This is a genomic window from Streptomyces sp. NPDC021080 (genome assembly GCF_044333225.1).
GTDB lineage: Bacteria > Actinomycetota > Actinomycetes > Streptomycetales > Streptomycetaceae > Streptomyces.
In genome coordinates, this window is record NZ_JBIRQM010000024.1 from 57672 (window position 1) to 99300 (window position 41629).

Below are 41629 nucleotides of genomic sequence, written 5' to 3' on the forward strand. Positions count from 1 at the left end.
CTCGGCGTGCCGCCCGGCCGGCGGGCGGAGTCCGCCGCGTCCGCCGGACCGGTGGCAGACTCCCCGCAGGCGTTCTCGCTGCGGCTCTTCGCCGCCGGGCTCGCCTCGGCCGAGCTGATGACCTGCTTCCTGGGCCTGGAACTGGGCCTGTACGAAGCCCTGCGCCGCACCGGCCCCGCCACAGCCGCACGGGTGGCCGAGGAGAGCGGCCTCGATGCCCGGGCGGTCCGGGAGTGGATGGAACAGCAGACCTGTGCCGGTGTGCTGACCGTCGACGAGCCCGGGGCGCCTCCGGAGGCACGGCGGTTCACGCTGCCGTCGGCCCACGCGGAGGCGCTGCTCGACGCCGACAGCCCGAACTGGATCGCCCCGTTGGTCGTGATGCCCATCGGCGGCATGGCAGCCGTGCTGCCTCAGCTGGTGGACGCCTACCGCGGCCGCCGAGGCCTTCCGTACGCGGCCTACGGCGATGCCCTGCGCGGTGGTCAGGCAGGCCTGAACCGCGGTGTCTTCGAACACCACCTGCCCGGCTGGATCAGCCGCCACCTGCCCGACATCGACGCCCGGCTGCGGGTGCCCGGGAGCAGCATCGCCGATGTGGCGTGCGGCTCCGGCCTCTCCACCCTGGCGCTGGCCCGGATGTTCCCCGACGCCGAGGTGCACGGGCTCGACCTCGACGAGGCGTCGATCCGGGATGCCGAGGCGAACCTGGCCGCCGCCGATCCCGCAGAGAGTCTGCGCGACCGGGTCCGGTTCCGCGCCGGTGACGCCGGCGACGCCGGGCCGGCCGGTCACACCCTGGTCTGTGTGTTCGACGCCCTGCACGACATGTCCGCACCGGTGGAGGTCCTTCGGGCCTGCCGCCGGCTGACGGCTCCAGGGGGCGCGGTGCTGCTGATGGAGCCGTCCGTCGGCGAGCGGTTCACACCGGCCGCACCGGACAGCGAGCGCTTCCACTACGCCGTCAGCGTGCTGCACTGCCTGCCTGTCGGGATGAGCCGGACGCCGAGCGCGGCCACGGGCACAGTGATGCGCCCGGACACCGTGCGCGCGTACGCCGCCGAGGCGGGCCTGGACACCAGGGTGATCGACGTGGGGCACCCGTTCCACCGGCTGTACCGGCTCACGGCCCGCCCGCAGTGAGGCGGTGCACGCGCACGGCGACGGCTCCCGGCCTCCGTGGGAGGCCGGGAGCCGTCGCCCGCCGAAAGGGCGTCAGCCCTCTTCCGGCCGGTCCCCGGAGAGCCGGCGCGAGCCGCGCGGGACGCCGACCTTGCCGGAGCGCAGGTAGTCGGCGACCAGCGCGTTGACCTCGGTGGGCTTCTCCAGCAGGGACGCGTGCCCGCAGTTGCGGATCTCGGTGTACTCGGCGGTGGGGATCAGGTCCGCCAGCTCCCGCGACAGGTGCCGGGGCGCCACTATGTCGTGCTCCATGCCCACCACGAGCAACGGCACCCGGACCGCCGCCACTTCCTCGTCGCCGGGCCGGAAGGCGGTGCTCGCCTCGGCATGTCCGATGGCCCCGTGCCCGCCCGACTCCGCCAGCCCGGCCAGCCCGTCCAGGTAGGGAGCGATGAACTGGTCGCGGTTGAGCGCGCGCGGCCCGAACAGGTACATCGCCCGGAAGACCCCCTCCAGCAGGGCCGGGACCTTGTGCCCGTTCTTGAGCCGGTCCACCGCCTCGGCCTGGATGGCCTGTTGCAGCTTGCCGGGCTTCCACGGAACCCCGATGAGGGCGGCGCGCTCGATGAGGTCGGGGCGCTTCATCGCCAGCTCCAGCAAGATCATCGCGCCCACCGAGTAGCCGATGTAAGTACAGGGCCCCAGCTCCAGCGCCTCGTTGAGCGCGGCCAGGTCCTGCCCGAGCAGCTCCACGGTGTACGGCGGAGGGGTCTCCTCCGACGGGTGCACACCGCGCAGGTCGAAAGTGACGACACGGTAGCCGGCCTTCGTCAGCTGCGGCACCTGCATGGTCTCGAACAGGGACGCCTGGTGCTGGCCGGGCACGAGCACGACCACGGGACCGTCCTCGGGCCCGTGGATGTCGTAGCTCAAGGTGACGTCCGTGGGCAGGGTGACTTTCATGGTGTTCCCTTCTGTGGGCGCTCAGCCGGTGACCAGGCGCTCGAAGTCCTGACGGCTCGGTCCGACATGGTCGCGGCGTAGATCGGGGTGCTCGCGCAGGAACGCGAGCACACGGCGGGCCACCTTGCGGTCCCGCATCAGCTCCGCCGGGGTGAGCAGCATGTGGTAGACCCGCTCGGCGGCGATCCGCACGTGCTCGTCCTCCTCACGCAGGACCGCGAGAGCGGTGAGTACGCGGGCGGACAGCGAGTCGTCGTGCGCCCCGCCCGCCAGTTCGGCGAGCCGGGCGGCGTCGGTGGCGACCTGCTGCTCGAACCACTGCCCCAGGCACCGTTCGGTGGCCGCGTGGGTCTCCGTCGCCCAGTCCTCCGAGTCCCGGTCGAACCGGCCGAGCTGGTCGGCGACGGTCCTGGCGTGCGCCAAGCCGAGCGAGACGCCTCGCCCGAACGTGGGGTTGGTCTGTACACAGGCGTCGCCCACCAGCACGAAGCCGGTGACCAGCGGGGTTTTGGCCACTACCAGTGACCGGTAGCGGTTCTCCAGCCCGGCCATCGGCATCGGGTCGCCGACCGGTGTGGCCCCGTCGAGCCAATCACGCACCGGGGCCACACTGTCCAGGAAGCGGAGGTAGACGCTGCGCTCCAACAGCCGGGTCCGCGCGGGGTCGTGGGAGGACACGGTGGTCGACAGATGGAAGCGGCCGTTGTCGCCGGGGAAGGCCAGCACGGTGGCGAAGTCGAGCTCGTACACCACCGGGGCCCGCAGGGACGGGAACCTGCTGTCGCCGCCCAGCGCGAACTCCTGGGCAATGTAGGAGAACCCACAGGACTGCGCCGTCTCCCGGGGCCGGGGGCCGCCGATCCCGGTGAGCCAGGAGGCCGCCGAGGACCTGCGGCCGGTGGCGTCCAGCACCACGTCGGCGGCCACTTCGCCGCCCTCCGCGAGGCGGACCCCGTACACATGGAGAACACCGTGCGGCGTCCCAGTGCCCAGCAGACCGGTGGCCCGGTCGTGCAGCAGCGTGACCGCACGGTCGGCGGCGACCCGGCGGCGCAGCGCGGCCTCGAAGACCAGCCGGCGGCTGAGCAGGCCGAGGTCGTCGCCGCCCGTCTCCAGGGTCACGGGGACCGCGCCACGGTCGGTCAGGTCCGCCAGCACCTCCGGGCACTCCTCGCGCAGCACCCCGATGCCCAGCCCGAGCAGGGCGTGCCCCTGGCGGGCGTGCGGCACGCCGCTCCGCTCCCAGTCGGCCACTTCGGCGTGGGCCCCGCCCTCGGGAGGCGGACCGTCCCGTTCGACGAGCGTCACCCGGTGCCCGCGGCGGGCGGCGAAGGCCGCGAGGCCCAGGCCGGCCACTCCCGCGCCCAGCACGACGATGTCCGCCACGGTCAGCCGCGCTTCACGAGCATCGCGAAGCGTCGCGTGGCGACGGCCGTGCACACTGCCGTGACCCCGAGCGTCCAGGCAGCGGTTCCGAGCACCGGTGCGGTCAGCGCCCCCCGGTGGGAGAGCCCGGCCAGGGCGTCGGCCGCCAGGGAGACGGGGTTGACGCTCACCGCGGGTCGGATCCAGTGCGGGAACGCCTCCAGCGGTACGTAGCCGCTGGACATCAACGTCAGTACGAGCGTGGGCATCTGGACGTAGCGCACGATGATGCCGGGATGCTGGGCGACCAGCGCGACGGCGACCGCCAGCGCGCTGCACATCATCCCGAACAACGCCACGATCCCGAAGAAACCGAGGACCGCCAGCGGCCCCCGGGAGAACCGGAAGCCGACCGTGTGGGCGACGAGCGTCACCAGGACGGCCACTCCCATGATCCGTACGAAGTCCCCGCCGATCCGCCCGAAGACGTACGCCCTCATATCCAGCGGCATCGCCCGCAGCCGGTCGAACACCCCGCTGCGGATGTCGCTCCACAGGGCGATCGCGGTGGTGAGGATCGAGGAGAAGGCCGTGGTGAGCACGATCAACGGGGCGAGCCGCCGGACGTAGTCGACGTCCTGGGTGTCGCGCACCAGCGCGCTGAAGGCCGCCAGCAGCATGAAGAGCTGGAGCAGCGGAAAGGCGACGGTGACGATGAGCATCATCCGGTTGCGGACGAACTGCCGGATCACCCGTCCGGCGATGATCGCGGAGGCCCTGGTCAGGGTGGTCGGGTCGGATGAGGGGGACGGCAGCACCGTCGGTGCGACGGGTCCCGTCGCCTGTGCGGTCATCGGACGGCCACCTTCCTGAAGGCGACGGTCGTGGACCACGAGAAGACGGCCAAGAGGCCCACCAGCCAGGCGAGGCCGGGCAGGATCTCGCCCCAGGTGAGTTCACCGGTCGAGAGGGCGCGCAGCGCGTCGATCACCCCGGACACCGGGGATGCCGCGACGACCGGCCGGAGCCAGCCGGGGAAGAGGTCCGCCTCGACGAAGCCGGTGGAGAGCACCAGCAGCGGCAGGTACGGCAGGTGGAGCACCGCGCTGAGCGCCTCCAGGTTGCGCAGGCGCAGCGCGATGGTGGCCGTGGCCAGCGACAGGGCCACGGTGAACGCCACGGCGAACACGACAAATCCCAGCGCGGCGAACACCCCGTGGTCGAAGCGGAAGCCCGCCAGGTGCCCGGCGAGGACGATGGCGACACTGGACAGGAGACCTTGCAGCGCCACCACGGCCAGGTGTGCCAGGCCCATCGCACGCATGTCGACCGGGCTGGTCAGCAGGCGGGAGAAGACGCCGCTGGATCGGTCGGCGGCCAGTTCGGTGGCGCTCCCGATGGCCACGAACATCAGTGCCTGGACCAGGACGGTGGGGGTCACGAAGCGGCCGAACCCGATGCCCTGCTCGTCGAGCATTCCGGCGAAGGTGCAGTAGAAGATCGCGAAGAAGAGCAGCGGCTGTACCACCGTGGCGATCAGGCCGCCCCGGGAGAACGAGCGCACCCGCAACCGGTCGAAGAGCACGCGGAAGTCATGCTGCCAGCCGGCCGGCCGGCCCGGGAGCGCCGGGGCGCCGGGCACCGCGGCGACGTCGGACGCCGTGCTCATCGGGTGGCCTCCTTCTCCATCGGCTCGGTGAGCGCGAAGAAGACTTCGTCGAGCGTCGGTCTGGTCACCTCGAGGTCGGCGATCCGCAGTCCCTTGCCGTCCAGTCGGCCGAGCACCGCGGCGACGTCCTCGGGACGCGACATGGGCACGGCGACCTTGTCCCCCTCGGTGGTCACGCCCGGCAGGTCGCCGAGAAAGTGGCGCGCCGCTTCGGCGTCGGCGCCACTGGTCAGGGTGAGCCGGCACATGATGCCGCCGACGTCGCGCTTGAGCTCGTCCGACGAGCCGTCCGCGAGGACCCGGCCCTTGTCTATGACGACGACACGGTCGGCGAGCTGGTCGGCCTCCTCCAGGTACTGCGTGGTGAGCAGGACGGCGACCCCCCGTCCGGCCTCGGCCCTGACCATGTCCCACAGGAGTTTGCGGCTGCGCGGGTCGAGGCCGGTGGTCGGTTCGTCCAGCACCAGCACCGGCCGGGGGACCACCAGGCTGACAGCGAGGTCGAGGCGGCGGCGCATACCGCCGGAGAGGTATCCCACGGGCGTGTACGCCGCCTCGCCCAGCTCGAACCGCTCCAGCATCTCTTGTGCCCGCTGCCGGGCCTCGCCCCGGCCCAGGCCCAGCAGCCGGCCGAAGAACACGAGGTTCTCCCGGGGGCTGATCTGCTCGTCGAGGGCGGCGAACTGCCCGGTGACGGCGATGTTGGCGCGCACCAGGGACGGCTCGCTCCCAGGATCGTGCCCCATGACGCGGATGGTGCCGCCGTCCGGCTGCAGCAGCGTGGTCAGACAGTTGATGAGCGTGGTCTTGCCCGCTCCGTTGGGGCCGAGCAGGCCCACCACGCTTCCGGCCGGTATCCGCAGCGACACACGGTCGAGTGCGGTCTGCTCACCGAATCGCTTGGTGAGGTCCGACAGGGAGATCGCCTCGGTCATCGTGGCTCCTTCGTGACGTCGTCGTGCTCGGGTCGGTGGTGGCGATCACGACGGCGTCCGGGCATCGACCTGGCCCAGGACGTAGGCAAGCACCTGTTCGGTGGTCTGGATGGCTCGTCCGGTCTGCTCGTCGATCGGCGGCAGGTCGAAGTCGTCCTCGATCGCGAACGCCAGCTCCAGCAGGGCGAGGGAGTGAAACCCCAGATCCTCGACCAGACGCAGGTCTTTGCCCGCCTCGAACCGCTCCCGCTCGGGGGCGAGTTGCTCGATGATCGCGAGCACGGTCTCGCGCACCTCTTCGCTGGAGTAGGACATGTGGTCTCCTGTTCTGTGGCCGGTCAGGCAGTGGTGTCGGCCGCGGCGGACACCGCGTCGAAGATGTGCTCCCGGCTGAGGCTCTGCCACAGCTGACGGCGGCGGCTCTTGCCGCTGCTGGTGCGCGGGATCGCGCCGCGCGGCACCTGGGTCACGTGCCTGCGGGTGCCGGGGCAGGCCGCGGCGAGCACGTCCTCGGCCACCTCGGCAGCCGTGGTGTCGAGTCCCTCCAGCACGGCCACGGCGTGCGGGCGCCCGTCCGCCTCGCCCAGCACGACGCAAACCCTGCTCAGGTCGAGTCCGGCCCGCCCGAGCATCAGCTCGACGTCCTCGGCGAAGAGCGAGCGGGCGTTGACCTTGACGCTGTCACCGAGCCGGCCCAGCACGTAGAACTCGCCCGCCAGCTCGAAGGCGACGTCGCGGGTGAGGAGCCGGCCGTCCTCGAAGGCGGTGCCCCCGGCAGAGCCGGCCGCGAGGTAGCCGTCGGCCAACGAGGAGCCGCGAAGCGCCATTTCGCCGACGTGGCCCTCGGGCAGCGGCCGTCCGTCCTCGCCGACGACCTGCACCGTCAAGCCGTCCAGTGCACGGCCGCAGCTGATCACCTGGACCGTTTCGCGGGACGTGGCCTCGGCCGCGAGGCTCACCTTCGCTCCGACCCGCAGGTCGTCCCGGTGCACGCGGACGGCGCGCGGGCTCTCCCCGAGGGACGCTCCGGTGACGGCGAGGGTGCTCTCGGCCAGACCGTAGGCGGGGGTGAGGGCGTTCGGGGACAGTCCGTGCGGGCGCATCAGATCGGTGAAGCGGGTCACCAGCGCGGGATCGATGCGTTCGGCCCCGACGATGACCGCCCGGGTGCGGGACAGATCGGCGCCTTCGAGGTCGGCACGGCCGATCCGGTCCACGATGCGCTGCAGGCCGAACGCCGGGGTCGCGGTGATCGTGGCGGGCCGGTCGACCCGGTTGGCGTCGAAGCGGGTGACGTACGACAGCGGGTGGCGCAGGAAGGTCTCGGGCCTGCACACCGCCAGCCGGTTGTTGCCGGAGACAGGCACCACCAGACAGCCGATGAGCCCCATGTCGTGGTGCATCGGCAACCAGGAGCACCAGGAGTCGTCACGGCCCGCCCGCTCCCAGGCGCGGATCGCGGCAGTGTTGGCGTCGAGTGCGGCGTGGCTGATCCGCACTCCGCGCGGCCTGCCCGAGCTGCCCGAGGTGAACTGGACGAGGGCCAGTTCGTCGGCGGCCCGTCGGCCGGGCCCGCCCGCGCCGAGCTCCTCCAGCAGCAGTACGCGCGGGCGTGACCCGGCCTCGGCGAGCACGTCCAGGGCGTAGTCGTGGTGGGCGGCGTCCACCACCACGGTGTCGGCGTCCACGGCGGTGACGACGGCACAGACGTGCGCGCGGGCGGCCTCGCCCGACACCCGGGTGGGGGGCGCCAGTACGCTCACCACGCATCCGGCGGCCTGTACCCCGTAGAAGGCGGCGACGAGGTCGGGTCCGGTGGAGCACAGCAGCGGCACGACCGCCCCGCGGGGCACGCCCTCCGCGATCAGCCCGCCCGAGATCCGGCTCGCCGCGTCGGCGAGTTCGGGGTAGGGCCGGTAGGCGTGGGACGTCTCGTCGAACATCTCCACGCCGGTGTCGTCGCGGGGTGCGTCGAGCCAGCTCAGCGTGTGGGGTCGGCTCATCCATCACTCCTCGTCGGGCGGCCCGGGGGCCGGGATCTCATCGGCGACGCTGGTGACGATAGGAGCGATCGCGACGGTGTCCGCCGTCTCTTTCACGGCTCTGTTCGTCCCGGGCGGCGCGGCCCGACGGGCCGGAACACTGGCTGTCATGGATGAGTTCACGCCATGGAGCGACGAGGACGCCGCCCGCTACCGGGCCGCCGGGATCTGGCGGGGGGTGCCGCTGGGCGACGCGCTGACCGAAACGGCGACGGCCTTCCCCGACCGGACCGCCGCCGTGGACCGCCGACGCCGCATCACGCACGGCGAGGTGCGCGCCGAGGCCGACGAGATCGCACGCGGTCTCCTGGCCCGGGGGGTGAACCCCGGTGACCGGGTCATGGTCCAGCTGCCGAACGTCGTCGAGTTCCTCACCGTCACGGTGGGGATGTTCCGGGCGGGCGTCATTCCGGTGTTCGCGCTGCCGGGACACCGGCAGAGCGAGGTACGGCACCTGATCGAGGCGTCCGGCGCGGTCGGCTACGTCACCACCGACCGGTTCCAGGGCTTCGACTACCGCGTCCTCGCCCGCTACGCCGCCTCCCTCCCCGGCGTCCGCACGGTGATCGTTGCGGGCGACGGCGAGGACCTCACGCCCCTGAACCGGGTCCGCGCCCAAGGCGCCGACGGCGGGCCGCTGCCTGGGGTCGACCCCTCAGGCGTCGCGTTCCTGCTGCTGAGCGGCGGCAGCACCGGGAAGCCCAAGCTGATACCGCGTACGCACGACGACTACCTGTTCAACATCTCCGCCTGCGCACGGGCTTTGGAGTTCGACGCACAAAGCGTGTACCTGGCGGCGAACCCGGCGGCGCACAACGCCGCCCTGGGGTGTCCGGGCGTGCTCGGCGCGCTGCTGGTGGGCGGCAAGGCGGTACTGGCGGCGAGCCCCTCTCCCGATGAGGTCTTTCCGCTGATCGAGCGGGAAGGGGTGACCCACACCACCGTGGTGCCCGCCCTCGCGGCACTGTGGTCCAAGGTCGCCGCGAAGCGGCCGGTGGACATGAAGGGGGTTCTCCTCCAGGTGGGCAGCTCCAAGTTCGACGAGCAGGCCGCCCGGCGCACGCAGTCCGCGCTCGGCTGCCGGATCACCAACTGGTTCGGCATCGGCGAAGGCCTGCTCACCTACACGCGCCTGGACGACGCGGAAGAGGTGGTGCACGCCACCGAGGGCCGGCCGCTTTCCGCGCTCGACGAACTTCGCCTGGTCGACGAAGATCTGCGCGAGGTACCGGCGGGCGCGGTGGGCGAGCTGGTGACCCGCGGCCCGTACACCATCAACGGCTACTGGAACGCGCCCGAGGCGAACCGCACCTCGTTCACCTCCGACGGCTTCTTTCGCACCGGCGACCTGGCCAGGCTCACCCCCGAGGGCAACCTGGTCGTCGTCGGCCGCGCCAAGGACGTGATCAACCGGGGCGGCGAGAAGGTGTCGGCCGACGAGGTCGAGGGGCACCTGCGCGGCCACGGAGCCATCGACGACGCCGCGGTGGTGGCCCGGCCCGACGCGGAACTCGGCGAGGCCGTCCTCGCGTTCGTGGTCCCCGGTGACGGGCCGGGACAGGCGCCTTCGCTGGTGGAGATCAAACGGTACCTGGCGGGCAAGGGACTGGCCGCGTTCAAGTTTCCCGACGAGGTGCGCGAGCTGCCGATGCTGCCGCGGACCCCGGTGGGCAAGATCGACAAGGTGGCGCTGCGTGCGATGGCGGCCTCCGGTTGACCCGTACGACGGCGGTCCCCGGTGTGATCCGGACGCTCTTGCCGGCGCACGCGGCGGCCTTGGAGAGCAGGTACGAACTGACCGGCCCCGAGCTCTTCGAGGCGGAACGGCGGCAGGTGGCCGACGCGTTGCCCGCGCGCCGTGCCGAGTACGCCACGGTCCGGCGTGCGGCGCGCGCCTGCCTGGCCGAGCTGGGTGTCCCGCCCGCCGCGCTGGTGCGCGGCGTCGACGGAGCGCCCCGATGGCCGGCCGGGACGGTCGGCTCCCTGACGCACTGCCAGGGCTACCGGGCAGCAGCGGCGGCACGGACCCAGGACGCCGACGGGCTGGGCATCGACGCCGAGCCGTGTGCGCCGCTGCCCGCCCGGGTGCTGGCCCGGGTGACCTCGGCGGCCGAGCGGGCTCACCTCGACGAGTTGGGGGCGGCCGGGGCGAACGTGCCGTGGTGCCGGCTGCTCTTCAGCGCCAAGGAGGCGTACTACAAGGTCTGGTATCCCGCGATGGGCTGCTGGCTGGGCTTCGACGACGCCGAGGTCCTCATCGAACCCGGCTGTGGTTCCGGCACATTCGTGGTGCGGCCGGTCTCGGGCGGCGTCCGCCGGGCCCGCCGGGCGGACGCCGCCTTCGACCCGGTCGCCACCGGCTTCCCGGTCCTGCGCGGGCGCTGGGCGGCCGACGCGGGCGTCGTGGTGACCGCGCTCATCGCGCCGGCGGGCTCGCTGCCTCGCCCGGCTCAGGCGGGACGCACGGCCACCGGAACGCTTCGGCGGGCCCAGTAGGGGAACCGGAAGCCGCCCTCGCTGGGCTCCCACACGCCCTCGCCCGCCGACTCGATGTCCGCGAAGCGGGCGACCAGCCGCTCGAAGACCACTGTCCCCTCCACCCGCGCCAGCGCCGCGCCGAGGCAGTGGTGCACGCCGCCGCCGAAACTGAGGTGCGGGTTGGGCGACCTGGTCAGGTCGGCTCGGGCCGGATCGTGGAACACTCGCTCGTCGTGGTTGGCGGAGGCGAGCAGGAGCACCACCACCCGTCCCTTGCGGATCGTCAGTCCGGCGATCTCGATCGGTTCGAGGGCCAACCGGGTGGTGGCGTGGATGGGCGCGTCGTAGCGCATGAACTCCTCCAGCGCGCTGCCGACGACACCCGGATCGGCCCGCAACTGCCGCTGGGTGTGCGGCTGCCGAACGAAGAGGTCGCCGCCGGTGGCAATGGCGTTGGTGGTCGTTTCGAAGCCCGCGTAGTAGACGAACAGCGCGTTGTCGATGATCTCCTCATCAGTCAGCGGCTCCTCTCCCTCCTTGACCGCGGCGAGCATCCGCGACAGCAGGTCCTCGCCCGGACGGCGCCTGCGCTCGCGAACCAGCCCGGCCATGTACTCCCGCAGCTCGACCACGGCCCCGTGCGCCTCGTGCTGTTTGTCCGACGGGATGAAAACCGCGAACGCCTGGGCGAGCGAGGTGGACAGGCGGGCGATGTCGGCCCGGTCCGGGCCGGGGATGTCCAGCAGCTCGCTCATCACCGTCATGGGTACGGGCACGGCCAGGTCGGCGACGAGGTCAAAGCGGCGCTCGTCGGCGAACCGGTCCAGCAGCCCGTCGACGAGCCGGGCGACGGGCTCGCGCAGACCGCGCACCATCGCCGGACTGAGCGACTTGACCAGCAGTCGGCGCAACCGTGTGTGGTCAGGCCGGTCACGGTCGACGACGATGCGCCGCAGATAGTCGTTGGCCGGCCCCTCGCCCACCGACACCGCCTGGTACTCCTCGGGGAACTCCCGGCCGAGCCGGGGGTCACGGAGCAGCGCGGAGACCTCCTCGTGCCGCGAGAAGACCCACTGTCCCGGGCCGCCCCGGCAGACCGGGCCGTAGTCGCGCAGGCGGCGGTAGACCGGGTAGGGGTCGCGCACGGCGCGCGCGTCGTCCATCAAGAAGCGCGGCATGTTCAGCACGGTGTTCAACGCTGCGTCACCTCCCGGCACCCTCAGGTGCGCGGCTCGGGTCCGGTGGTTCCCTTAGGGCCTGTCGTCACATTCCCGTCGTCGCCCGGAGGGCGGCCTCGCGGCGTCTGGTGCGTGCTCTCGGCGTGCCGGGTGGAAGCCCTCGTACTGGACGTACTTGGGCTTTCGCCCGGTGCGGCGAGAGTGCGTGCCAGGCGTTGCGAGGCAGACGGGAATGTGACGACAGGCCCTAGCCCACCCAGTCTGCGGGCCTGGTGCGGAGTGCCGGGCGGCGATGAAGGACTGGCGACAGGTTCCCGCGTCCCCGCTCCCGAGCTGACAAGCTCACCGGACACCACGCGCAAGCCTCAGGAGGTGTCGGCCGCATGCGAGAGCTGCCCGTCAAGTTCGACTCCCGCGATCCCGCCGTGGTCGCAGACCCCTACCGGGTGTACGCCGGTCTCCGCGCGGCCGGCCGGCTGGCCCGCGGCGCGGCAGGCCAGTGGGTGGTCTCGCACCACGAGGATGTCAGCCGGTTGCTCAAGGACCGTCGGCTCGGGCACGAGTACCCGCCGGAGTACCACGAGTTCTCCACCGGTGCGGGGCCCGCCAACGAGTTCCTGAAGCGGATCGTGCTGGACCAGGACCCGCCCGCGCACACCTTCCTGCGGGAAATCATGCAGCGTTCGTTCAGCCCCGGGCTGATGCGCAGGCTGGAGGACTACGTCGCCACGCAGGTGGACCGGTTGATGGCCGAGGCCCAGGAGCGGGCGGGCGCCGGCGGGGTGCTCGACGTGGTCGCCGATCTGGCCTTCCCGTTGCCGGTCACCGTGGTCTGCGAGCTGATCGGCATCCCGGACGTGGACCGGGCCGCGGTGCGGCCGCACGCGGTGGAGCTGGCCAAGGCGTTCGCCCTGTACGTGCCTCCCGAGGAGCGGGCGGCGGCGCACGAGGCGGTGACCTGGCTGCGCGACTACGTCTCGGCCCTCGTCCACGAGCGGGCCAGACAGCCGGCCGACGACCTGATCAGCAATCTGCTGGCCACCCGTGCCGCGCGTCCCGGCTTCGACTGGGAGACCCTGGTGGACAACGTGGTCTTCCTGTTCTTCGCGGGCTTCGAGACCACCACCAACCTGATCTCCACGGCCTTCTCCGCGCTGCTGCAGCACCCTGCCCAGCTGGCCCTGTTGCGCGATCGGCCGGAACTGGCGGTCCCGGCCGTCGAGGAGTTCCTGCGCTACGACGCGCCGATCCAGGCCACCGCGCGCTACGTGAAGGAAGCGGTGGAGATCGACGGCCGCACCGTGCGCGCGGGCCGCATCCTGGTGCTGCTGCTGGGTTCCGCCAACCACGACCCGGCTCGGTTCGCCGACCCCGAACAGCTCGACATCACCCGCACCCCCAACCCGCACGTGAGCTTCGGCGGCGGTGTGCACCACTGCCTGGGCGCCGCACTGGCCCAGGTGGAGGGGCGCGCGGTGCTGCGGTGGCTGGCGCACTCCCCGGCCACGCCGACCGCGGCGGGCGTCGTCGAACGGCGGCCCAGCGTCACCTTCCGTGCCTACCGCAGCATCCCTGTCAGGCTGGAACCCGCCGCGCGGCCGCGGATGGCGTCCTCGCCCTGATCCTGCGGCCGTACCGCGCCCGCGCGGACGGGAAACGACCCGGCCGGGCCCTGGGCTCCCCTCAGCCAGGTCCCCAGGGTCCGGCCAGACCCAGCGCCGTCGCGGTCAGCGCCGCGCCCTGCTTCAGCAGGCCGGTACGGCGGCAAGCGGCGGCAAGACCGAGCAGCGCCGCCTTGAACGCTTCGGCCGCTCTCGGACCGGTGGCACCGCCGTCGCACTCCCCGCCCCTCTCCTCGTCGTCGAGGTCCTGGCAGCCGTCCGTCGACAGGACGAACCGCAGGTTGCGCGCGAGCTGTGCGGCCGGCCCGAAGAACTCCTCGTGCCCGGAGCCGCACAGCAGCGCCAGCATCGCGGGTCCCTCCCGCTCGCAGATCTCCGTCGCCTCCTTACGGCTGTTGATCTCGGGGAGGTAGGGGACGACGTCGTGTCCGGCGCCGGTCCCGTCGTCCGGTCGGCCGAGCAGAAGGCAGCTCCGGGTGCTGACCGCCAGGTGGTAGGCGAGCAGCCGACGGAGCGCGGAGCGCCGCTCACTGCTGGGCAGGAGCAGCTCGAACTCCGCCGTGCCCACCGTGACACCGGCCACGAGCCCGTGCAGGCAGTAGCGGTCGACGTGGGGCTGTTCGAGGAGGTTCACGTCGACCAGTCCCTCCAGCAGCAGTTCGGCCTCGGGCGGGCTGGTGCCGAGCAGGGCGGCCGCCTCGTACGCGTCCATGCACGCGTCGGGCACCAGTGCCAGCACGCACAGGGCGTGGTGCTGCGCCTTCGTCAACGCGTCGAAGGAGAGCTGGATCACCGACCGGACGCTCCGGTCGCCCGCCTGGAGTTCGACGGGGCGCCTGCGCATGTCGCCGAGGCGCTCCACCAGGTGGGACAGGGTCCATGTGGGGCGGCTGCGCAGTTTGGCGGCGGCCAGGCGCAGTGCCAGCGGGAGTCCGCCGCAGTGCGCGATGAGCCGTTCGGCCGCCTCGGGTTCCAGTTCGTCTCCGAGCAGCCGCACGATGAGTCTGCGGGAGTCGGCCGCGCTCATCCGGGAAACCGGACAGGGCTCGGTGCCGTCGAGACCGTAGAGACGACGGCGGCTGGTGATCAGGGCGAGGGAACCGTCACCCGGCGGCAGCAGCGGAACGATCTGCGCCTCGCTCGCGGCGTTGTCGAGCAGCAGCAGCACCCTGGAATCGGCCAGCCGGGCACGCCACATGGCCACCTGGCTGTCCAGGTCCGTCGGAATGTGCGTCTCCTCGGTCCCCAGTGAGCGCAGGAGCACCTGGAGCGCCTCGGTGGGTTCGCGGGGCTCCGCCCCCGGGCTGAACCCGTGCAGGTCGACGTAGAACTGGCCGTCGGGGCAGTCCTGGGCCAGCAGGTGGGCCGCGTGCAGGGCGAGGGCCGTCTTACCGATGCCGCCCATCCCGTCGACGCAGATCAGCAGCGGTCCCGAGCCCCGCGAGTCCGCCCGGGCGGTCCTTAGCAGAGTGTCCACCTCTTCCCGTCGGCCGACGAAGTCGGTCAGCCCGTGGGGCAGGGTGCAGGTGGCACGGATGTCCGCCTTCTGGACCCGCAGTGCCACGTGCTGTCTACCCGCGTCATGCTGCGTGACGGTGCCCCCCTGGTAGGAGCGGGGCGGGGCTCCGGTCCTCAAATAGGCGAACGCGTTCCCGCGCAGCACCGCTTCGTGCACCTGGGCCAGCGAGTGATCGGGGTCTATGCCCAGTTCGTCGCGGAGCAGGGTGCGTATCTCGGCGTACTCAGCGAGCGCATCGGCCTGCCTTCCCGAGAGGGACAGCGCAAGCATCAACTGGGCGCGCAGGTCCTCCGCGAGCGGGTGCTGTGCCACCAGGTCCCGAAGGTCTCCTATCACCAGCCCCGGCGGCGCCGAACGCAACCGCAGGGTGATCAGTTCCTTCTGCACCGCGAGCCGGCGCTCCTCCACCACCCGCGCGGCCGCGCGAATCAGACCGTTCTCCAACTCGTCGCCGTCGACGACATCGGCCGCGACCTGGCCACGGAAGAGAGACAGAGCCGTCTGCAGTTCCGGGATCACCTGGACCTCGCCGGCTCCGCCCTCCATGAGCTTTCGGATCCGTAAGCGGCGTTGGTTGAACTCCACCAGGTCGGACTCGGTCGCGTCGACGTTCAGCCGGTAGTTCGGTCCGTCGGTCAGCAGATAGTCACCCGCACCGGGTATCGCCTGGCGGAGTTGGGCAACCGCCTTGCGGACCTGGTTCGAGGCGGTCGCCGGGCGGCACGGACCCCAAACCGCCTTGGCGAGCCTGGGGGTGCTGAGCACCACGCCCGGAGACAGCATCAGCGCGGTGAGCACGCGGCGCGCCACGGTGCTGGGCAGACGAGCAGGGGAGTCCCCACAACGCACCGCGACCGGTCCCAGCACCTGGAAGCGCAAGCCTTCTTCTCTCAAGGTCATACGGTCGGCTCGCAGAACGCGGGCTGGCCCGTCCGCCGCTCCCCCGCGGCGGTGACAGACCTCGGACGTCGACGGTCAACCGACGAACCCGATCCGTCCCGCACGAAGGCACGCACGTGCGAAGGCCGGGCCGTCCCGGTCGAGGACGCGGTGTACGGGCCTGGTAAGGCCCACGATCCGGTCGCCGTACAAACGGACTTCAGGCCATCCATCCATTCCCCCTCGGACCGAACCGGGGCTGAAACCCAGCCCATGCTGCTGATCAGCCAACCCACGTCACCGGGTGATAATCCCGGAAGTATCCAAAGACTTGGCATTACGGCCGTACTCTGCCTCTTGAACCGGGACGATGCCGGACATCATCTTTGTCCGCTACACAAGTCTCCGCCACGATGCAGGGCAATTCAGGCCATCAGCGCCGAATGAGCGTCGGCTGAACTCAACCGGAACTCTGCGGCACAGGCCCGGAAATGGCCAACAGCCTGCGACCGAAAGTGATTTCACTTTCACCGAACGGGCCCGCCCGCGAGTTCGCCCTCCGGCCGGGTGCGGCCCCGCACCCGGGTTCCCGGCCGTACCGTGCCCAGCGGTGCGGCGAGCCGCCCGGCCCCTCCTGGGACACCGCCGGCCCGGTGTCCGTGCCGGTCCCCTCCAGGAAGCGGCACACGATCTCGCGGCCGACGCCCCGGCGCCGGCCTCCCACGATGCGGCCGACACCACTGCTGCGAGGGGCCGATGCCGCAACCAAGCCGTGCTCGCCGCTCCGCCGCACCCGTGCGCCGCACGCCGGCCGTCCCCCTACGCCGTGGCCCTGTTTCTCACGCGAAGGCAGAGAGGGTACGCGCCGAACGGGCGGCGAAAATCGGCGCGACAGGAAAGCGGCAGGATTTGACAGGGCCGCAGGAACCGCCTACTGACGGCACGTCACGCCCGATACCTCACGGGGTCGGGGAACGCCTGCCCCACCTCTGGCGGCCGCTCGGTTGCGAGGTTGCCCATCTGCCGCACAAGTGCGTTTCCAGCAAACCAAATTGGTACGGAATTCAAGAAGTCCGCGCCGGAAGTCGGAAGTTCCCACGTGAAAGGACGTCCGCGGGCGCGACTCGGCGGGGATATCGAAGATGGCCGAATGATCGGGACCTCGTTCGGGAGCAAGAACGTGCCTGGCGGTCGACCGGTTCGCGCTCACGCTCGCGCAGCACCGTCAGCATCCGCTGCCACACGCCTTCTTGCTGCCGTCGCCGCCAGTAGTGGTAGACGGTCCGCCACGGCGGCAGGTCATGCAGCAGCAGCCTCCAGGCGCAGCCGGCCCGCAGCCAGTACGCCAGCGCGTTGAGGATCTCCCGCCGCGTGCGTTTCGCCGGCCGACCACCGGGCTTGACCGCCGGAACCAGCGGACAGAGGATCTCCCACTCCGGATCGGACAGATCCGTCGAGTAAGGGGTACGCAGCCCGCCCACCCCAGCCCCCGAAAGTGCGACACCACCTCGCTATCAGGCCACTTGCCCGCACGCGGCGGGTACCCGGAGCGGGTTCGGGCTGGAGGGCGTCGGTTCAACCGTGATGACCCAGCTCATCGAGCCGATCGACGGCCGCGAACATGTACCGAGATGCCGTCCCGTCCAGGGACAGGCGGGGGATCCGGCAATTCGAGTGGGATGCACTGTCAGTGGGCGCTGCCAGGATGGCAGGCATGACGATCAAAGACGTAGTACGTCACACCGTTGCAGAAGAGCGGATCGAGCAGGCTCTCGAGGACATGTGGGGTCGGGCTTTCGGCCGGTGGCACGGGATGCGTTACGGCGACATGCCGCTGCGGCAGGGGCTCAGGGAACTCGGTGAGGAGCTGACCGGCCACATCGCCGCGCGCACCGTCTCCGATCCGGCCCTGTGCACGCCCGACTCGCGCACCGCTGCGATCACGGCTGCGGAGTGTGCTCTGGGCGTGCTGAGCCTGGCATGTTTCCCCGATGGTGACTTCTCGGTTCCTCTCCCGCTCGTGGAGAAGACTCTCAGCAGCGAGGAGCTTCACTACGAGGAGGAGTGGGAGCCGCTCCATCCGGCGACGACGGCTCGTACGTGGACCGATGCGTTCGCGTGGTCCGTGATCAGCGGCCTGATATGGGACCGGGATCGGGTGATCGGTCCGCTGCTGCGCGAGGACTATGCGCCCGAGATCCGTGACGGTGTTCCGTACTCGAAGCGGGAGTCGGTGTCGGCCCCGGCCGATCTCGCCGAGATGGACGCCCTGTGCGGCTACCTGACTGTCGTCGAAGGGCGCTATCCCGGCGCAGTACCGGGGCCGGTGCCGCTGGGCAAGCCGGATGCCGCCGAGCGGGCCCGTACGGCCGAACAGCTGGATGCGGCCGGGACGCTGACGGAGGACCAGCGGCTGTTGCGCGTCCTGCTCGACGACGACCGGGCCGCGTTCGAGCAGGCCCTTGTCGAACGGCTCGAGGCGCACCGCGCGAGCATCGGCGCCGACCCAGCTGCCCGGAGCCTGCTTCCGGTGGGGGCCGTCACGCTCATCGCCCTCGCCCGTCTGGCCCACGGCTGGCAGCTGGACATCCGGTCCGCCTATCTCCCCGAGGCACTGGTGAGCGCCCCACAGCAGTGAGCGCCTGGTGCTCATTGCTGAACCGGTTACGGAAGCCGGCCAGCGCGGCCCCGCGCTCCTACTCGGGTCACGTCCCCGGACCCAGTGAGAGGTGGGGCTCACCTGGTGTTTAAGGTGCGGGCATGGCTGTCCCTGAGATGATCCCCATCGCCCATGAGCCGGGCTACCGAACGAGCACCATCGGCCGGTTCAGCGGCGGCCAGTTTCTGGCTTCGGTCACCTATGCGTTCCCGGACGGGTTCGTGAGGGGGGACGGCTGGGAGGAGCAGAAGCGGCTCTTCGTCGTGCTGCACACGTTCGACCGCGACGGGCACCATCAGGAGTCCGACGTCTGGTGCGCCGGTACTTGGGCAGAGCAGATGAAGCGGCCGTACGACGAGCGTTCCGTGGCTGCCCGCGCGCAAGCCCGGCTGGCCGATGTCCTCGCCGGCCTCGCAGATCGTGAGTACTGCGACATCGCGATCCGACCGTTCCAGGTCACCTTCGATGGTGTGGTCTTCGGCCTCATCACGGAGTGCCATGCCGAGGACGAGGACGGCGAGCACGACTGGGCCGAGTTCTATCCGGATCGGTTGGGCTTCTCGGCTCCGTGGAAAGGCGAGTACGACACCTGACAGACCGAGCGGACAGCTCATTCGGGAGGCCAGGCGCCTTGCCATCGACAGCCGGTGACGGCTCACCGACCGTCACCGGGGAGAGGGATCCATGAGAGTGTTGCCCGCCGTCACCGGCCGTAATGAGTGGGACGTTCTGGTCGCCAGGACCGACTACCGTGATGACCAGGCTTGGCAGGTCGTGACGGCGGCACTGCTGGAGCCCTGGGGGGACAGGCAGTACGAGGCGCACGTCCACTTCATAGACGACCCAGCCTGGGCAGGAGCGACTGTCGACGAGGTGCTGAATGCGATCCGCGCCGACGAGAACCTGGCCGTTGTCTTCCTCGCCGACCGGACAACCATGGAGGCCCAGAGCCACGCGTTGTTGGCGGTCACCACGCTGACGCGTAAGGACTGCCTGGACGACGAGGACTACGAGCAGCTGACCGAGTTCGGCCGTGAGTTCCGTACCGTCCCCGCAGGGGTCCACGACGTCCACTCCAACCTGGACATCGGCAACCTGGGCTTCGAGGAGTACGCGGGATGGGCTCACGATGATCCCGAGCGGATCTACCGATCCTTCTGAACAGAGTTCACGGAACTGCGCACAGAGCCAGTTCCGAAGAGTCATCAGCACCGCCGACAGCAAGGTCCCCGTTGATCGATGAACGGGGCCGCAGCCTCCATCCTGGCGCGTCATAGGACGCTTTGCGCGCGGCCGCCGTGTCAGGAATGGGTTTGCCGCTCATAACGCGCCACGTACCACCGCAGGGCCAGTGAGAAGGCCCAGGCGGCCAGGAACAGGCAGGTGGCGATCCCGAGGGTCCACCAACGCAGATCCCCGTCGACCGCGAGACCGGTGCCCACCCCTGGATGGAGGCTGTGCAACAGGACGTGGAAGTAGAAGGTCAGGCCGGTCAGGTAGAGGGCGTACCAGGCGGGCTTGTTCCAGTGCTTCAGGGCGTGCCCGTCCATGCCGGACAGGGGGAGCAGGCCGAAAACCACCACCTCGATTCCAGCAACCACCGCCAATCCCAGGGTGTAGGCAATCACGTAGCGGAGGCTGCCGGGCGGGGCGTGCCCTCTCCGGGCGGCCTCGACCAAAGGTGCGCTCAGTACCCAGACGAGTACCGCGGTGGCCAGCACGCAGATCCCGCCGATCAGGACCGCCTGGCCCTTCGGCATCTGGCCGGCCCCGGGACGCGGAGTGCCGAGCACCAGATAGACGGCGATCAGGCCGTACACGTAGGGCACCGGGAACTCCAGGAATCGGGACATCGCCGTCATCAGGGCCGCGAGCAGCAGGCCCGCGGGGACCACCCGCAGCTCGGACCGGAACCCGATGCCGCGTGGGCGGAGCAGGGATTCCTTCGTCTTCTCATACGCCACCAGGACCATCAGGATCCCTGCGGCTGCGCCGACGGTCTTGGCCGCGGTCGACGGACTCCAGCCGGTCCTGACGTCGGCCCAAACGGCGAGAGAGCCGCCGAGAAGCGCGAAACCACACATCCTTGCCCAGCCGGGCAGCCTCGCCTGCCGTGGCTGGCGTCGCCGCTGCCGCCGGCACCGCCACCAGCGGCCTATCGCGTTGTCGGCCAGTTGGTTGGGGAAGGCCTTCTCCAGGAGAAGGACCAGCATCAGGAACCATGCGGCCATGGCGGCTGACCCGGCCAGGTCCTTCAACGCCCACGAGACGTGGGCCGGGGTGCGCAGGGCCTCGACAAGGCCGGGTGCCGGGTTGTTACCGGGTGTTCCGCCCGTGCCGCGGCCGTTTGCGCCTGTGCTGCCGCCCGATGACGAATGCGAACCGCCTCCGCCGTTTCCACCCGTGTCGCCCCCCGATGACGAATGCGAACCACCGCCGCCGTTTTCATTCGTGTCGCCGCCTGTGGGCGACGGGGTGATCGCCCCTGTCTTCTTCTCCGGGTGAGCGGTGGTTCCCGTGGGGAGCGCGAAGTACGTCAGCTGGTCCGTCGGCGGCAGGCTGATCTCGCCGGCCTTCTCCCGGTTCTTGCCTGCACACTCCAATTCCACGTCCCGGCGACCCGCCATGTCGCCCGGGACAGGGGCGTGGAGGTCGATGAACTCCCAGCGTCCCGCCCCGGCGTCGCCCTCGTGGGAGTCGGCGTCCAGCCAGGTGTCCAGGCGGCGGCCTCCGATGACGATGGAGCCCTGTGCGCACGCGCCTGGGTAGCCGGTCAGGTGGATGGTGACCTCGCGGGGGTCCTCCGTCAGATTGCTGACGGGTACGGGGTTCACGGTGAAGGCCGCCGAAGCCTGCACTTCTCCGGGAGCCCCGCATCGTGCGGTCACCTTGTGCTCCCCTTCCTCGGCGTCGGACGGAACGGAGAGCGTGATGGTGAAGTCGCCGCTCGCCCCGGGTGTACCGGCGGCGACGGGCTCACCGTCCCAGACGACGTCCACTCCCGCCCCCTCGTCGCACAGGAACCCCGTGCCGGTGAGGGTCGGTTCTTCCTGGGGGTGCCCGGAGTCGGGTGACAGGGAGATCTGCGGGGCGGGCCGGGTCGGCTCCACGACCTCGAAAACGGCCTCGGCGGTGGGCGCGTCGTCCACGGCCGTGCAGTACGCCGTCATCTCGTGCGTTCCCACGGCGGCGTCCGCCGGCTCGGTGACGGACTGTGTGAAGCCTCCTGTGCCGTCGACCGTCAGGTTCACCGGATCCTGCCCCTGCACGGTCAGGGTGAGCGGGCCCGCGAGGTCCGCGTCCTCGGAGCAGTCGAAGTCCGAGCCCGTCACGGTGAACGACTCGCCTTGTTCCACCGGTTCGCGGGGTGGTGTGAGCGAGGGGGCGGCGGGAGGATGCGGCTCGGGGTAGTCCGTCCGGGTGTCCGTCGGCTGCGGGTCGGGCTGCGTCTCCGTGGGAGCGGTGGGCCCCGGTGTGTCGTCCACCCTGACGGCGACGGCCGTCTCCCGCGCGCTGCCGCCGGCCGCGGCGCCACATGGCACCGCCGTCATCGACACGAGCAGTAACGCCGCGATGACCATGCCCCACACCCTCTGGCCCTGCATCCGTCCAGCCGGCCTCATGACCGTGTCTCCCCCTCACGCCCGCGCGGCGTCCCCCACCGTGTCCCCTCGGCCCTGCCCATGCGAGACGAACGAGCAACCTCTGGTCGTTTCCTGCCGTGGGGGCGCGTCATGGTGCGGTCCCGCGCTCGACAGGCTCGTGCGACTTCGGTGAACCCCCGGCGCCGACCCTCATGGGCCGTGCACTCCGGGTGTATACGCCCGCTGGCATCGCTCTCCCCCTTGATGCGATGGCATCCCTTCATGCGGTGAAATCCATCCCGTCTTGTTTCCGGAGGCCTCGGGCTCCTCCGGCCGATCCCGGCACGCTGTCGCAGCGATCCCGAACTCGGCGGTGAAGAATCCTTGGTTGCGGTTCGGCATGAGCTTTGGCTGATCAACACCTGAAGTCATCTCATGTGGTGAAGCGTCGCGGCGAAGGCGGCGGTGGCAGCCGAAAGAGCGAGCCCTGACCAGCGGTAGGTACGGGGCCTGCCCTGCACGAACCATTGAAAGCGAATGGTCATACGCGCCTTCCAGCCGCTCGAGTTCGGAACGCCGGCACAGGCGCTCATGCGGGATCAGGACTCGCGATGCTCCCCCGCGAGCGGCAGATCCCATCGCGCCGAGTTGTGTGACCTGCTCCGGCCGCGGGCGACGGGGCCCGCCGTCGTCTGCCTCATGGGCGTGTTCGACAGTGAGGACGCCCGGACAGCGGTGATCTTGATGAAGGTCAGCGGGGTGCTGCCACTCGCCACGTCGTGACCGCAGGTGAGCGTCACGACCCCGGGTGCGGCATAAGCATGGACCACGTTCAGGGACATCGGGACGCCCGCGATGGTCCCGTCGTGGTTGGCGACAGAACGGTCGTAGTCGCCACCGGCCTTCAGGTAGCAACGGATCGTCTCGTTGTATCCGCCGGCCACCGCCAAGTTGAGCTTCGCAAAGATGGCGTAGCTCCCTGCCGGCAGGTTGAGCCTGCCGACCTCGACCTGTCCGTTGGCCGCCGTGGTCAGTTGAAATTGATCCCTGTAACCGCTGTACACGGCGGCTGGACCGGCCGCCGCGGTCGGCAGCGCGCCCGCCGGGACCGCGTTCAGTCCCACGAGCGCCGCGACGGCGGTCATGGCCATGGCCGTGACGGCGCAGAGCCGTCGACTGCGAGTTCCAGAGCTCATCCGTCTCTCCTTTTGCGCCGACATCCTGACGTCGTCTCACGTGTGACCTGTTCGACGTCCACTCGATGGTGCGCCAGGGGCTCACAGGCGCACATCGCCGGTTTCCGCGGTCACATCTCACGGAAAACCGTGATGGACCCGTCACGGACTGCGACGATCGCCTCATGGCTGCAGACAGCGGCGCAGCGCCGTCCCTACGCGTACTTGTCCTGCTGGCAATCCCAGGTGTGGCGCTGGTGGTCCTCAGCGTGTGGCTCGGACAGACCTTCGGTGAAGCGCCCTGGTCCGCGATCGTGTCCGAAACGGTCGTCAGCACCTGCTACTTGGCGGCAGGGCTTTCCGCTTGGCGTCTGAGGCCGCGCAGCAGAACAGGTCCCTGGATGTACGCCATGGGCACCGCCATGTTTGTCTCCGACCTCAATGACGGCCTGATGCTCCCCAGTACTCTGCCGGGCCGAGAGCTGATCACGCTGTTCGGCTCTCCGGCCTCCTGGGTCCAGCTCGCCATCATGGGCCACCTCGTCCTCGCGTACCCCTCCGGCCGACTGACCGACAGAACGGACCGGCGCCTGGCCACCTCCGCCTTCGTCCTGGCAGCCGTCGGGAGTGTTCTCGTGCTGGTCACGAAGACACCCGTACCGATCTGCGCCGACTGGTGCGGCCCGAGCCCCGTGCAGCTCGTGGCAGAGCCCGGCCTCTACCTGCGGATCAGAACGTTCCTGATCGGTTCGTGGATCGTCCTGGCCCTCGCCGCCGTCGTCCAGCTGGCTCGTCGCACGATCGGAGCCGGCCCCAGACGGCGGCGTGCCCTGGCACTCACCGCCATGATGGGGTCGCTGGCGGCGGCACTGTTCATTGTGAGCCAGGTCGGTGTCGTTGCCGTCTACGCCAGACAGGCGAGCACCGCCGTCTCGGCGTGGTCCTCTCTGTCGACGGTCTGGGCAGCAGTGGTCACAGTGCCGGTGGCCTTCTTCGTGGGACTGCTCAGAGAGCGGCTGGCCTTCGCCTCGGTCGGCATCCTGGTCGCCAGGCTCCAGCATGTCGACGCACACACCGTGGAAGCAGGCCTGGCAGAAACCCTGAAGGACCCATGTCTGCGAGTGGTGTTCCCCAACTCAGGCCAGTGGCTGGACATCGCCGGACGGCCGTACCATCCGGCCCGCGACGCGGGCCGGACGCTCACACCGATCGGCACCCCTCCCACGGCAGCGCTCGTCCACGACCCGGAACTCACCGAGGACAAACCGCTGCTCCACGCCGCGGCCTCCGCTGCCCATCTGGCCCTGGACAACGCCCGGCTCCACGCCGAGGTACGCGCCCAGCTCAGCGAGGTCCGCGCGTCACGGCAGCGTCTCGCCGCCGCCGCCGACACCGAGCGGAGGCGGCTTGAGCGGGATCTGCACGATGGAGCCCAGCAACGACTGCTCGGCCTGGGGATGGCCCTTGCGGCACTTCGCAGCAGGCTGCCTTCCACCGACGACCGTGAACAGGTGGACAGACTGGAAGCGGAGCTGCGCGCGGTCATCGGCGAACTGCGGGAGCTCGCACGGGGCATCCGTCCGGCGGTCCTCACCGACCAGGGCCTCGCACCGGCCTTGTCGGGGCTCGCCCGGCGGGCCGCTGTCCCCGTCACTCTCGAACTCCGGCTCGGCCCACGGCCCGCCCCTGTGATCGAAGCAGCCGCGTACTACGTCGTCAGCGAGGCCCTGCAAAACATCGTCAAGCACTCCCCCACCGCCCGCACCCGAATCCAGGCCGTCCAGCGAGAAGACCTGCTGGTCATCGAGATCAGTGACGACGGCCCCGGCGGGGCCCGTGCGGCACCCGGCTCCGGACTTCAGGGACTGGTCGACCGGGTCGAGGCCGTGGGAGGTCGGTTGTCGATCAACTCGCCGCCAGGTGGCGGCACACATCTACGAACGGAGCTGCCATGCGCGTGACTGTCGTCGACGACTCCATCATCGTCCGAGAAGGCCTGAACCGTCTCCTGCTGTCCGAAGGTCACGAGGTCGTCGGCTCGCTCTCGCGACCAGAGCACGTCGCCGCAGCGGTCACGGCCGAGCAGCCCGACGCCGTGGTCCTGGACATCCGTATGCCTCCCACCTTCACCGATGAAGGACTGCAGGTCGCCTCGACCCTGCGCACCATGATGCCGAGCCTTGCCATCCTCGTGCTGTCGCAGTACGGAATTCCCGAGTACGCGGCCCTCCTGCTGAAACAGGGCGCCGCAGGGACCGGTTACCTCCTCAAGGACCGCATTCTCGTCCCGTTGCAGCTCAGTCAGGCACTGCAGCGCCTCGTCCAGGGCGGCACGGTCATCGACCCCGACGTCGTCGGCGAGCTCATGGCCGCGCCCAGCCGGCTCGGCGCGATCGCCCTGCTCACCGAGAGGGAGTTGGAAGTGCTGAAGCTGATGGCTGAGGGTCTGTCGGACAAGGGGATCGCCGAACGACTCGTAGTCTCGGTGCACACGGTCGGCACTCACGTACGGCACATCTTCCAGAAATTGGACCTGCCGGCCGAAGCAGTCGGAAACCGCAGAGTTCTGGCAGTGCTGGCCTACCTCGACGGCTGCCAGTAGACGCGGTATCACCGGCTGGACCCATGGCGGGCGCTTGCCGAGGTGTTCCCCGCCGCACGGCCGCAGGAATGCTGGTTCCACAAGGCCCGCAACGGCAACAACTGCCCGCCGAAGTCCGCGCACCCTGGCGCGACAAAGACGATGCAGGAAAGCTACAACGCCGAGGACCGAGACCACGCCGAGAAGGCGATCGCGATGTTCACGAAGACCTACGGCGCGAAGTCCCCAAGGCCGTCGCGAAAATCACCGACGACCAGGAGGAGCCGCTCACGTTCCACGGCTTTCCCACCGAACACTGGATTCACTTGCGGACCATGAACCCGATCAATCGACGTTCTCCACGGTCAAGCCTCGCACCCCAGGCACGATGGCACGCGATCACCGGAGCCCACCTGGTGCCCCTGGTCCGTGCCGGCGCACGGTTCGAGAACGGCGTCCTGGTGGAGCGCGAGGAGCAGACCGAATGAACCTTCATGACATCCTGCAGAACCCGGACGAGCACGTCCGCTTCGCGGCCTACCTCGACAAGCTGCGGCAGGTCACCGACGCGAATGAGGTCGACCTGATCAGCCGCGTACTCACCGATCCGGACCAGACGATGGCCCAGTCCGCCGTGCTGCGGCACCTGGACCGTCGAGCCGCCGACCTCTTCCCCCATCTCGCCTACGAGGGGTGGGCGCAGGCGATGACCCAGGCCACGATCGACCGCCCCTTCCTGGCTCAACGCCTGCGGGAGTGGTCACTCTTCCGCGCCGTCACGCTCAAGCTGCCCTGGCAGCCGGACGACCTGCTCGGGGCATCCAACTGGCTCCAGCTCACGACCGCCGGCGGGACGAACACCAAGGCCATCGCAATCCTCGCCGAAGCCGGCCGCACCAAGCGGATCCGCCAGACCGCCAGGACCAGCCTCAACCACCGCAGCGAGAGCTGAAATCAGCTCACCACAACGCTTGATCATTGCTCCTCCTCAACTGACCGTGATGTCGCCGATCAATGCTTACGAAAATCTCGGAAGGGCCGATGACGGTACGGACCCCACCATCAGCAGTCTCCGACCCTGAACTGATCTGACCGTTTCCTGTCCGGCCCGCGCAACTCGGCGCGGACCGGACAGGAAACGGCCGAGTCCCAGCGACCGTCCGACGATTTCGTGGAGCCCTCTCGCGCAGTGCTGCCTCACATCGCAGGTCTGAACCGGTGAGCCAGTCGGCGTCGAGGCGGGATTCTCCCTGAGCGCCCGGCGGACAGCGGCGCGCTTTCCCCGGTGAGCCGATCGACCGGCAAGGCCGGCCCTGCAGCGTCGGCTGGGAGAGCACCCGTGCTCACGGTGGCCATCGAGGACAGCACTGTGCCGACGGCTTGACTCGCCCCTGGCTCACCAGTTGATGGTGAGGTCCTTGCGCTCCCCGGTGAATCGGAAGAGAGGGTTCCCGAAGCGGTAGGCGAGACCGGTGACGTGGTAGTTCCGGAGCACGTCCTGAAGCTGGGCGGTGGCAGACATGCTCTGGAGGTTCCAGTTGTCTCCTCCGATGCCACCGCCGAACGTGGTGTGCAGCGTGACGCCGCTGATCTCGTTGGGCATCACCTGGTGGCCGAACCGACGCTTCAGGTCGATCCCCACCTGGTGGAAGCTGCCGTTGCCCCAGTTTCCGCCTTTGTTGACGTTGGGAACTGTGACTGACACTCCCCGCAAGGAGACGGTGACGTTCAAGTTGTCGTTGCCTCCGCGCAGGTCGTCCCCTCCGGTCGTGAAGCCCAGAACGAGGCAGGACGAGTTCGCCTGGTCCTGGCATTCGCTCAGGTCAGCGGCGTTGGCGTGCGAAGTGGAAAGGGCGATGCTCGCCAGCGCTGCGAGGAGCACAGGGACAAGGGCGTTGCGACGGCGGAAGCGGTTCATGATGCTCTCCTGTGGCTTGGTCTGAGGGCGCGGTTGACTTCGCCGCCGAGTGGACTCGTTTGCCACCGCGTGCCTGATATCGGTGCAGGGCAGAAATCCAGCGTCCGATGGTTGGTCGAACAATGTCCGAGCAGGTCAAGGGCTCCTGCAGGTCAGTTCGCCGGAGAATTCCTGAGCGTCGCCCCGGGGCTTGGGGCTGGATCGATCGGTTCCTGCGTCCCATCAATGATGTGCGGGTGGTGCCTTAGTACACATCACGGGTTTCCACGAGTTCTTCTCACGAAAAACGTGAACGTGCTGTCACACACGGCCACGATCGTCTTATGGCTGCGAACACTGGCGTGCCCCAACGCCGCACGCTCGTGCTGCTGGTGATCGCAGGCGCTGGACTGGTCAGCCTCAAGCTGTGGCTCGGGTTGACCTTCGGCGAGGCGCCATGGCTCGAGGTCGTCTCCGGGACGTCGGTGGAGAGTTGCTACATGGCGTCGGGACTTGCCGCGTGGCGTCTACGACCGGGCAGCAGAACCGGCCCGTGGATGTACGCAATGGGTACCGTCGCGCTCATCAGCGACCTCAACGACGACGGGCTGATGCTCCCGCGGAGCCTGCCCGGTCGGGAGGTGATCGTGCTGCTCGGATCGCCGGCGTCCTGGGTACAGCTGGCGATCATGGGACACCTCCTCCTCGCATACCCGTCCGGCCGGCTGGCCGACAGGAGGGAACGGCGGCTGGTCGTCGCGGCCTTCGGTCTCGCTGCAGTGGGGAGCGTGCTGGGGCTGGTGACCAAGACACCGGTACCCGTCTGTGCCGACTGGTGCGGCCCGAGCCCAGTGCAGTTGGTCGCTGACCCCGGCCTCTACCTCCGCATCAGGGCTGTCCTGATGGGCTTGTGGAGTGTGCTCGGCGTCATCGCTGTCCTCCTCCTACTGCGCCGTGTGGCGATCTCCGGTCCGCGGCGGCGCCGCGCGCTCGGCATCACTGCGCTGTCGGGTTCACTCACCGTGCTCTTCTTCGGCGTGAGCGAGGCTGGGCTGGTCGCCAACTATGCCGGGCAAGGAGGTACGGCCGTCCCCAGGTGGTTCGCTTCAGCGGCTCTCTGGGGTGCGGTGGTCACCGTGCCAGTAGCCTTCTTCGTAGGACTTCTGAGGGAGCGACTGGCCTTCGCCTCGGTCGGTGACCTGGTCGGCGAACTCCAGCACGTGGGCGCGGATCGTGTGGAAGCCGGGCTCGCCAAGACCCTGCGGGATCCGGGTCTGAGGGTGGTCTTCCCGACGGCAGACGGCTGGCTGGACGTGGCCGGTCGACGGTACAGCCCTCCAGACGATGCGAGCCGGACACTGACCCCGCTCGGCGACCCACCTACAGCGGTGCTCGTCCACGACCCAGAACTCGCCGACTCCCGCCAACTCCTCCATGCCGCAGCCACCGCCGCCCGCCTGGCCCTGGAGAACGCTCGGCTGCACGCCGAGGTACGGGCCCAACTCCAGGAGGTCCGCGCGTCGCGCCAGCGCATTGCCGCCGCGGCAGACACCGAACGACGGCGGCTCGAACGGGATCTCCACGACGGTGCCCAGCAACGACTGCTGGGACTGGGCCTGGCCCTGGCAACGCTTCGAGGCAGGCTGCCAGCCACCGACGACCGTGCTCTGGTGGACGAGTTGGAGAACGAGCTGCGGGCGGCCATCGGGGAACTCCGGGAGCTCGCACGCGGCATCCGGCCCGCCGTCCTCACCGACCAGGGCCTGGCACCGGCCCTGTCAGGACTCGCCCGCCGGGCCAAGGTCCCGGTCGTCCTCGACCTCCAACTGGGCCGACGCCTCGACCCGGTCATCGAGGCAGCCGCGTACTACGTGGTCAGCGAGGCACTGCAGAACGTCGTCAAACACGCCAACGACGCCGGAGCGCGCATCGAGGCTGTCCAGCGGGAAGGACTGCTGCGCATCGAAATCAGCGACAACGGGCCGGGCGGGGCCTGCCCGGCATCCGGGTCCGGCCTACAGGGTGTGAAGGACCGGATCGAGGCCGTCGGGGGCCGGCTGTGGATCGACTCACCACCAGGTGGCGGCACCCGCCTGCGGACCGAACTGCCGTGCGGGTGACCGATGTCGACGACCCCGCTGTCGTCCGGGAGGTCTGCGCCGCCTCCTCGAGTCCGAGGGCCACGAAGTCATCGACCTGCTCACGCGGCCCGAGCAGGCCCTCTGGAGTTGCCGCAGCACGCCCAGACGCCGTCATCCTGGACATCCGGATGCCGCCCACCTTCACCGACGAAGGACTGCACGTCGCGGCAGCGCTACACAGGAGTGAACGCAGCCTCGGCATCATGGTGGCGTCGCAGTACGCGATGCCCGAGAACGCCGCGCACCTGCTCCAAAACGGCTCCGCCGACACCGGATACCAATCCGGGCCTCGGCGCACCTCATACGCCAAGAGCAGGGTTGTCGCAGACTCCCCCGCGCATGTCGCTTTCTCCCGCCCCGCGCTTCCTACGGTGAAGCCATGACACCCACACAGCCGGCAACGGTCCGCGAGAGCACCCCCACCGCGAAAGTGGTGATCGAGCAGGACGGTCCTGTGCTGCGCATCGCGCTCAACCGGCCGGAGAAGGCCAATGCCCTGGACGCGGACATGATCGCGCAACTGTCCCGCGCCATGACCTTGCTGTCGGATGATCGTCGGCCACCGTCGACTCCGAGCTGCCGCACCCGCTCAAGGCGGCCTCACCACCGTCTCGCCCGAGACACCGAACCGCCCTGGCGGCGATTCGGCTTCCCCCGACCCGCTCCGCGGGAGCGGGCATTCACCCCGGCCCTGAAGGACCGGGCACCCTACCCGAAAGCAAGGTGGAATCAGCGATGTCAAGCCGTGTGCTTGTGCATCACGTCGAGGTAGTGCCGATCGCGGTGCGGAACATGGTGGTCCCGGCCGGGCCGGCTGAAGACAGCGCAGACCTCGGCGGGCCGGGTGAGGATGCTCGACTGCTCGCCGAAGGTGAGGACGGGGTTGACCTCGTTGTGGCAGCCTGCGGTGTCGAGGGCCGTGATCAGTTCCTCGCGGAGCACAGTGGCCTCGAACGACTCGGCATCAGGCAGGACGAGTGGCGGGAGACTCACCGTTGATCCGGGCCAGAGGTTGATCCAGATGCCGCTGACGGCCCTCTGGGTGACGACCAGTCGAAGGCCTCCCCACGCATAGGGATAGCCGTCGATGTCGGGGCCCTTCATGAGGATGGCCGGGTGGGGGCGCCCGTGGCCGAGGAGATCCTCGGCCACGGTCAGGGGCATACCGCAGTGAAGCGGCCCGATCCGGCCGGTTCGGGCGAAGTCGACGAGCACGTTCATCAAGGTCACGGCGGTGACTGTGGCACTCTCCCGCGCCTGTGCGCACCCCGATATCAGTGCGATGGGCAACCCGTCCCGCCGTGTCGGATGTCGACGAGCGGCAAAAGGCGGGCCGTGTCCAGTTCGCGTGGTGTCGGGCCGGCCGGAGTGGGTGTCTCGGCAAGGCGGTCGAGTAGCCGGTCCAAGTGAACGGAGTCAGGCGAGAAGTCGTCCGCGGTCCTGGGGCCGGGACGGGCGCGCGCCGAACGGGTTGCGGACAGCGGCAATGCGATCGGCCCGGACGCGGCGGCCGGCCCCCGGGTTCTGGGAGAGCTCCCAGGGGACGGCACGAACGTGCTCGTGTTCTGGGCGATCCGCAGGGGATGGCCCAGCGGCGGCGCGGCGCGCTGGGAGCAGTCGAGGCGTTCGCAGACGCGGCAGCCCATGCCGATGGGGGGTGGTGGCGGAGGAGCTGCGAGCAAAGGATCCGGGAAACCGCCGCGAGCTGGGCAAACCTGACCGGCAGAAGACGGCCGGTACCCGCTCACCGATGAATTTCGTTGTGCCGGATGGTCCAATCCGGCACAACGCAACGAATGGAGAGCCCGATGGGCAAGGCGCATCCGACGACTCACATCGCCCGTCGCATGTTCGAGCTCTTGGAGCCGATCTGCCTCGTGACCTACTTCGCCGACGAGTGCAACGAGGAGCTGGCCGCACTCGGCCACCGCACCTACTGGGACGGCTACTTCGCCAGCCGCGCCGCACCGCTGGGGCGTGTACCGGCGCAGGTCGTGCACGCTGCCTTCTACAACTTCGCCGACGGGGAAGCCGCACGGCACATCCCGAGCGCGTGGGAGACAATCCCGCCCGAGGCCTCCGTCGCCGCGCGGGAGCGGGGCAGCACGGCCTCCCTACGGCGGATCCTCGGCGACGAGCTGGCCGGCTCCCCGGGCTTGGCACGTGCCGCCGACCTGACAGCCAAGGCCGCGACGAGCGCCCCCACACAAGGCCGGGTGATGTACGCCGGGATGCGCACCCTGGCGGTGCCGAGCGACCCAGTTGCCCGGCTGTGGCATTGCGCGACCATGCTGCGCGAGCACCGCGGGGACGGACACGTCGCCGCTCTCGTCGGCGCACGCATCGGCGGCACGGAGGCCCACGTGCTCTCCGCGCTGGCACAGGGAATCCATCCACCGGAGTCGTTCGGGCGCATCCAGCACCTGCCCACGAAGCGGCTGGCCGCGGTCATGGACGGCCTGCGCGAGCGCGGGCTCGTCGACAGCGAGGGCCGGTTCACCGACGCCGGCCGCGAAACCAAGCACCGCATCGAGGCCCTGACCGACGAACTCGCCGCCCCGCCCTACCAGGCCCTGCCTCCCACCGAACTCGACGAGCTGGTCACCGAGCTCGAACCCATCACCGCAACGCTGGTGGCCGCAGGATCGCAGTGACGCACAGAACTGACGGGACCAGGAGAGCGTTCCACGACCAGCTACGGGAAAGGACGACGAACCCGCTGGTGTCCTTCAGGCTGCCCACAGCCCTCCGTCTTTCGCAGCCTGACGGTCGGTCATGTCAGCCGGGTGACCACGACGAACAACGGCAGCCCTCTCAGTGGGCGGTCAGTGAGTCTTCGAGAGGGCCTGCTGTCGCCTGACGGCGTGGCCGTGGAGCGGTATCCGCCTGTCGGCGGACGCTGCCCTGGTGATGTGATCCGGTGAGCGAACACAAGACATATCCGAATGGCTTGCCGGACGAGCAGTGGTCGTCGATCAAGCCGGGCCGTGGGGGGGGGGGGAGGTGGTGGGCGAGTGCGGCGAGCCCCTTCTTCCGGAGCAGGCGGCGATCGCGCAGGGGCGACTCCCGCGGAGTGTGACCCACGACAGGCTCATGCTCCGTGTCGCGCCTGCCGACATGATCCGAGCCTGAATCCGCCCGGGGCTGTAAGAAATCCGGCCCGGCCGTACATCTCCTGGTTGACAGCCGTTGACGGGCGTTGACGGGCGGAACATGGAGGTGCTGTGAGACGACGACGAACAACCGCCGGGGAGTACGGTGACCCGGCCGGGCACCGGGCCCTGGAGGCTCTCTATACGGCTCATGCTGATCGGGTCCTGGCGTATCTGCTGCACCGTACGGACCGGGAGACGGCACAGGACATCCTGTCGGAGACCTTCGTGCTGGCCTGGCGCAAGTCCGGGGCGGTACCCGACGATGCCCTGCCGTGGCTGCTCGCCTCGGCCCGGCGGCTGCTCGCCAACCGCGTGCGGTCCGACCAGCGGCACCGTGCGCTGACCGAGCGCTTGGCGGTGATGGCCGACCGGACGGGGGCCGCGGAGATCGGGGACGCGATAGGGACACGGGCCGAGGTGGCCGCTGCGCTGTGGGCGCTTTCCGAACAGGATCGGGAGGTACTCGTGCTGAGTGCCTGGTACGGCCTGACGGCCAAGCAGGCGGCCGTGGTCATGGGTTGCACGGCCACCGCCTTCGCCGTGCGCCTGCACCGGGCGCGCAAAAGGTTCAGGGCAGCGCTGCCCCGTCCAGACCATGCACAGCCGGTCCATGGCGCTCTTGCCCAGGCCCACTTCACCCAACGGGAGTCAGCATGAAGCAGACCGTCAGCAAGCGCGGCCAGGCGTCCGACCTCGACGCCATCCACGCCTTGCGCCCCACCGACGACACCAACGGCTCCTGGGCGGTGTCCGAGCACGGCCAGGCCGTCCTGCGGGAGATCCTGCGACGTACCGAACAGCCGCAGAGCACGGCCGGTTCCGGGAGGCGCCGGCACCTGCTGATGGTAGGTGCGGTCACGGCCGTCCTCCTCGGGGGTGCCACCACGGCCGCCGTGGCCACATTGGGGCCATGGGGCGAGGACGGGAGCAATGTCATGTGCGCTCGCACGCTGTCGCCCGAGGCGGACCTGAGCCAGTTGCCGCTCAAAGCCGTGAAGGATTTCGATCCGCAGGACGCTGCGCGTTCCTGCTCGGCGGCCTGGGACCGGATGTGGAACCGGCCCATGCAGGGCACAGTGCCACACACTCCCAAGCCGACCCGGTTCGCGGCCTGCTATTTCCCCAACGCCCAGCCCGACAGCGGCAAGTCCTCCGCCACCGACGGCCATGGGGAACTGGGCGGGCCGGTGATCTACCCGGCGGACGGCTACCCCACGAAGGAAGCAGCCTGCGCAGCCATCGGCTCCAGGCCCGTGGCAGGCGGTTGAGACCGACGGTTTACACCAGTAGACATCCAACGGCGCTCCGGGTGGCCGAGCCCGCGGGCCTCCAGTCGTGAGGTTGGGCCCAGGAACTTCTATGAGCCAACGAGTCGGGCAAAGCGACGCCTTTGAAAGCGGCGAGACTCGGCCCCTTCCAGGCGGCCTCCCGCAGGGGCGGACGGTTTCCATCCGTTCCTGTGCTTCGATGTCAATCGGTCCGGTCGTTGAGGCCTTCGCGCACGAGCCAGTACGGGTAGCCGAACCGCTCACCGAGGGCGACGAGGCTTCCTCTGTCGGCGGGCACCTGGTACGCCTTCATGGCGCGCAGGAAGAACCGGTAGCCGAGGTCGGCGCACGCCTCGGTCACCACTCGCTCCAGGGCCGGCACGAGGCCGGTCACCGGAGCACCGAACGGCGGGTCCTGCGCCTCATGGCTCAGGCGCCCCGAGGCCGGATGGATCACTTGGAGGACGTCCCGTCGCAGTTCCTCGTCCACCACCGGCTGCGGCGGCAAAGGGACGAACGCGGAATCGTCTTGGCGCGCGCGGGCCAGCCATGCCGCTTCGGCGCGACGCAGCCAAGTACGGGCGCTGATTCCGTACTCGGCAGGGTCGAACAGGCCGTGTGTCGCCCCGAGCCACGCCGTGCGGATCGTGTTCTCCGGGAGCGGGGACCGCAAAAGCCGCTGGACGTCCTGGCCCAACTGCATCGCTTTGGAACGGTCGAACTCGTCGACCGCCAGTGACGCGAAGCCGAGCCATTCCGCGAGAGGTCCGCCCTCGGGGCGGGGGTGGCGATCCGGCTCCCGGTCGAACATGTCCACCACGCTCCACCGTGAGGCGATCCAGGTCAGCCCGACGTCCGTCACGTAGACGTCCTCCGGACAGCAGTTCTCGGACTCCTTGCCGTCAGTCAAGATCACCCTTCCGGATAGGAGGTGTAGACGACCCACTTGCCATGCGGGTGCTGTGCGTTCTTCTTGCCGATGTACTTCAGCTGCACGACGACCCAGTCGGTGTCGACGGAGCTCTTCACCGCTTCGGTGCCGGTGAGTGACCTCGGCACCCCTGGCAACGCGTCCGCGCGGCGGCTGTGGGAGCTGCTCCGGTGCTCCGGGCGGCCCGCACCACCGTCGTGACCGGGCCGACATCTCCTGTCGACCCGCCGCGGGTCCCGGGCCGGGGCGGACAGGGAGCCCCACGCAACGGTTCCCCGGTGGGCTCGTTGCACGGGACATGAGGAAGAAGCCGACTCCCGACCGGACCGGGTGAGACGCGTGGACTCGGTTCGTCGAGACAGTTGTCAGTTCCAGCTCTTCGATGTGACGTTCGCCCGCCCCTGGCCGCCTGGCCCTGGCTGGACTGGTGCGGGGGTGCGTTTGGCGGCGCGGCTGACGATGGCCGTCTCGACGTGGGTGATGCCCAGGCCGGCCAGGTCGCGGGAGAGGAAGCCGTAGAGGGCCGTCAGGTCCGGGAAGTACGCGGCCGCGTGCAGGTTCGAGGGTCCCGACGTCGCGAACGCGCCGTGCACCGCGGGGTGATCGGCCAGCGCCTGCCCGGCGGCGGCCAGATGGTCGGGGGCCACGTGCAGCAGGAGCTTGGCCTCGATAGGCAGCCCGAGGCGGCGCGGATCGACCAGGACCTGGGTGATCAGGCGGCCCTGGGCGGCCAGTTGGGAGAGGCGGCGGCGCACCGTGCTCTCCGGGTGGCCGGTGTGGGCGGCCAGGGCCGCCGCGGGCAGGCGCGCGTCGGGGGTGAGGGCGTCGATGAGGGACTGTTCCAGGGCGTCGGTGTCGACGCCGTAGGGGCCCGGAGAGCCGGAAGCGGTCGCCCCGGGGGCCGGCTCGGCCGGGGTCAGTGCTGCGCGTTCGGGCGCGGTCAGCACCTGGTGACGCCACTCGGAGGTGAGCCGGAAGACGTGCAGGATCGTGGCGCTCTCCAGGGACGTCACCGCCTGGGTGGAGGGCAGTTGGCGGAAAACCAGCGGGTCGCGTGAACCCGGCTCGGTGCGGGCGACCGCGAAGATCTCGTCACCCGAGGTGGTGACGTCGATGAACGGGATGTCCTCGCGCGCCGCGAGCGCGGCCACGATCGTGTCGAGCTTTCCCCGCAGGACCCGGATGCGCAGGAACAGGGCCCCGGCCGAGCCGCCGTTGCGCGGCCGCGCGACCGGTGAGACCACCACGCGCACGGTCCCGTCGGCGCCGAGCGCGTGCAGGCGGCGACGCACGGTGGCGGGGCTGAGCCCCAGCACATGGGCCGCCCGCTCCGCGGTGAGGCGGCCGTCCCACTGCAACGCGGCCACCAGCCGCTGGTCCACGAGGCTCAATACCGAATCCGCCGACGTACGCGCCATGAAGGACAGTTTCGCTCATTCTGCCGCTGTGCGGAGCGCGTCCAAGAGGCTGTGCCCCAAGTATGGAAGGCATCCACCTCGCTCGGCCTGACGGGCTGACCCCAGTTCCTCAGGACCGCCACCGGCGGCCCGGCGAAGGGGGCGCGCACTGCGGCGATGCCGCAAGCCTGTGGATTTCAGAGCACTTCGAGAACGACGATTCACCACGGAGGTCCATGTGCCCGCGTTCGAGCAACGGGAGAAAGTACGCTTCGCCAGCGGTGACACCTCGTGTGCCGCCTGGCACTATCCGGGGTCGAACGGCGGCTGTGTGATCATGGCCGGCGGAACCTCGGTGACCAAAGAGCCGGCCTCGGACCTGTTCGCAGCACGGTTCAACGACGCCGGTTTCGCGGTCCTGGCCTTCGACCACCGACGGTTCGGGGAGAGCGGAGGCACTCCGCGCCAGATCGTCCGCTTCGACGAACAGGTCGCCGACTGGCACGCCGCGATCGAGTACGCGACCGGTCTGCCGGACGTCGACCCGGACAGGATCTCACTCTGGGGCTTCTCCCTCGCAGGCGGCCACGTCTTCCGTGTCGCGGCCGACCACCCGCAACTGGCCTGCGCCATCGCGCAGACCCCGCTGGTCGACGGCCCCGCACTCGCTCCCCACGCGCTGCGCTCCATGACACCCCTGGCGGCCCTACGTCTGTTCGGCCGTGGTGTCGCGGACGCGCTCGGGGGCCGCGTCGGGCGGCCGCCACTGCTGGTCCCGACCGCAGGACCACGCGGCGCGGTCGCCTCGCTCACCACGCCCGACGCCATGGACGGCGACCGGGCCCTCGACCCCGACCGCCACCACGCGAACTGGGAGCAGACGGTCGCCGCACGGATCGCCCTGCAGATCGGCACGTACCAGCCTGGCCGACACGCCTCCCGTATCCGGTGCCCCCTGCAGGTCGTAGTCTGCGACCAGGACCAGAGCGTGCTTCCCGGCCCCGCCGTCCGAGCCGCCCGGAACGCGCCCCAGCACGAAGTAGTTCACCTGACGGGCACTCACTACGCCCCCTTCCTCGAGTCACACGAACAGGCCGTCGCGGCGGAGATCTCCTTCCTGAAGAAGCATCTGGAGCCGACCGGCCAGCGAGATGGCCGAACCCGTGGAACGCCTGACGGACGGCACCCGTGAGGGCAAGGCCCACGCGAACCTGCTCCTGGCCCAGGCGTTCGCGCAGATCCTCGACACGGAGTGTCCGGCCGAGTGGCGCACCGGCGAGGGGGTGCCGGACGCGCAGGCGCTCGTCGAGATCCTCCAGGAGCCGGGCGACGACCGCCGATACGTGACCGTGACGGCCGCAGAAGCCGAGGACCTCGACCTCGCGGACGCCAAGGCCCACCTCGCCACGCTCGACGGCCGCTCCGCGACCACCACATGGTGGCTGCGTGACCTGTTCGTCCAGCGCTATCCGAAGATCACGCCGGCCATGGACCGCATGGTGGTGCGGGACGGCGCCGTCGTCACCGCCGGTGCGGCGTTCGCCCACATCGACCTCGCGCTGAGCCTGGTCGCGCGGATCAGTCCGCGGCTGGCTTCCGAGACCGCTCATGCACTCTTGATCGACCAACGGCCCACGCCGAGCGTGGCCGCGTTCACCGACCACCTTCACGACCAGGACCGACTGGTGAACGACTTCGAGGTATGGGCGCGCACGCACCTGCACCTACAGGTCGGGGTGGCCGACGCCGCCCTCGCCCTCGGGGTGACCCGGCGCACTCTGGAACGCCATGTGAAGCAAGGGCTGGGGACCTCTCCGTACGCTTTCCTGCGCACCCTGCGCACCCTGCGCACCCTGCGCAGGGTGCGCGCGGAGCGGGCGGCGCATCTGCGCGCGACGACCTCACTACCGGCCGAGGACATCGCCCACCGCGTGGGCTACCGGGACGCAGGCAGCATCCGCAGGCTGCACAGCAGCCGGTGACCCGCACCACCACTGCTTGAGCGCACTCCAGAGTCTGTGTTTGAAGCCCGACCGGATCGCTGCGAACGACTCGTCCAGCACTCCGAAACCCTGATCGACCAGGCCGCTGTCACTCTCATGAGCAGCCGCCAGGCCCGCAAGGCGCCACCCCCGTTGTCCGAGGAAGCGGGCGCCGGTCGATGGCTGAGGAAGCCGCACTTTCACCGCGGCGGACACCGGCGGAGACACGGACCGTGCCCCGCGTGGACGTCCCCTCCCAGCGTGCTGTCATTCTGTCGACCGCACGACGGCGTGCATCGTCGTCCCGCTCACTACTCGTCGTCCCAGTCGTCCACGGGGAACGGCAACGGATCCATGACCCAGCCTGCCGTGAGCACGAGCCGCGTGTGGCGGTGCACGGCGAGGAAGCCGAAGGGACGGTCGAACGCGGCGCTGATCCTGGTGGTCACGTAACGGAGGTCGGGCATGCCCGCGGCGACTGCGCCGAACTCCGTCACCGCGGCCGCCTCGAAACCCAGCGCGCCGAACTTCGCCATGGTGTTCTGCTCTGCCGATCCGACGGCGAGCGGGAAGGCGCTGATGCCGGGGAAGTGCCCGCGCGAGGCGTCCCGTGCCGTCGTGAGCCCGAACAACTCGTGCAGCTTCAGCAGATCGTGGCTCGCGTTCATGCTGTACGCCACGGTCGTCACCTCCAGCGACGGCGGCTCGGGCCGCGTGCGGCGCACCTTCTCCACCCGCAGGCCCGGGCCCACGTTCCCGTAGGACAGCCGCGGCCCCGGCACGACCGCGCACCGGCCGGCGAGGATGTCCACCCCGGCCCTCAGCACTTGCCCCGGCTTCATGCCCTCCTCACCGAGCAGCAGGTGCACGTCCAGGGCATTGCTCCCCAACACCTTCAGCTCAGTGACGTGCCCGTCGGCTGTGTCCGCCACCCCCACCCGGTCCAGCACGGCACTGGAGCGCCACAGGCCCAGCCGCGGCTCGGTGACCCAGGGCTCGTAAGCCGTCTCCAGTTCCACCTCATGGAAGGGGTTCAGCCACTGTGTGCGCATGGCCAGCGCGCTCGCCAGCACCATCTGCGTGTCCTCGGTCAGCGCGACCGGCATACGGTCGATCAACCCGCCCGTCCGCTTCACCGCCCAGGCGTCGAGCGCCCGGCCGTCGGCCACCGGGTCCCCGGTGAGCACCCCATGGGCGTCGGCCGGCAGGCCCGCCTCCCACTCCGCCCTCAGCTCCAGCGTGCGCTTCGTCCACAGCCCCAGAGCCGTATCCAGTCCCCGCATGGCACCCATCGCAGCGAGCAACTCGCGTGCGGCGGAGGCCGCTTGACCGACGGGGAGCCCGAGAGCATCCGCCAACTCGGCCCGCGCCGTGCCCTCGGCCCCGTCGGCCAGGTGAGCCAGCAGCGGCCACACCCCCGCCGCCGAGAACACCGTGCCGCCCTCTGAGGCATCGGCCCACCGCGCGGTCAACCCGTTCACCGCGCGGACCGTCGTCGCGACTCCCATCCCACCCCCATCGCCAGCGCACTCATGATGCGCCCCGTCATACGCCAGTTCAGCGTCACCGCCGCCCAGCCCGGGATCACGGTACCCGGGCCGCACCCAGGCGCCCGGACACACCTCTGCGAGCCCGGCATCAGCACCTCCAAGCGCGTCCGGACAGACGCCTCACGGGGGTCGGTCGGAGAGGCGGGAGTGTGAGATCTCCGCGCAGGCTGAAACGGCCCGGCACAAGATCGCAGCGCCGACAGCGATGCTGGACGGGTTCGACACCACCGCCGGGGAGATCCGCACCATCTGTAGGACACTGCTGGACCTGCCCGATCCACCACCGTCCGAGCCGCCGGACGCGAAACTCAAGCAGCTCGCCGAGCGGGACATCCTGGCCGAGACCGAGCAGAGGCTTTTCGCCCTACCAGCCGCCCCCGGCCGCGGACCCCGCCTACCGGCGGCCGCACCGGCCTTGCAGCGCTGGTATCCCGTGTTCCGGCGCGTGCTGTTCATCCTGACCGGCGGGGCCGCCAGGCGTTCAGGATCGCGCTGACCTCCTCGACGGTGGCCACTGCCTTGGCGGCCGCGTACGCCTCGTGCCTGGCCCGGGCGTTGCGGCGGCGTTCCTCACGAGTCGACGGCGCCGGTCCACCCAACCCGGCCCACCGCATCGTCCCGGACCTGGACGTGCTCAAGAAGCTTCGCCCAGGTCCCGTCCGACGCTCAGTGGGCGAATCGCTCGTAGAGCGTCTGCTACGGCCGGTACCGCTCCGGCAGGTCACGCCAGGGACGGCCACTCCCGTCCACCGGCAGCAGCAGGGGCTCCATCCGCTCCCACGCCGCGTCCGTCAACTCGCCTTGTCCTGACGCAAGATCAATTATCAGCAGGTCGCCGCACCTAGAGTTCTGGGCCAGGACGGTAGTGCGCCTCGCCTCCGGCATGATACGAGGATCGCCAGGAACAGCGAGGGGCGCGGGATGTTGCGGGGCGCGGTGGCAGTCTTCAAGGAGGAGCACCGGGATGCACCGGTGCTGCTCGATTCGGAGCATGCGATCGACGCCATGCTTGACGCGTTGATCGTCGCCGGTCCGCTCCACAAAGCGGCCCAGCTGGAGTCCTTGGACCGCCCAATGCTGTTGTCAGGCCTGCCTGACCACATCTTCCTGGTCGGGGTCAGCGCCGGTGGGCAGTGCGGCATCCTGTCCTACAGCACGGGTGAGGAGGGCGCTTTGATCCCGGCCGGCAAGGCGACCGCGCCGGTGGCAACCTACATGTTCAATACCTACCGTTCCTAGGGACTGAGCGGGAGTGAGTCCTGTTGCCAGGCCTCATGCTCAGTCGAACGCCCCGGACGGTGTTGGGCGTTCTGGTCACCCGCGTTCGCTGCGCGTCCGGGCGGCATGGATCGTGTCCGTGGTCCGGGGACGCGTGGGCGGGTTTCCTCACGCCCTGGGGTCTCCGGTCGGGCCTGGACGGTCCGATGCCCGTATCCATCGCTCTGGTGGGTACGGGGCGGTGCCGTCCGACGCCTGATCGGGTGCCCCAGGGCGCGTCTTCCGATGGCCACGGCGGCAGCGTCGTGGCGGGTGGTGG

At 70.0% G+C, this 41629-nt stretch carries 36 protein-coding genes and 4 pseudogenes (1 of these 40 running past the window's edge); 19 read left to right on the forward strand and 21 right to left on the reverse strand.

Annotated elements, in window-relative coordinates:
* Positions 1-1143, forward strand: the 3' portion of a protein-coding gene (locus tag ACH4S8_RS39975) for a class I SAM-dependent methyltransferase (protein ID WP_398403313.1). 42 nt of this gene lie to the left of the window's left edge; the window shows 1143 of its 1185 coding nt (coding positions 43-1185); the start codon falls outside the window, past its left edge; it ends in the stop codon at positions 1141-1143.
* Positions 1144-1215: 72 nt separating this feature from the next.
* Here ACH4S8_RS39975 and ACH4S8_RS39980 read toward each other — a convergent pair whose 3' ends face one another.
* From ACH4S8_RS39980 to ACH4S8_RS40010, 7 genes are read right to left on the reverse strand one after another with little or no spacing between them, the layout of a single operon-like run.
* Entirely contained in the window at positions 1216-2085 is an 870-nt protein-coding gene (locus tag ACH4S8_RS39980; RefSeq protein ID WP_398403315.1) for an alpha/beta fold hydrolase, read from the reverse strand.
* 21 nt (positions 2086-2106) lie between these two features.
* Positions 2107-3525: an NAD(P)/FAD-dependent oxidoreductase gene (locus ACH4S8_RS39985; RefSeq protein WP_398403317.1), complete on the reverse strand. Its 1419-nt coding sequence runs from the start codon at positions 3523-3525 to the stop codon at positions 2107-2109.
* Entirely contained in the window at positions 3474-4304 is an 831-nt protein-coding gene (locus tag ACH4S8_RS39990; protein ID WP_398403319.1) for an ABC transporter permease, read from the reverse strand. The genes ACH4S8_RS39985 and ACH4S8_RS39990 overlap by 52 nt, the downstream gene beginning before the upstream one ends.
* Entirely contained in the window at positions 4301-5119 is an 819-nt protein-coding gene (locus ACH4S8_RS39995) for an ABC transporter permease (protein ID WP_398403321.1), read from the reverse strand. The genes ACH4S8_RS39990 and ACH4S8_RS39995 overlap by 4 nt, the downstream gene beginning before the upstream one ends.
* Positions 5116-6054 (reverse strand): ATP-binding cassette domain-containing protein, encoded by a 939-nt coding sequence (locus ACH4S8_RS40000; protein ID WP_398403323.1) that lies wholly within the window; start codon positions 6052-6054, stop codon positions 5116-5118. Before ACH4S8_RS40000 ends, ACH4S8_RS39995 begins: the two co-directional genes overlap by 4 nt.
* A gap of 45 nt (positions 6055-6099) precedes the next feature.
* The gene (locus ACH4S8_RS40005) at positions 6100-6369 is read right to left on the reverse strand and encodes a hypothetical protein (RefSeq protein WP_398403325.1); all 270 of its coding nucleotides are present in this window, start codon (positions 6367-6369) and stop codon (positions 6100-6102) included.
* A 23-nt stretch (positions 6370-6392) separates the two neighbouring features.
* Entirely contained in the window at positions 6393-8057 is a 1665-nt protein-coding gene (locus ACH4S8_RS40010) for an AMP-binding protein (RefSeq protein ID WP_398403327.1), read from the reverse strand.
* Between the two features lie 148 nt (positions 8058-8205).
* Between ACH4S8_RS40010 and ACH4S8_RS40015 the strand changes: the two genes are divergently transcribed.
* Both ACH4S8_RS40015 and ACH4S8_RS40020 read left to right on the forward strand, forming a co-directional pair.
* Positions 8206-9813: a (2,3-dihydroxybenzoyl)adenylate synthase gene (locus ACH4S8_RS40015; RefSeq protein WP_398403329.1), complete on the forward strand. Its 1608-nt coding sequence runs from the start codon at positions 8206-8208 to the stop codon at positions 9811-9813.
* Positions 9814-9872: 59 nt separating this feature from the next.
* On the forward strand, positions 9873-10592 hold the full coding sequence (locus ACH4S8_RS40020) for a 4'-phosphopantetheinyl transferase (protein WP_398403331.1): 720 nt from the start codon (positions 9873-9875) through the stop codon (positions 10590-10592).
* Here ACH4S8_RS40020 and ACH4S8_RS40025 read toward each other — a convergent pair.
* Positions 10547-11752, reverse strand: a complete 1206-nt coding sequence (locus ACH4S8_RS40025) for a cytochrome P450 (protein WP_398403333.1) — start codon at positions 11750-11752, stop codon at positions 10547-10549. The two genes, ACH4S8_RS40020 and ACH4S8_RS40025, sit on opposite strands and share 46 nt — an antisense overlap.
* 383 nt (positions 11753-12135) lie before the next feature.
* Here ACH4S8_RS40025 and ACH4S8_RS40030 point away from each other — a divergent pair, with 383 nt between their 5' ends.
* Positions 12136-13374, forward strand: a complete 1239-nt coding sequence (locus tag ACH4S8_RS40030) for a cytochrome P450 (protein ID WP_398403335.1) — start codon at positions 12136-12138, stop codon at positions 13372-13374.
* 61 nt (positions 13375-13435) lie between these two features.
* Here ACH4S8_RS40030 and ACH4S8_RS40035 read toward each other — a convergent pair whose 3' ends face one another.
* On the reverse strand, positions 13436-15787 hold the full coding sequence (locus ACH4S8_RS40035) for a BTAD domain-containing putative transcriptional regulator (RefSeq protein ID WP_398403337.1): 2352 nt from the start codon (positions 15785-15787) through the stop codon (positions 13436-13438).
* Positions 15788-16836: 1049 nt separating this feature from the next.
* Positions 16837-17253, reverse strand: coding sequence for a transposase (locus tag ACH4S8_RS40040; RefSeq protein WP_398403339.1), 417 nt, complete (start codon positions 17251-17253; stop codon positions 16837-16839).
* Positions 17254-17486: 233 nt separating this feature from the next.
* Between ACH4S8_RS40040 and ACH4S8_RS40045 the strand changes: the two genes are divergently transcribed.
* From ACH4S8_RS40045 to ACH4S8_RS40055, 3 genes are all read left to right on the forward strand, one after another.
* Entirely contained in the window at positions 17487-18410 is a 924-nt protein-coding gene (locus ACH4S8_RS40045) for an immunity 49 family protein (RefSeq protein ID WP_398403341.1), read from the forward strand.
* A gap of 122 nt (positions 18411-18532) precedes the next feature.
* The gene (locus ACH4S8_RS40050) at positions 18533-19024 is read left to right on the forward strand and encodes a hypothetical protein (protein ID WP_398403343.1); all 492 of its coding nucleotides are present in this window, start codon (positions 18533-18535) and stop codon (positions 19022-19024) included.
* 91 nt (positions 19025-19115) lie between these two features.
* Entirely contained in the window at positions 19116-19592 is a 477-nt protein-coding gene (locus tag ACH4S8_RS40055; protein ID WP_398403345.1) for a DUF6924 domain-containing protein, read from the forward strand.
* 140 nt (positions 19593-19732) lie between these two features.
* Here the strand turns inward: ACH4S8_RS40055 and ACH4S8_RS40060 are convergent, their stop codons facing one another.
* Together ACH4S8_RS40060 and ACH4S8_RS40065 are read right to left on the reverse strand one after the other, a co-directional pair.
* A complete protein-coding gene (locus ACH4S8_RS40060) occupies positions 19733-22054 on the reverse strand; it encodes an FGLLP motif-containing membrane protein (RefSeq protein WP_398403347.1) in 2322 nt (773 codons plus the stop codon).
* A 560-nt stretch (positions 22055-22614) separates the two neighbouring features.
* Complete coding sequence (locus tag ACH4S8_RS40065; protein WP_398403349.1) at positions 22615-23211, reverse strand: hypothetical protein; 597 nt, start codon at positions 23209-23211, stop codon at positions 22615-22617.
* A 164-nt stretch (positions 23212-23375) separates the two neighbouring features.
* Here ACH4S8_RS40065 and ACH4S8_RS40070 point away from each other — a divergent pair, with 164 nt between their 5' ends.
* The 4 genes and pseudogenes from ACH4S8_RS40070 to ACH4S8_RS40085 all read left to right on the forward strand — a co-directional run bounded on the left by ACH4S8_RS40070 (position 23376) and on the right by ACH4S8_RS40085 (position 26723).
* Positions 23376-25151, forward strand: coding sequence for a sensor histidine kinase (locus ACH4S8_RS40070; RefSeq protein ID WP_398403352.1), 1776 nt, complete (start codon positions 23376-23378; stop codon positions 25149-25151).
* Positions 25142-25792: a response regulator gene (locus ACH4S8_RS40075; RefSeq protein ID WP_398403354.1), complete on the forward strand. Its 651-nt coding sequence runs from the start codon at positions 25142-25144 to the stop codon at positions 25790-25792. The genes ACH4S8_RS40070 and ACH4S8_RS40075 overlap by 10 nt, the downstream gene beginning before the upstream one ends.
* 24 nt (positions 25793-25816) lie before the next feature.
* Positions 25817-26259, forward strand: a pseudogene (locus ACH4S8_RS40080) (transposase); the annotation flags it as partial.
* A complete protein-coding gene (locus tag ACH4S8_RS40085) occupies positions 26256-26723 on the forward strand; it encodes a hypothetical protein (protein WP_398403356.1) in 468 nt (155 codons plus the stop codon). The pseudogene ACH4S8_RS40080 and the gene ACH4S8_RS40085, both read left to right, overlap by 4 nt.
* 444 nt (positions 26724-27167) lie before the next feature.
* Here ACH4S8_RS40085 and ACH4S8_RS40090 read toward each other — a convergent pair whose 3' ends face one another.
* On the reverse strand, positions 27168-27689 hold the full coding sequence (locus ACH4S8_RS40090; RefSeq protein WP_398403358.1) for a hypothetical protein: 522 nt from the start codon (positions 27687-27689) through the stop codon (positions 27168-27170).
* A 323-nt stretch (positions 27690-28012) separates the two neighbouring features.
* Between ACH4S8_RS40090 and ACH4S8_RS40095 the strand changes: the two genes are divergently transcribed.
* On the forward strand, positions 28013-29788 hold the full coding sequence (locus ACH4S8_RS40095) for a sensor histidine kinase (protein ID WP_398403360.1): 1776 nt from the start codon (positions 28013-28015) through the stop codon (positions 29786-29788).
* Positions 29789-30547: 759 nt separating this feature from the next.
* Here ACH4S8_RS40095 and ACH4S8_RS40100 read toward each other — a convergent pair.
* Positions 30548-31039 (reverse strand): hypothetical protein, encoded by a 492-nt coding sequence (locus ACH4S8_RS40100; RefSeq protein WP_398403362.1) that lies wholly within the window; start codon positions 31037-31039, stop codon positions 30548-30550.
* A gap of 308 nt (positions 31040-31347) precedes the next feature.
* A pseudogene (locus tag ACH4S8_RS40105) lies at positions 31348-31464 on the reverse strand (short-chain fatty acyl-CoA regulator family protein); the annotation flags it as partial.
* Between the two features lie 153 nt (positions 31465-31617).
* On the opposite strand from ACH4S8_RS40105, the gene ACH4S8_RS40110 reads away from it, so the two are divergent.
* The 3 genes from ACH4S8_RS40110 (at position 31618) to ACH4S8_RS40120 (ending at position 34232) form a co-directional block, all read left to right on the forward strand.
* Positions 31618-32463, forward strand: a complete 846-nt coding sequence (locus ACH4S8_RS40110; RefSeq protein WP_398403364.1) for a MarR family transcriptional regulator — start codon at positions 31618-31620, stop codon at positions 32461-32463.
* A 570-nt stretch (positions 32464-33033) separates the two neighbouring features.
* Positions 33034-33621, forward strand: coding sequence for an RNA polymerase sigma factor (locus tag ACH4S8_RS40115; RefSeq protein WP_398403366.1), 588 nt, complete (start codon positions 33034-33036; stop codon positions 33619-33621).
* Entirely contained in the window at positions 33618-34232 is a 615-nt protein-coding gene (locus tag ACH4S8_RS40120) for a hypothetical protein (protein ID WP_398403368.1), read from the forward strand. Before ACH4S8_RS40115 ends, ACH4S8_RS40120 begins: the two co-directional genes overlap by 4 nt.
* A gap of 202 nt (positions 34233-34434) precedes the next feature.
* On the opposite strand, the gene ACH4S8_RS40125 is transcribed toward ACH4S8_RS40120, so the two are convergent.
* From ACH4S8_RS40125 to ACH4S8_RS40135, 3 genes are all read right to left on the reverse strand, one after another.
* Positions 34435-35148 carry a hypothetical protein gene (locus tag ACH4S8_RS40125; RefSeq protein WP_398403370.1) on the reverse strand — a complete coding sequence of 238 codons (714 nt, stop codon included), beginning with the start codon at positions 35146-35148 and terminating at the stop codon, positions 34435-34437.
* On the reverse strand, positions 35145-35291 hold the full coding sequence (locus tag ACH4S8_RS40130; RefSeq protein ID WP_398403372.1) for a hypothetical protein: 147 nt from the start codon (positions 35289-35291) through the stop codon (positions 35145-35147). The genes ACH4S8_RS40125 and ACH4S8_RS40130 overlap by 4 nt, the downstream gene beginning before the upstream one ends.
* Positions 35292-35528: 237 nt before the next feature.
* Positions 35529-36581, reverse strand: coding sequence for an Lrp/AsnC family transcriptional regulator (locus ACH4S8_RS40135; protein WP_398403374.1), 1053 nt, complete (start codon positions 36579-36581; stop codon positions 35529-35531).
* 334 nt (positions 36582-36915) lie between these two features.
* On the opposite strand from ACH4S8_RS40135, the gene ACH4S8_RS40140 reads away from it, so the two are divergent.
* Both ACH4S8_RS40140 and ACH4S8_RS40145 read left to right on the forward strand, forming a co-directional pair.
* Positions 36916-37752: an alpha/beta hydrolase gene (locus ACH4S8_RS40140; RefSeq protein WP_398403376.1), complete on the forward strand. Its 837-nt coding sequence runs from the start codon at positions 36916-36918 to the stop codon at positions 37750-37752.
* The gene (locus ACH4S8_RS40145) at positions 37724-38542 is read left to right on the forward strand and encodes a helix-turn-helix domain-containing protein (protein WP_398403378.1); all 819 of its coding nucleotides are present in this window, start codon (positions 37724-37726) and stop codon (positions 38540-38542) included. Before ACH4S8_RS40140 ends, ACH4S8_RS40145 begins: the two co-directional genes overlap by 29 nt.
* A gap of 311 nt (positions 38543-38853) precedes the next feature.
* Here the strand turns inward: ACH4S8_RS40145 and ACH4S8_RS40150 are convergent, their stop codons facing one another.
* Entirely contained in the window at positions 38854-40050 is a 1197-nt protein-coding gene (locus ACH4S8_RS40150; RefSeq protein ID WP_398403380.1) for a serpin family protein, read from the reverse strand.
* A gap of 247 nt (positions 40051-40297) precedes the next feature.
* Between ACH4S8_RS40150 and ACH4S8_RS40155 the strand changes: the two genes are divergently transcribed.
* Positions 40298-40588, forward strand: coding sequence for a hypothetical protein (locus tag ACH4S8_RS40155; RefSeq protein ID WP_398403382.1), 291 nt, complete (start codon positions 40298-40300; stop codon positions 40586-40588).
* A 77-nt stretch (positions 40589-40665) separates the two neighbouring features.
* Here ACH4S8_RS40155 and ACH4S8_RS40160 read toward each other — a convergent pair.
* Positions 40666-40863: pseudogene (locus ACH4S8_RS40160) on the reverse strand (transposase); the annotation flags it as partial.
* Between the two features lie 165 nt (positions 40864-41028).
* On the opposite strand from ACH4S8_RS40160, the gene ACH4S8_RS40165 reads away from it, so the two are divergent.
* Positions 41029-41331 (forward strand): hypothetical protein, encoded by a 303-nt coding sequence (locus ACH4S8_RS40165; RefSeq protein ID WP_398403384.1) that lies wholly within the window; start codon positions 41029-41031, stop codon positions 41329-41331.
* Here ACH4S8_RS40165 and ACH4S8_RS40170 read toward each other — a convergent pair.
* A pseudogene (locus ACH4S8_RS40170) lies at positions 41328-41629 on the reverse strand (transposase); the annotation flags it as partial. The gene ACH4S8_RS40165 and the pseudogene ACH4S8_RS40170 overlap by 4 nt on opposite strands.

Coding starts and splice junctions, on each gene's coding strand:
- ACH4S8_RS39980 (WP_398403315.1), bottom strand. CDS start 2,085: ATGAAAGTCACCCTGCCCACGGACGTCACCTTGAGCTACGACATCCAC.
- ACH4S8_RS39990 (WP_398403319.1), bottom strand. CDS start 4,304: ATGACCGCACAGGCGACGGGACCCGTCGCACCGACGGTGCTGCCGTCC.
- ACH4S8_RS39995 (WP_398403321.1), bottom strand. CDS start 5,119: ATGAGCACGGCGTCCGACGTCGCCGCGGTGCCCGGCGCCCCGGCGCTC.
- ACH4S8_RS40000 (WP_398403323.1), bottom strand. CDS start 6,054: ATGACCGAGGCGATCTCCCTGTCGGACCTCACCAAGCGATTCGGTGAG.
- ACH4S8_RS40005 (WP_398403325.1), bottom strand. CDS start 6,369: ATGTCCTACTCCAGCGAAGAGGTGCGCGAGACCGTGCTCGCGATCATC.
- ACH4S8_RS40010 (WP_398403327.1), bottom strand. CDS start 8,057: ATGAGCCGACCCCACACGCTGAGCTGGCTCGACGCACCCCGCGACGAC.
- ACH4S8_RS40015 (WP_398403329.1), top strand. CDS start 8,206: ATGGATGAGTTCACGCCATGGAGCGACGAGGACGCCGCCCGCTACCGG.
- ACH4S8_RS40025 (WP_398403333.1), bottom strand. CDS start 11,752: ATGCCGCGCTTCTTGATGGACGACGCGCGCGCCGTGCGCGACCCCTAC.
- ACH4S8_RS40030 (WP_398403335.1), top strand. CDS start 12,136: ATGCGAGAGCTGCCCGTCAAGTTCGACTCCCGCGATCCCGCCGTGGTC.
- ACH4S8_RS40045 (WP_398403341.1), top strand. CDS start 17,487: ATGACGATCAAAGACGTAGTACGTCACACCGTTGCAGAAGAGCGGATC.
- ACH4S8_RS40050 (WP_398403343.1), top strand. CDS start 18,533: ATGGCTGTCCCTGAGATGATCCCCATCGCCCATGAGCCGGGCTACCGA.
- ACH4S8_RS40055 (WP_398403345.1), top strand. CDS start 19,116: ATGAGAGTGTTGCCCGCCGTCACCGGCCGTAATGAGTGGGACGTTCTG.
- ACH4S8_RS40060 (WP_398403347.1), bottom strand. CDS start 22,054: ATGAGGCCGGCTGGACGGATGCAGGGCCAGAGGGTGTGGGGCATGGTC.
- ACH4S8_RS40065 (WP_398403349.1), bottom strand. CDS start 23,211: ATGAGCTCTGGAACTCGCAGTCGACGGCTCTGCGCCGTCACGGCCATG.
- ACH4S8_RS40070 (WP_398403352.1), top strand. CDS start 23,376: ATGGCTGCAGACAGCGGCGCAGCGCCGTCCCTACGCGTACTTGTCCTG.
- ACH4S8_RS40075 (WP_398403354.1), top strand. CDS start 25,142: ATGCGCGTGACTGTCGTCGACGACTCCATCATCGTCCGAGAAGGCCTG.
- ACH4S8_RS40085 (WP_398403356.1), top strand. CDS start 26,256: ATGAACCTTCATGACATCCTGCAGAACCCGGACGAGCACGTCCGCTTC.
- ACH4S8_RS40090 (WP_398403358.1), bottom strand. CDS start 27,689: ATGAACCGCTTCCGCCGTCGCAACGCCCTTGTCCCTGTGCTCCTCGCA.
- ACH4S8_RS40095 (WP_398403360.1), top strand. CDS start 28,013: ATGGCTGCGAACACTGGCGTGCCCCAACGCCGCACGCTCGTGCTGCTG.
- ACH4S8_RS40110 (WP_398403364.1), top strand. CDS start 31,618: ATGGGCAAGGCGCATCCGACGACTCACATCGCCCGTCGCATGTTCGAG.
- ACH4S8_RS40120 (WP_398403368.1), top strand. CDS start 33,618: ATGAAGCAGACCGTCAGCAAGCGCGGCCAGGCGTCCGACCTCGACGCC.
- ACH4S8_RS40135 (WP_398403374.1), bottom strand. CDS start 36,581: ATGGCGCGTACGTCGGCGGATTCGGTATTGAGCCTCGTGGACCAGCGG.
- ACH4S8_RS40150 (WP_398403380.1), bottom strand. CDS start 40,050: ATGGGAGTCGCGACGACGGTCCGCGCGGTGAACGGGTTGACCGCGCGG.
- ACH4S8_RS40155 (WP_398403382.1), top strand. CDS start 40,298: ATGCTGGACGGGTTCGACACCACCGCCGGGGAGATCCGCACCATCTGT.